The following is a 46,372-nucleotide window of genomic DNA, read 5'->3' as shown; positions in this document are numbered from 1 at the left end:
CCACTTGAGGGACTTGCAATCACAGTTTGCTCACCTCTCCTTTACAGATTCCCTCTTGAGAGACTTGCAATCACAGTTTGCTCACTTCTCGTGAACAGATTCCTACTTGAGGGACTCGCAATTACAGTTTGCTTACCTCTCGTGAACAGATTCCTACTTGAGGGACTCGCAATTACAGTTTGCTCACCTCTCCTTAACAGATTCCCTCTTGAGGGACTCGCAATTACAGTTTGCTCACCTCTCCTTAACAGATTCCCTCTTGAGGGACTCGCAATCACAGTTTGCTCACCTCTCATTTACAGATTCCTTCTTGAGGGACTTGCAATCACAGTTTGCTCACCTCTCCTTTACAGATTCCCTCTTGAGGGACTCGCAATCACAGTTTGCTTACCTCTGGTTAACTCATTTCCGTTTGTATGACTCGTAATTTATGCATACTTGGCTCTCGTTAGCCAATTTCAGCCTGAATGAAGAGCAAAAATTCAACATCTCTGAGGATGGTGCACAAAATTGATTTTTCCCTTTTCTATCTCTCTCCAATTGAGAAGGGCTTAAAGGTGAGATATCCCCTCCTATTCGACGGTGTCTCTTTTTTCCCGTTATCAACATATATTAGTATCCCAAGAGCGACTGTTTTCCTTTTTTCCCGCAGTTCTTAAACCGACTTTGACCGACTAGACAAGAGTTTCTCTCTATTCCTCCTCACTCTTAAACACATCAACATCCATCTTTTTTATGTATAAAAAGAACCTCACACCAAAATGGTATCAGGTTCCGTACTCCTTATTTGTTCAAGAATAACCTGGCAAAGATAAACTGACGAGTTGTGCATCTGCACGCAGGGAGTCTCTTAAGGTTGTTTCCACACAGGCAACTAGTGGAATCGTGATGATAATGATGCCATTTTCGAATTCAAACTCAAGACCTGGGCAGACCTCATCGCATTGCACTTCCGTTTCTGCTCTTCCTGTTCTCGTATTTACTATGATCTTCAAACAAATATCAAAACAACTTTTATGACTACATGCCATTTCCATTCACTCCTTGTGTTTATTGATAGCCTGGTAAAGATAAGCTTGTTAGCTCTGCACTTGCACTTAAATCATCTTTTAATGTCGTCTCCACACACGCTACAAGTGGTAAAGTGATTTGAATGACACCATTTTCAAATTCGAACTCGATACCACCGCAAGCATCATCGCACTCAACGGACGTTTCTGCCCTTCTGTTATTCGTATTTACCACCAATTTTAGACACACATCAAAACAACTTTCATCTTTACAAGCCATTCTTTTTCTCTCCTTTTTTTTGTAAATTCCCTAAATATATCATCGCCTCTAAATGATCACCGACGATGACTGAAGTAGTGGGGGCTAGACATCCTTTTCGATTAGCATAATGAGTATGCGGGCGAAAGCGATTGATTTTATCCACTTCAACATGGTGTACATTTTCGACTACACAATGATTAACAAGTAACTTTACGTAAGCTAATACAGGATTAGCTAGTGACCCAACACCGACTTTTTCAATACTTTTCCTACTCAAGGCATGGGGGACAGCAACAGTGGAACCCACACCTAAATCAGCTCGATTACATGCTACATTTATTGCGTATTTACAGGCAGTAACTAAGTGAAGTGGCCAGTGCTGTTTTAAGCTAGCATTGAGGTCATTTACTGCAACATCAACGCCCCTCTCTACAGCCTGTACAAATGGCTGTAAGTCTTCCATCGCGATGACAAAATCGCCATCAACAAATAACAAAATCTCTCCGGTGGCAAAGTGGGCACCTATCGCTCTACCAGTATCTAAACCTAGTTTTTCAGCAAACTGAATAACCGTTGCCCCTGCATCATATGCATGAACCGCTGTCTGATCATTTGACCCATTCACTACAACGATGATTTCTAACGGACCTAATCGCATACACTCCTCAATTACTGCCTTAATTCGTGCTTGTTCATTTTGAGCTGGGATGATAACTGATAACTGGGATAAGGGATTGTTGGCATGGTCATTTTTTCTAATAGTTGGCTGATGGCCCTGGATAACAGAATCTAGTACATCTAATCTTCTTTCACCATCAGAAAACTTTGATCGGCTATTAGGCGGGAACCTTTGTGTGTAAGCTTGTAAATAATCGTCTATTCTTCTCCTGTCATCTTTCCTATCCCACACTTGATTTTGCAGCTGAAAGATATTACGAATAGGAAGCTGATGTGACAATACATAGCCTTGTTGAACTAATTTCACATGTGCTTCAACAGGATTGCTAAGCGTATCGATACCAATAGTATCTACTGCTTTTCTAGAGAGTCCATAAGGGACGAACACGATTTGGTCTATTTTTAAATCCGAACGATGGATAAAAGCATTGGTTATTTGCGGGAAAATAGTAGAAGGAATGTGGCGGTGTTTTTTTTGAAATTCATAGTCCATATTATTGAGAACAGCGTCCGCGCTATTGTCCATCAGAGGTTGTAAAAATTGCTGGAGCGTTGGTACCGTAATATGTTGGTTGAGATCTAAAAATAACATACATGATCTTGTTGCCTTTTTTGCCCCGATGACATGTGCTTCGTAGACATGTTGCCAAGCATCATTTACTACGAGACGAAACGGATCAACATTTAATAATTTATGGGCAACAAAGATTAGCTCAACATTTGTGATAGATTGATAGGTCTGGATTAACTTACTCACATACTGATTACTCGCATCCCGACTAATAGGAACAATCAAAGATAAACACGAACCATCCAAAAAGCATCGTCTCCTTACATCTTTAAGTGGCATCACCCCCTTACAAGGAATATAGTATCGCTTGTTCATTTCCCTGTTTTTAATACATGCCTCGTATCAATGATATTTTCTACTTTCGATAAAAGTTTATAATCCAAATTACTATGGTCCGTAAGAAGCAGGGTTAATTGATACTTTGATAATGTCTCGTTTGTTAACGGAACAGATTGATAGCTTTTATTTTCAAGAACAACTGTTGGTACATAAGGATCGTGATAGTCTACCTGATAACCTTTTTGCAAGAGTTCGTTAAAAATTGTTAAAGCTGGGGATTCACGGACATCGTTCACATCCCTTTTATACGCTAGGCCAACAACAAGGATTGCCCCGGTCTCCCCTGCTAATTCAGCTTCTACTTTTTTGACGATTTTTTGAGGCATCGTATCATTAATTTCTCTTGCTGCTGCTACGAGCTGACTGCTTAAGCCGTATTGATTGAGCTTCCATTGTAAATATATCGGATCAACAGGGATACAATGTCCACCTATTCCCGGACCAGGCCAATAAGGAGTAAATCCAAATGGCTTTGTCGCAGCTGCCTGCAGGGCTTCATAAAAATCAATGTCTAATCGTTCACATAGCTCGTCCAACTCATTCACTAGTGAAATATTGACTAATCGCTGTGTATTTTCAAATAACTTAGCTAACTCTGCAACTTTCGGCGAGCTTACTGGCACAACTTCAGCAAAATACTTTGCATAAAACTGATCAATTTTCGCAAGAGAGCTCTCTGTTTGACCACTAATTACTTTTGGGATAGAGGCTAACGTATATTGCTTATTTGCAGGATCAATTCTCTCGGGTGAATAACATAAGTAGTAGTCTTCACCAGCTTTAAAGTGATGGCGTGTGAATATAGGCTCAATCACCTCTTCTACTGTTCCCGGATAAGTAGAGCTTTCATAAATAATCGTTTGTCCCGTCTGTAAATATTGGCAAAGATAGTTAGTAACGGCAATCATCGCTCTTAAATCCGGTTCATGATGTTCGTCAATTGGGGTTGGAACTGTGACGATGATATACTCAGCGGCTTTAAGCAAAGCTATAGCTGCATCCGTATGTTTTGGAATGAAATTTAGAACCGCTTGCAGCTCTTCATCTTTTACATCAGGAATATAACTGCTCCCTTGCTGTAATAACTCAATCTTATGAGTATCTTGATCGATGCCCGTTACATGACAGCCCTTTTTTGCTAAGTGGAGAGCCAGTGGGAGACCAACATAGCCGAGACCAATAACAGCAACTCTATCTATTTGACCTTGGAGCATGTCCCATTTTCGATTGCCATCTGTATAACCGCATCTCTGATTGAACGATAGTAAATATGAAAATGCTTCAATGTGGTCACCTAGAATCCGGTCAGTTGATTCGACCCGACCATCGGCTTGCCTGTGATGCTGTTTTCTAATTTTATTTGGCTTGACGACATCGACATAATGAATGGATTCGACTTTAAATCCTTTTAGAATTGCCTTTGCTTGAAATAACGGTGGAGACATTAATGTGAGGATACCAATCTCGTCAATCACTTTCCTGCTCATTGCATGTGGAATAGCAGTGAGAGAATTAACGGTGAGGTCCTCTCTTTTCAGTGCCATATTCAGAAGGTACTTAGCAGCACTCACAGAATGCAACGGATGGGCACGGTCGAGCAATATTTCTAAATCATTTAAAGCAATATCTGCCCCTTCTTCTACAGCATGTATAAAAGGGGTTAAATCTTCTGCTTTGATAACAAAATCACTATCTAAGAACAAACAGATATCTCCTGTACTGTGAAGCGCACCAATCGCTCTTGGAATGTTATGTCCGAGTGCCTGGTCAAACGCAATCACTTTCACACCTGACTTTTCTACCTTTTCCTTTGTTCGTTCATCTGCTCCATTTAACACAACAATGATTTCATCAATGCCTGCCTTCTTTACCTCAGCAATCACTTCAGCAATCGTATCCGGCTCCTTCCCTACAGGAATAATCGCACTATACTTCGCTCGTTTCTCTTCCTTTACCGAAAAGGCTTGTACATATTCCTTAAAAGATTGCCGATTTCGCCTGCCATCGTTTAAACCACCGCGATATCCTCTCTCTTCAATCAGTTGGGCCACTGCACGTAAATGGTCACCAATTATTAAACTTGTTGAAAATGAAAAAGAGGAGCCCGTAATCTTCTGTTGATGTTTCGGTCGAATCTTATTTGTAGCAATCACATCAATGGCTACTGGTGCACTCATCTTTAATTCTTTCATCACAGCTATACTATGAGCTAATGGCGGACAAGCTAAATTCTCCCAACCAATTGTATCAAGCGCTGATTTTTTCATCACATGAGGAACAGCGACTAAGGAATTAACGGATAACTCACCTTTACCTAAAAAATGATTAAGAGAGAACTTTGATACTGCTGTCGGATGTGGTCTAATGGGGCGCTTCATTGTCCAGCTTAAATCATTTAGGGCAATATCAGCCCCATCCTGAATGCCATCAAGCAGTGCTTGTAGCTCCTGTGCTCTAACGACAATATCACCATCAATAAAAAGAAGCGTATCTCCTTTTGCCTCCCTTGCACCAATTGCTCGTCCAATATCCACCCCTAGAGGTTCTTTATAAACAAGCTTTCTACATTCAAATGCTTCCGCTATTTTCTCCGATCCATCTGTTGAACCATTCAAAACAGCGATGATTTCATATGGCTCAATCTTCACTAACTCTTCTAAAACGGCTGACAACGTAGATTCTTCATTCTGAATGGGAATAATAACAGATAGATTCATAACACTTCACTTCTCTCCTTCAGCAAAATTAATAGTCTCCTTTGTGCTAACTATAGCCTTTTCCATCACAAACCCGAGAAAAACACTAAGTAATATCAATATATACAGCTTGGCCAATTTTGTTCTCGGACAAGTATACAATCTATGAAAGATGGTGCGATAGACAGGGTAGATTGGTTTAATTATGGGGGCATTGATCCGATTCGGCACTAAAAAATATATTATTACTATTCGTTAGGAGATGTTAAAGTAGATATATATGTATTTAAGGGGGAGTACAAATTGGAATTCGAGTTGAATTTTATTTGGATTGCCGCCGGTTTAGCATTACTTGGCTATTTCATAGGCAATGGGTTGAAGCAATTTAGTAGTAAAAATGAAGGTAATATGAATCATTTACTTGTGGAGCAAAGCCACCTTCATCTTTACTTTTATTTAAGTGAAGCTGACATGAAGGATCTATTACAGAAGCATCCTCACGCACCAAAAGTCATTCTTAATGGCAAGCATTATTACCATCTACATAAATTTCGCAAGTGGCTTGAATCTGATGATATATATCACTCATGAAGAATTTATTTTGACAGCTTCCATTTATTATGCTAATCTATCTGTAAAATTCAAAATATTATAAATATGTAATTCTCTTATTCAGAGAGGTGGAGGGACTGGCCCGATGAAACCCAGCAACCTTTAACAATTATTTGTTAAAAAGGTGCTAATTCCTGCAAAGTGTAATAGCTTTGGCAAATAAGAGAGGATAAAGACCTCTCTATTTTTAATTAGAGAGGTCTTTTGTATTTTCAAAACTTAATAACAAAGGCAACAGATGCATGATTGCTTAAAAGGGAAGCCCGGTGGAATGCCGGCACGGTCCCGCCACTGTGAAGGAGAGCGACTTATCATTGACCACTATTTCATAATAGAAATGGGAAGGGATAACGAGCGATAATCCGAAGTCAGGAGACCTGTCTGTTGTTTGCACTTAGACTCTACGGATGCATAGAGAGGAGTGATGAATACGTGTTGAGCAAATCAAATGGTCTCAACTCTAGTTAATATTGCGTATGAATCTCTCATTTAATAATAAATAGAGAGATTTTTTGTTGAGAAAATACAATCTAAAGGAGTGTTTAAATTGACTGAAGTAAAAAGCTCAAATGTAGGTTATCCAAGAATTGGCGAGAAGCGGGAGTGGAAGAAAGCTCTAGAACAATTTTGGAGTGGTAAGTTGAATAAAGAGACTTTTCTGCAACAAATGGAAGTCATTCGTTTATCCTCTCTCGAGAAACAAAAACAACTTGGCGTTGATCTCATCCCGGTTGGCGATTTCACACTGTATGATCATGTCCTTGATACAGCTGTGATGTTTGGACTTGTTCCTGAGCGTTTTACATACAGAGGTGGGAAGGTTGATATCGAAACGTATTTTGATATTGCCAGAGGGAACAAAGATGCCGTGGCAGCTGAAATGACCAAATGGTTTAACACAAACTATCACTACATCGTGCCAGAACTCAACAACCTCACGCCAACACTTGCTGAAAACCGGCCACTTGCCTTTTATAAAGAAGGAAAAGAGAAGCTTGAAATCGACGGGAAACCGGTTATCTTGGGCCCGATTACGTTTGTGAAATTATCAAAGGGCTATAAAGAAAGTGAATTCAAATCAATCGTCAATCAATTCGTTCCTCTTTATGCACAAATTTTAAAAGAATTACAGCAAGAAGGTGCCTTGTGGGTACAAATCGATGAACCTATTTTAGCAACTACCCTCACAGAAGAAGACATCTCACTCTATCAAGCAGTTTACCAAACATTACACCAGGCAGCACCACAGATAAATATCATTTTACAAACGTATTTTGAAAGCATCACTCATTTTGAAGCTGTTACCTCATTACCTGTGCAAGCGATCGGCCTTGATTTTGTCCATGATGCAGGTCAAAACCTCGCTTCTTTACAAAAATTCGGCTTCCCAAGTGATAAAGTATTAGCTGCAGGTCTCATCGATGGCCGTAATATCTGGGGCGCCAAACTTGATAATAAGCTCTCTCTTCTAGAAAAAATTACAGCAATTGTTCCGAAAGATCGCTTAATCATCCAGCCTTCATCCAGCTTATTGCATGTACCCGTTACAGTCAAAATTGAAGAAACACTAGATCATACATTAAAGACCGCACTCGCCTTTGCTGATGAAAAATTACAAGAAATCGTAGTGCTAACGAAAGGAATAAGAGAAGGAAAAGAGCAAATCCAAGATGAGATAAACGAGAGACGAACTGCTATCGAGGTGCTAAATCAATCTTCTATTAGAAACAATCAACAAGTACAAACAGCCATTCAAAACTTACCATCATCACTAGCAGAGCGCGAAGCACCTTATTCTGTTCGTCAAGCAACACAAAAAATAGCCTTCCAACTACCACTCCTACCTACAACAACGATTGGAAGCTTCCCACAAACACAGGAAGTGAGAAGAAATCGTTTAAAATGGCGTAAAGGAGAGTTAACTGCTACTGACTATCAAACATATATCAAAACGGAAATTAAAAAGTGGATTGATATTCAAGAAGAGCTAGGCCTTGATGTGTTTGTTCATGGCGAATTCGAGCGCACAGATATGGTCGAATACTTCGGTGAAAAATTAGCCGGATTCCAATTCACAAAATTCGGTTGGGTGCAGTCTTATGGCTCTCGTTGTGTCAAACCACCACTCATTTATGGAGATGTCTCATTTGAACAGCCAATGACAGTTGCAGAAACAGTCTATGCCCAGTCCTTAACAGATCACCCGGTAAAAGGTATGCTCACTGGTCCGATTACGATTTTAAACTGGTCATTTGTCCGCGACGATATCCCTCGTTACGAAGTCGCAAACCAAATTGCCCTTGCCCTTCGAGAAGAAGTAGAAGCACTAGAAGCAAATGGTATCCGGATGATTCAAGTAGACGAACCAGCCATTCGTGAAGGATTACCACTCAAACAAGAGAAGTGGGAAGATTATCTGAACGCTGCTGTTTATGCTTTTAGACTAGCCACCACTTCTGTCAGAAATGAAACACAAATTCATACGCATATGTGCTACTCCGATTTCGAAGACATTATCTCAAGCATTCAAGCACTCGACGCTGATGTCATCTCCATTGAAACATCAAGAAGCCACGGCGAACTCATTCACTCATTTGAAGAAAGCACCTACGAACAAGGTATCGGCTTAGGTGTATATGACATTCACAGCCCTCGGGTGCCACAACTCGACGAACTAACGAAAAACATCGACCGTGCCTTACAAGTACTAGACCCACAACTTTTCTGGATTAACCCTGACTGCGGCCTCAAAACAAGAGGCATGGACGAAACCGTCGCAGCCCTAACAGTCATGGTGCAAGCTGCCAAACTCTCGCGGGAAAAATTACTTGTAAAAAAAGGCGAATAAACAAACAGAAATCCGAACGATTATACATTCGTTCGGATTTCCTCGTTTAATAGTACAGTGTTTAGTTTCTTATCCATCTTCTTCTGATAAGAACCATGGTTAAATCTCTTTTCGTTAAATTCACCAATCACATTCCGTACCCGGACATTATGGATGATTAAGTTGCGATAAATCTCATTCTGCAAATAAGCATTAAACCAACTATAATCCTTTAACTTCCGCAGATTATTCGTCACATCTGCTTGCGTGACTTGTGTAATAAAAGGGGCGAAAGAAATAATACTTATCATATTTAGGAACAGCTTTTTCATAGTGGGTGCATCCTCTCTTATTTATTCACATTACTGTTGGTTGGGTATTTGTACCTTTTCGTTTACCAAATCAGAGATGATACTACGTCAAAACCAGTTCACATCCGCACTCAAAAAACGAGCACCACTAAAATCAAAACGACGAGGAGAAGCTCTAGACCATTTGCGGCCTCATCTTGCTTATTTTCATTAATTTTCTTCCGATATAACCTTTGTATCTTTCATTTGTAATTGTTATTCATACGAGTACCCCTTTTATCCTAATATTTATCAATCGTTACCCCTAAAACAGATGCCCTAATGATACTTATATCTCTAAACCTTTCCAACTCCTCTGGTGTGCCGCTTATCATGGCTCCACTAATTAGCGTTTCTGATTCATCGTTATAATAAGGATCGTCTTCTGAAACACCATATCCATAAGCGTTATCACCATTCAACACATGATGCAGGTCAGGATCTCCTTCTGTTGGTTTCGGTGTGTGCTCATTAACCCATAACCAGTCGATATTCTCCACACCCATGATATTACCCAATTCTTTAAGAGTCATCGGTTCATCAAATGATATTGCTACTTCTACTAATGTGTTTTTGTCGAGTCCTACAGCTATATCAATTTCCTGAGGTAAATAACTGTAGTTGATTCGAGGGTAATAAAAATCAACAATACGCTCATTATTCATTTGGTTGTACCGAACAACCCTTTTAGTTTCTTCATCTACCTTATTTCCTTCAGTTAAACCGCTCTCTCGACTAACAAGCTTTATTCTACCTATCGCTGGATATTCATTTGTCTCTTTATTCCAAACAAATTGTCTTCCTCCAATTTCCTTAAAATAGACCGTCTCACCAATGGCGCTAAAGAGATTATAATGAAAGGTAGTATTATGGCTGATAATACCTGCTCCTTTCGACCAACTGTTTAAATCCTCATCCATACCACTTTCTATTTTTTTATTGATAAGATATTGAACACCACTAAAAACTAAGAAGATTAAAATAAGAACGGATATCGTAGAAATTAAAAAATATAAACCAAATTGCTTCCATCTTGCCTTTCTTACTGAACGCCGGAATAGTGAATCACTAATAAAATCCATTTCATCCTTTTTATGATTCGTCATCACGTGCCTCCTCCAAACACTTCAATAATTTCTTTCGAGCGCGGTATAAATTAATCTTCACAGCGCCAATGCTTATCCCCAAAATGATAGCTATCTCCTCATATGTGAAATTTGATTGATATTTTAATAGTAGAATCTCTGCATAAAAAGGTTTTAACTGATTGAGTATACTAGACAATTCTCTCGCACGTTCTTTTGAGATAACTAGCGCCTCGGGGGTTTCCGTACTTTCCGGCTCACCACTATGTTCATCTAAATTAAAGTGGTATTTCTTATTTTTGCGACATTGGTCATAATGGTAATTCAATGCCACACGAATTAACCAACTTCGTACCTTTGATGAACGAATCGTGTCAGATAATTTGATATACTTAAGCGCTGTTTCTTGCACAGCATCTTGAGCATCTATGTGGGGTACCCCTTTTTTTAATAAATATTTATAAACAATATTTAACTCTCTATTCAAGACATCGATATTCAACGCTTCTCTCATATCCCTCCTCCTATGCTTATAAGACGAAACAGATAGTAGTAATGTTAACAAAATTCTAAAATTAATATTAATATCTAGCATAATAATGTTTCAAACCATAATAAAATAACCACAGCATGAGCTTAAACTGTGGTCTCGATAATTAGCACTCTTTTATATGGTGATAAATTATATTTTATATAGTGTTCACTAAAGTAAGACTAAAACAGGATATCAATCAACAGCATTAGTCTCCCCTTACCCCATTTCTGCAAAATAGCCAAATAATATAAAGAAAACGATCGCTAAGATGAATAAGGTAATAATATAAAAAATCAGTAGGATTCTTGCAAGAAACCCGTTAAAGCGATTATACAATTCGTTAGCAGTTAGTTCCGTTAAAGCAAAGAAAGGTATGGATAAAATCATCAGAAACACAAAATCCTCTGTTATCCAGCTGTAAAATTTTCCACCAGCTCTACTACTAAAAAAATACAAAATGGCTAGGAACATATTAATAATTAAGAAGAATCCTAGCATGCTGAATAAGACCGCGATAAAACCTATCATACTATCTGATTTACACCTCACAGGAAATTTACTCATAAAACTTCTAGAAATAGATATCTTCATTATATTACCATTATTTACATTTATATAAAAAACATAATTTATTAAAGAGCAGGAAAGTAAAAATCAAAACCAGCGTAAGCGAACTGTCAGCACACTACACTACAAAAAAACACACAAGGTAACGAGAATACCTTGTGTGAAAGGAGTTATTTTACTTTCTGAGCATGGCGCGAAGCCGCTGCACCAGCTAATTTACCAAAGACGGCGCCAGACATTAAGCCTGAACCGCCGGGATAATTCTCGTAGAAGATACCGCCAATCATTTCTCCAGCAGCATATAAGCCTTCGATTGGTATATTCGATTGATTGACTACTTCCCCTTCGATTGTTGTCGCTAATCCCCAAAATGAGAACGTAATCCCGCAAGTCACAGGATAGGCATAGAATGGGCCTTCACTTATGGTTTGTGCCCAGTTAGATTTGGCTGGGGTAATGCCTTTTGTCGATTTACCGTCCTTTTCTGAAGGATTGAATTCACCTTCTTGAACCGCTGCATTATAGTCAAAAATGGTTTGTAGGAATTGTTCTTTATTTATATCTAATTGATCTGCAAGCACTTCAAGTGTAGCTGCTTCAATGACGGTCGCTTCTTCTAAATCATACTCCGCACGTAAGATTGGGCGAACTTTAGCATCATAAATTTGGTAGGCTATATTTTTCGGTTGCTTTAATATTTCTTTACCATATTTTGCATAGGTGTAGTTACGGAAATCGGCTCCCTCGTCTACAAAACGGTGACCTTCCACATTGACCATCACGCTATAAGGGTAAGAATGCTTTTTGAAAATATCACCTGGTTTTTGGAAATCACCTACTCGTGGGGCATTGGCATCTGTTCCAATGGCATGACAGCCATTCCGTTGACCAAACGTTTGCGCACCGATTGATACCGCCATATCAATCCCATCACCCGTGTTAAACTCAGTCCCTCTAACGATTGCTTCGTTCCACTCCATTCCTAATGCTTCCGCACGTTTCTTTTTGTCCGCTTCTATACTTCCACATGCTAAAACAACACTTTCACATTGAATCGTTTGCAGTTGCTCTTTTGTTTGCACTTCAATCGCCACCACTGCCTCATTTTCCGTGACAATATTCGTGGCTGCACTTTCATACCAAATTTCAATTCCCAACTCTTCACAGCGATGAAATAAGCTGCGCATTAAGCCGATTCCTTTATCAACGGTTTTAACTGGTAAACCGCCCCAGAAATGAACCTTTCCTTCTTTTTCAAAAGATTGGTTCGCATAGTTCAACTCAAATACGACACCTTGTGTTTTCATCCACTCAATCGTTGGTAAGGATTGATCAACTAATTGACGAATCAACTCAGGTTTACTTTGATTTTTTGAAACTCTCATAATATCATTATAGAAATCTTCTGTGCTGTATTCAGGCATATCAATTTTATTAATCGTGTCCTGATCTAAATCAATCACTTTCGTAATAGCATCTAAGTTTTGATAAGCTACACGAATGGCGCCGTCAGTAAAAAATGAATTACCACCACGTTTTTCAATTGGTCCTTTCTCTAATACGAGTACCGAACTCCCTTGCTCTTTTGCAGATATCGCTGCACATAATGCCGCATTTCCCGCCCCAACAATTACTACGTCATATTTAGCCATCAAACATATCCCCTTTATTCGTTGATAGATTAACTATAAGAAATGATTAGAAATAAATAAAATACATAATTTTTAAACATATCCATAAAAATTTTTTATCACTTGAATATCTTCCACTTTAATACAGGTAGAATAACTATATAAATGAATAGCATGCGGAATAATTGAAAAATCGTTACCTGTGTAGCATCTGCTTGTAATGCGGTAGCGATGAGCCCCATTTGATCCATTCCACCTGGAGCTGTGCTTAAATAGCTGGTGGCAAAATCCATATCAAATAATAAAACCATTCCCTCTGCAATTATAAAGGTGATGATTAACAGTAATATTGCACTACTAATCCCTCCTATTAATACGCGAACGGGTAATCGTAAAGATTTCGGATGTAACAGTAATCCAATGTACGCACCGATACAAAGCTGTGCTATATGCAACAGGTGACTATCCATTGGGGCTAAATCTACTTTAAATAGACTTAATAGCAAACCCATAAGGACAGGCGTTAAAAAATGTGGCACCGGCAATCTTAATTTTTTCCCAATTGGCAAAAACAGAAGTCCCAATAGGATTAGACCGATATTATGCAGAACATTGTTTGAACTTTGTATGACTGATTCCGGCGCCTCTCCAGTTAGGGAAACAATAATCGGAATAAGCCCAACAACAAACAGAACACGAATGACATGAAAAAACGTTACTATAGCTACGTTAATATTCTCTTGTTCCTCTGCAAAAATAACTAATTGAGATAACCCACCGGGAATACTAGCTGTTATCGCTGTCGCAAATGGTATTTTTGCCCATATTTTCAAAAGATAGGCTAATCCAAAGCAACATACACTTAAAGAAATATTGAGCATGAGCATAAAAAGTAAAGTGTCTTTCATCGAGACTAATATATTAAGAGTAAAAAGCTGACCAATTGCCGTCCCTACTATAAGTAGCCCAATATTTCGCATCATAACGGGCCACTTCATAGGTATTTTCCATATCAGTTGTGTGAGCAATACGCCAAATAACGAGCCTAGCATCCACGGCATAGGAAAGGAGAGTAATTGAAAAATGCCTACACCAACTATCGCTACAATCACCACTGTGGCAATAGGAAGAATTGCGCGCATTAAATCCCCTCCAAAGATTAAACACTACTACCTCCAGTAATTACGCCTACTAAATCAAAAACAACAGCCGTAAAAAAACTCTCCAGATTCAAATTTATTTTTCCTTTTACAGAATATATGATATATTCCAATGAATAAAATAAATAAATTTCAGCGACACCGATAAAAAATTTTTATATCAATGCGGAAGGAAATTGCTATGAACCTTAATGATTGCCACCTATTAATTGATTTGTACAAGACAAAGAATATTACACACACTGCTAATAATTTGTATACATCGCAGCCTGCTCTCACCTATCGTATTAAACAGCTCGAAAAAAAATATGAAATTGAGTTGATTGTACGAGGGTCAAAAGGAATTGACTTTACAGAAGAGGGGCGGATTCTTTATGAACATGCAGAACAAACCTTACATAACGAAAGATTACTCGTAGATCAACTAGCTAATCTAGCTGAAGAAATAAAGGGCACGATCTCAATCGGTGCTTCTGGTTTGTTCGCGCTACACCACCTCCCCAGAATATTGAATGCCTTTAAAGAGCTTTACCCTAATATAAATATACAACTGAAAACGGGATGGAGCAGCGAAATGAAAGAAGCACTCAATGCGGAAGAAATCCATTTAGCCATTATCCGCGGTAATTACTCCCTAAATGCAAAGAAATGTACACTATGTAATGAAGAATTATTTATCGTATCAAAAAATCCGTTTCAAAAAGAAGATATCCCTCACCTACCATTTATCACTTATAAAACAGATCCACCCTTAAGTCTCATAATTGATAAATGGTGGCGTACCAATTTTCAAAAGCCTGTACATCCAAGTATCGAAACTGATCAAGCCGCTACATGCAAAGAGATGGTAAAGTATAACGTTGGTATCGCCGTACTACCCGGTATCAGTATCGAAGGTGAAGAAGACTTATACACCATCTCATTAAATGACTTTGGAGAAGACATTTATTACCGAGAAACCAGTCTCTTCTATAACCCATTCGTCGAAAACTTACGTCATGTTAAATTATTTATAGATTTTTTAAAGAGTCATTATAATGTGTAAATTGCTGAGGAGGGGGCCAATCGTTAGCGTTTGGCTCGTCTTTAAAGCGTCTGATAAATACTATTAAAATCTTTTTTTGACCACTAAAAACGGATTTATTTTGGCCTGAATTCACATTTTTTAACGTCCGATAAAAATTCAGGGTAGTAGTCGCCTTCCTAAAGAAAAATGCTATCGTCTGCTGTATCGTTTGATCTTTCGTTTTCAAACTGTCTGTACCTTAACATTTATACTTTAAATGTTTGAATCAAGCATAGCTCATCGTCAATCATATCTTGCTTTTCTTCGTATGGAATATTGAAATTTTTATATATTTTTCTCCAGAAAGATACTGCAGTTCTATTTTCAATCAGTTCAATGACGTAATACTTTCCTTGTTTCTTATGAAATATCTCTTTAATAGCCCGCGTACTATTTCCTTTCCCTCTGTATTTATTAAGCAAGAAAATATCATTCACTGCAAAATCATACTCTTTCCTTAGAAACGGACGCTCTAATAAGAGGATAAACCCTATAATACGCTCGTCTATCAAGATGAAATATGGGGATAGCCCATCTACTTCCCAAAACTGATCAACCCCCTCGTATTCAAAGATACCGTCTGGCCCAATATCCAGTGTTGATGTGTATCTTGAAAGGTCATGAAGGTACAGGGAGTATAGGTTTTTTAAGATATTCTTTTCTGATTTTAATACTTCTCTAAGCGCCACAGGCATTATATAAGCTCCTCCTTTTTAATCTATCTAACATCTCCATTAACATTAATTATATAAAGGTTATTTCATTTATATAAAAATGTAAGAGCCTTGCTACATCTTATTGTAGTAAGCTCTATTAAGTTGTTTTGCTTGGTATTCTTTTAATGGTGTTTGTAATGAACAATACGTGGTTACACAAAAAACTACTTTACTTGTATATGATTCTGTATTTAGGCAATAAAACCCCATTATTATATTTTTTAAGGTCAATTAGTTCTAGTTGGATTTGTTTTTTGCTCGAACCAAAAAGTGAAATACCTTCTCCTATCATGACGGGATTCACTTTAAGTATAAGAGTGTCAATTAATTCATGGTAAAGAAGTGAATGAGCCAGTTCACCACCGCCACAAAGCCAAATTCTCTCATTCGTTGTCTTTTTTAAATGTTTGACAAACTCAATTGTATTTTCTTTTACAAACTTCACTTCCTCATTTGACTCCATCTCCATTTTACTCGAGAAAACATAGTGCTTAAGGTCGGGATTGGCAAACTTTGCAAGAGGCCATGGTTCACCTGGCTTTACTCCATCTTTTAATCCGACTTCGTATGTCTTCCCGCCCATTAAAGCAATACCGTATCCTTTTATATCAGCTAAAAAATCCGGACCATGGTCACCTTCATAAAGAAAAATGCTGTCATCTGCTATATCGTTTGGATCTGCAATATATCCGTCTGCCGTAATTGCCACATGATAAATCAATTCTGCCATTCCTTTGTCCTCCTTTTTTATACAAGCTATATCGTACTCTTTTATGCATATGCAAAATTAGGGCTACGTTTACCTTCATAAGAATTGATTTTTAGTTTCTTAAGAAATGAATCCATGGTACTTAAAACCTGTATCTCCCATCCCCTCTCTAATATCAACTTAGTACTAAACATCCCCCACTCTATCAACCATCTTAATTGAAAGAAAAATGCTAACCGCTCCCAAAAGACATAGACCTGCGTTCACAAGATCAGAATTGAGATTTATATTAAGAAGAGAAGAAAAGTTTTGAAATTGCATAAGGAACATGGCACAAATGACAGTTGGAATCGTTGCTCTTTTCCAAATCCCAAAGAAAAAGAGGGGAATTAAACTAATTAGTGTAATGAAAAAAGAATGAATGATCATCTTACTAGCATATGAAGTAATATCTACAACGGTTGGTTGCCCATTAATGATATGGAACAGATGATCAAGAAGATACGTGACGATACCTGACAACAGAAAGGATACGAGTGTACAGAGAAAAACTGCGAGTGAGATAAAAAGCACTTTTGCGATAATTAACTTTTTCCGACTAATTGGATAGCCGAATGAAAGAGAGAACGTTTTGTTCTTATACTCATCTATAACCACCTGATTAATAAGAGAAGCTCCAAATAGCACCCAGCCCATCTGTATGGCCAAAATCAATTGAATAATTGTCGCATAACTTCGCCCGAAGTCAGCGCTTACCATTTTAATAAAGAAAATCGGCATAAACATAAGAATACCCGCATAAATAATGATCTCACCCATCACCATTTTTTGCTTTAGTTTCCTCCACTCCAGCTCCATTAATTTAAACATGCTGTTCACCTCCATGGATAATTTGATAGAAATAATCTTCCAGTGTACTCGTATGTTTTTGTATCTCTTCTATATCAATCTGATGAAGAATTAATGCCTTTGAGATCTCACTTGGGGACAAGGTTAAATCATATATGCGAATTCTATTGTCTTCTATAATCTTCATATTAGTAATACGAAGTTCGTACTCTAGCAAATACACTGATTTTTCTACATTCGATGTCACAATCTCAATATATTCCGTTTGCTGCTTCCTAATATCAGCCAAAGTGACTTCATTCACTAATTGACCATCCCTAATCACACCTATTCTATCAACAACCTGTTCCATTTCCCCTAAAATATGACTAGAAAGGAGAAAAGTCATGCCATATTCTTTATTTAACATGCGAATTAAATCTCTCATATCTTTTATACCAATGGGATCAAGACCATTGGTAGGTTCATCGAGAACAATCAGTTCCGGCTTTGTTATGATGGCTCTGCCAATCCCCAATCTCTGCTTCATCCCAAGGGAAAAATCCTTCACTTTTTTCCCTTCAATTCCTTTTAAATGAACCATATCTAAAGCTTGCGTAATGGCTTTTTGATCATAAAACCCTAAATATTCACAGTGAAGCTGTAGATTCTCTCTCGCTGTTAAATGCTCATAAAAGAGCGGATATTCAATAATACTACCCACACGCTTCAACCCAGACTTCTTATTTTCTGTAAGCCTTTCACCAAATAACGCAATCTCTCCTGAAGAAGGATGAATTAATCCCGTGAGCATTTTCATGATCGTCGTTTTCCCAGCCCCATTTTGTCCGAGAAATCCGTATATTTCTCCTTTTTTAATATGAAGATTTACATTAGTTACAAGCACCTTACCTTTGACCTTTTTCGTTAAGCCATTGGTTTGCACGACGTAATCCATTGTCTTAACCTCCTTTATGATTGTTACTTCTAGCTTAAGCAAAGAAAGTATCTTTTTTCTTTCTCATTTCTTACATATTTCTTAAGTTTGAATAAAAAAAGAGCCGTTCCAACAGAACACCCCTTTTCGCGAAGTCTTAATATGTCATTTGTTTAAACCTACAAGTAAAAGTCGTCTTCTCAAATGGTTGGCTACTCACGTGCAGCGTACCATTCATTGCTTCTGTTAATCGTTTCGAAATACTTAAACCCAATCCACTGCCTTGAAATTGAGGGTTTCTAGCATCATCTAATGTATATAGTCGTTCAAACACCCGGTCCTGGTGTACCTCTGCAATCCCTTTCCCCTTATCCCAAACCTCTACGGCAATGGTTTCCCCATCTCCTCGAAGGGTGAGACCTAATACGCCCCCATCATTTCCATATCGAATCGCATTCGAGATAAGATTACTTAGCACCCGGTTAATTGCCTCTTCATTACCAAGAATATAAAAATTCCGCTCTGGAATGTCTATCTCTACCTGAAATCCTTTTGATACAAGCAAATCATAAAACTCTAATACATTCTTTCTACAAATCTCATTAAGTGAAACCTTACTCAACGGCATGAGGTAATCATCGGATTCTAGTTTAACAAGATCAAAGGATTGATTAAGTAAAGAAACGAGACTCATTACTTTTTCGTGCAAGCGTAAAATGACGATTTCTTTTTCGTCCTTAGCCATCGTTTTATCCAGCTTTATTTTTTCTACATAACCTAAAATAACTGTTAGTGGTGTTTTCAAATCATGTGACATATTGGCTATCATTTTCCTTAAACTATCTTTTGTTTTGGCGTAATCGGCAAATACTTTTTGATTGTTATCAAGCATTCGGTTGATTTGAATAAGTAAAAGTTGAATGGCCTCTTGATCTGTTTGGAGTAACACTTTTTCAGCTGTCTGTTGTTCGATAATATTTGTTAACTTATCACTGATTTCATTTATATGTTGCTTTGTTTTTTTAAGAGAATAATATTGCCATCCATTCATTACAATTAAAATGGCCATGATAACAATTAAAGTAACCATCATAGACTATTCACCTAATTTATATCCGATTCCCCAAATGGTTCGAATATACTTTGGATGAGACGGATTCTCTTCTATTTTTTCTCGTAACCTTCTTATATGAACATTGATTACATTTTCATTGCCGTAATAATCATCTTCCCAAATAAAATGGTATATTTGTTCCTTTGTAAACACTCGATTTTGATTGGTCATAAACAGCTTTAAAATATGGAATTCCTTAGAAGTAAGCTGCACAACCTTATCTTTCATTTGTACAGAAAAGGTATGTAAATCGAGGGATAATTCCTTAAAATGAATGTTATGAGATATAGCTGGAGTCCCCGCAGGACGATATTGCGTTGCCCTACGAATAGCCGCATGGACCCTCGCCGTTAGTTCGATCATTGAAATCGGTTTGCTTATATAATCATCGGCACCAAAGCCTAATCCTAACGCCTTGTCTAAGTCACTATCCTTCGCTGAAATAATCAACACAGGCATTAAACTCTCTTCTCTGATGCGTTTTAAAACATCCATACCACTTAACTGCGGAAGCATTAAATCCAACAAGATTAAGTCAAAGTCCTCCTTATGGAAAAGGGATAAAGCTTCCTCCCCATCAAATGCGGTAAATACCTCGAAACTCTCCTGTCTCAAAATATCTGTTATTAATTCACTAATCTCCCTGTCGTCTTCCACAAGAAGAATACGCTTTTGCATACTTCCACATCCAATCCTTTGTACTAACCATGCAATGAATCAATCACCTTTAACTCTCCCTTTATTTCTATAAAGGGGGCATAATTCCTTCTAAAATATATAACTGATGGTATAAAAAAAGACTGATGATTTTCATTCGTTAGTCTCATTTGAAATAAAAGCTGATTGCCTCTCTCATTCAGGACACATGAAAAAGTGTAGGGAAAGTATGCATCCCTACACTACAAGTTCTTTATTAAAAATCAAAATTGTCTGGGTCTGGCCCTACACGAAGATTCTGATTTAATCCATCAATGATTTGCATCTCTTCTATCGTTAATTCAAAATCAAACACATTTGCATTTTCTACAATTCGATGCTCTTTTGTTGATTTTGGAATGGTGACAATCCCGTTCTGTAAATCCCAACGCAAAATAATTTGCGCAACAGACTTATGATGCTTGTTTGCGATCTCCTGTAACACTTTATTATCTAGTAATTGTCCTTGCATTAATGGTGACCATGCTTCCAGCTGAATCCCATTGTCTTGACAAAATACTTGTAACTCTTTTTGCGATATCCTTGGATGGCATTCTACTTGATTGACCATCGGTTTAATTTCAGCATCCTTCATTAGTTCTTCCAGATGATGAGTTTGAAAGTTACTCACTCCAATGGCTTTTACACGACCTTCTTTATAAAGCGTTTCTAAAGCTCTCCAAGCATCCTTATATTTCCCTTCAACCGGCCAATGGATCAAATATAAATCTAAATACGCTAAACCAAGCTTCTCTAAGCTTGCTTCATAAGCAGCGATTGTTGATTCATACCCTAAATCAGCATTCCAAACTTTAGAAGTGACAAATAGCTCTTCTCTAGAAATCCCTGCATCTCTTATACCTTTTCGGATACCTTCACCTACACCTACTTCATTCTCATAAATTGCTGCGGTATCCACGCTGCGGTATCCATGGTTAATCGCTGACTTTACTGCGTTTACTAATTCAGAACCTTCTTCCACTTTAAAAACACCTAATCCAAACCAAGGCATCTTTACACCGTTATGCAAAGTAGTTGTATCTTGTAAATGTTTGACCATCATCTTTCAACCTCCAAAGTGATATTATTTTCTTGATCTTTTCGTTCCAAAGCTCTGCTAAACCCCGTTAAAACGGCTGCCACTAAAACCATAAGCGCTCCAATCCAAGATGTATGAATCAGTCCAATCGAGTCCGTAATCATACCACCTAAGTAAGAGCCAATGGCGATACCAGCATTAAATGCTGCAATATTGATGGCAGATGCGACATCCACTGCACTCGGAACAAAGCGCTCTGCCAACATCACCACATAGACTTGTAAACCCGGCACATTCATAAATGCTAATAATCCCATTAGAAAAATCGTTATCAATCCAGCCACTTTAAAAGGTGCTGTAAACATCAAAATAAATAACACAACCGCCTGTACAATAAACATATAGAACAATGCGCGGATAGGATTTTGATTCGATAACTTCCCGCCAACCATATTCCCAATTGCAATCGCTATGCCATAAACCAATAAAATGATTGCTACAGTTCCTTCTTCAAATCCAGTGATATCTTGAAGCAATGGCGATAAGAAGGTAAACACGACGAATGTTCCACCATAACCTAGTGCTGTAATGATAAATAAGAGCAATAACCGGCCATTTTTCACAAGTTTCAGTTGATCACGAAAGGATGTTTTGACCCCTTTTCGTAAATGTGATGGAACGAGAATACTATTAGCAATTAAAGCAATAACACCAATAATGACAATCGTCATAAACGCTGCTCTCCACCCTAATTGTTGACCGATAAAGGTGCCAAATGGAACACCTGTAACAGTAGCGACCGTCAGACCCGTAAACATAATGGAAATCGCACTCGCTCTTCGATTTTCAGGAACTAAATCAGCAGCGATTGTCGACCCGATTGACATGAAGACCCCATGGGAAAATGCTGAGATCACACGTGCAACGAGTAATAACCCTATAGTCGTTGAAAAGGCAGCAAGCGTATTCCCGATTATAAAAACAATCATAATCCAAAGTAATAAAGTCTTGCGGGACATTCGCGATGTCAAAGATGTCAAAACAGGGGCACCAAATGTTACCCCTAAGGCATATAAAGAAACCGTTAACCCTGCAGTAGTTACCGGAATACTTAAATCATTTGCAATAAGGGGTAATAAACCAACACTGATAAATTCAGTCGTCCCGATTGCAAAGGCACTTACTGCCAAAGTAAGCAAGGCCATTGTGCTTTGCTTTCTGCTTAGATTCATATATTCTTCACCTTTTTTCTTTTATATAAATGGAAAATTTCCTTTTCGAACATAATAATTTTAAAGGAAAGTATAGTTTCAATCCGCCGGCAAATGTTATTATGATACATATAGAATACAAAGAGAAGTACGCACTTTAAAGTAATATAGATACAAAAAAGTAATATAGGTACTTTTTAGTTCCTAAGGAGGGAAACAAGAATGGAGAAGAAGAAATACAATATTTCTGTTGAAGCAACTTTAGAAGTCATCGGAGGAAAGTGGAAATGTGTAATCCTTTGTCATCTCACACATGGCAAAAAGCGAACAAGCGAATTAAAGCGTCTCATGCCTAACATCACACAAAAGATGCTTACCCAACAGCTACGCGAGCTTGAAGAGGATGGTGTCATCAATCGTATCGTGTACAATCAAGTTCCACCAAAAGTAGAATACGAACTCAGCGAATACGGACAAAGCTTAGAAGGGATCTTAACTTCATTATGTGCCTGGGGAGAGAACCATTTGACCAAGCTATATGGGGATAAATTCTCGGTATTAGAAGAAAGTATATTGAACGAATAGGATAAGTAATAAATTGGCTGAAAACAGGACATTTTTATAGAGGTAATAGCTAAACTCCAAACATAGCAGGGAAGCTTCAATGGCATACCCTCTGAAGCTTCTCCCTCTCTTAATAAATTTGCTTACTCCGTTTTATATTTTTTTGCCAACGTTTCACTCCCAATCGCTCCAATGATTGAAGCAGTGAATGGAAGAAACGCATAAAGAATCGAACCTTGGAAAAACGTTATATTCAAGTCAAAAAATTTATTACCCACAGCGATAAGAATTTTGAAAACAACTAAAAATAAGCCAACAAGCAGAAGAAGATCAAAAAACAACTTTAACTTTGGATACGCTAATTGCTTTCCATCTTCAATAATGCTCTCCTTCAAATGATCATCTCCTTTTAATAATTCATCAATGGTAATATCAAAAATTTCACTTAGTTGAATGAGAGATTCAATGCTGGGATATCCTTCTCCACGTTCCCATTTTGATACTGATTGTCTACTAATTTTAAGTAATTCACCGAGCTGTTGTTGAGACATTTCATGTTTTAAACGTTGTTCTTTTAATTTTTGGGGGAAATCCATTTTCTTCATCTCCTAACAACTCCAGTATATTTGCATCTCTAACTAAACGTAAAGAACCGTGTCGTTGCAACGATGTAAACGAATAGTTGCGGGATAAAATGAGTAGTTATTTTACCATGTTATATTATATCAGCTATCACTTTACCTACATTTCCCATTGTCATTTATACTTATTATGCTGTTTTCTATTTGAAGATACCCGTGGGGAAATTTCCAGTATAAGAAAACGGCCATTCCCCTATACCACTAAAGTAAAAAAGGAAGTGACCGTTTCTATCATAGCTTTATATAAGTTTATCTTTACAAACATCTCACACCTGATATTTACCAATAGAGCAGATGATAAAGCACCATAATCACAGCAATAATTAAAATGACTAAAACCACTTGATTAACTTTAATATCAATTAACACTTTATTTCATTCGGATAATTTACTTAAGTAAGATTTTTAAAGTATTAGTTAATCTGAAGTGTATTATAAATAACTTAAGAAAAGTTGAAAGTCACTACTTTTTAAGACGGTTCTCCAATGATTCAATCGCCAGTTGAAGCGCAATTAATCGTCGCTCATTTACTGTTTTTTGAGGACTACCATCTTTTGCTTTTGCTATCTGTTTTTCAATAGGTGGAATAGTACTTTGCAAAATATCTTTAGATGTTAGAATAACTTCTTCTTCATATGAGAAGTCTTCACCGTTCCAAATATTCCTTAAGCTATCTAAACCGACTTTTATAGCATCTCGTCTCTTTCTTACTAGAGTAGTATTAGACCCCTTTTCAGTCATGCTTTTATAAGCATTTGAAAGTTTACTAAATGTAGACTCTAAGGATTTTACGGATAACTCTTGTATTTCTTGGTTAATTGACTTCATGTAGACTTCTCATCACTTTCTATTATTTAGTAGTATTCATTCATGATTACAGAGTAATAATAAAGCATGCAGACCTTCTTTTATTTCTGCTAGTGAAGCATACGCATACGACAGTCTTATATGATGAAAATCACCTGAATGATAGATATAACCTGGGTTGATTAAAATATTTTGATTGAGAAGGTTTAGAAATAGTGCTTTGTTTACGATAGGTTTATTAAACCTTAACCAAATATAAAAGCCACCTTCTGACTTATTCCACGTAGCAATCTTTCTAAATTGGTTTTCTAGTATATTTTCAATAAATGCCGCTCTGTTCTTTAGTTGTTCACGAAGATTTTTTAAGTGATTTTCATATAAACCAGTTGAAATCCAATGTGCGACGATCTCTTGAGAAAGAGCACTTGAACCATAATCCGTTTGCATTTTTATATCCGCTAGCCGTTCAACCACAGGTGAAGGTGCTACAATCCATCCAATACGTAACCCAGGACTTAATGTTTTCGATACACTACCAAGATAAAGTACTTGTCCTGACTTGTCTAAAGACTTTAAGGTAGGTAAAGTATGATCAAATAGTAATTCATGATAAACATCGTCTTCAATAATAGGAATCTGTAACTCTTTGCATATATTGTATAGATTTTTCTTTTCCTCCAACAACCAATTAACTCCAGTAGGATTATTTAATGTCGGAACACAATAAAATATAGATTGTTTTTTCCTCTTAAAAACTTTTAAGTTCTCAGCTAATTTCGGATGATTACGCATTACCGTATGCATACGCATTCCAGCAGATTGAAAAGGATGAATAGAACTTAAATAAGATGGTTCTTCATGGAAAATCACAGAGCCTTCTTCTAATAATCCAATGGCAATTAGTTGAAGCGCCTGAAGTGCTCCAGAAACAATTAGAATGTTCTCTGGTTCCGATTGAATACCTCTTATTTTCAGATAGTCACATAATACTCTTCTAAGTCTTTCATTTCCTTTTGGTGATGAATAACCGATAGATTTTGCATCAAGGGTGATTTCTTTTAAGGACTGTTCAAGTTGTTTTGTTGGGAGTAGTTCCGGTGATAATTCACCTGTTCCAAGGCGAATGATATGATTATATTGCTCGTATTCATTGATAAGTTGAATGGTATGGTCATTTGCTCTATGGATACTTGAATCAATATGCTTTTTCCAATTCGGTTGAGTTTTATTTAAAAGTACATTCCAAGAAATATTAGTTACAAATACACCTGATCCTAATTTTGATTGAAGTAAACCATCTGCCTTCAGTTCATCAAGAGCAAGTTGAACTGTACTTCTATTGACATTAAATTGTATCGCTAGTTGACGCTGTGTGGGGATTTTTGTTCCAACCGCCCAATCTCCACTTTCTATACGAAATTTCATCCAATCTACAATTTGTTCGTGAAAAGTTAAATGAGAATCACTACTCGGTTTCCATTTCAAGATAATCCCCCTTAAATTGGGTGGATAAAAAACCATCCAATTGGTTGTTTTCTTTCAGTTTTATCATAGTACGATAGTAATTGAAAGAGAGTTGATTTGAATGGAACCCATTCTGCATGGATTAATTTTGGCATTCGGACTTATTTTACCTTTAGGGGTACAGAATGTCTTTGTATTTTCTCAAGGAGCAACCCAACTTAGATTGGCTCAGGCACTTCCAGCCACGATAACAGCTGCAATCTCTGATACACTTTTAATCTTATTATCTGTATTTGGTTTATCAATGATTGTCCTTCAATTTGAATGGTTACGAGTAATTTTAATGATTACCGGTATCTTATTTTTATTGTATATGGGATCTGTCATTTGGAAATCCGAAACGACAAAAAAAACGAATAAGGCTTTACCTATTCGTCAACAAATTATCTTTGCTTTATCTGTTTCTTTTTTAAACCCTCACGCCATCTTAGATATAGTCGGTGTTATTGGGGTAAGTGCAATAAAATATGCTGGAAAAGAACAATTTCTTTTTACTATTACTTGTATTACAGTATCTTGGATTTGGTTCTTTGGGCTAATGATTGCAGGAGCATTTGTGAAAAAGTTAGATGGCAAAAGAAATGTATTGCAATTATTTAATAAATTCTCTGCTATCTTTATCTGGGGTACAGCCATTTATATTTTTCTTGATTTAATGTAATATCCTTGGAATTATCATTTCATATGTAAAATGCGAAAGCCTTCTGTCAAGATGCAAGGGAGAAGGCTTAAAAGGTAAGATTTCTTTTTTTAAAAGTAGTTTATTCTTTCACTTCAAATGTATTTTTCTCTATACATATCGCTGCTGCAGACGTATTTATAATGATATCAAAATCCTGGCTGTATGGATGCATAAACACTTCGTACTGTATCCTTCGTTCTTCATGGGATTGCCTTAAATAATTGAGATCTGCTCCCCTTTCAACGATGTCCCGATTCGACCTCCTTAATAATTCAGTTTCACCATCTGTATAGAAATAAATTTTTAAGTCAAATAAATCAGGATGAATAAATGCTACACTCATTCCCTCAACAATCGTTACTTTATTCCTCGAGGAAATTAATTCGCTTTTCATATAATGTGTATGCATTGTGTATAAATCTAAACCATCTCTAATCATCTGAACATCTCTTTCTAAAGATAACAAATGATGCGCTGATGGGTGGCAAGCTGTCATTTTATAACGATGATTTTCGTTTTGATATGTATAGTCAATCATTGCATGGTTTCGTATATTCGAGCTAACAATATACGGGTCTGTATTTATATAATTCACTCCATCTTGATTTAATACGTTTATAAGCTTATTGGCAAACGTTGTTTTTCCAGCAGCACCATGTCCGGAAATACCAATAATAAGCTTTTTATCCGTTATTGTAATCCAATTTAGGATGTCTTGTATTAACTTATCCATCAATCTCCCCCCGTCACTAGATTTGCTTTTTTCAACTTACTTTTTAAGATGTCTATACTTCTAATGATGAGTGCTATATTCTCCACTTAATTCGAATCAAATGCTTCCCGATAAAACTCCCTTAACTCCGCTCCGTTATCCGGCCATTCGGGCAGCTGTTCGTTAGCCAACATAACCAATGCATCAAGACAGCGATGCCATCCTGCTGCTGTTGCCGCTGCCCAAGACCGGTCATCAAACGTATGCTGAAAATTCATTCGGCACCCGTCATCGGTATTTTGCAACTCGATTCTTAGCATATCAGCGCCTTCATGAAAGGCAAAGACGACAGGTGGTTGGTATTCAGTAATTATGCCTTCGTACTTCGTCCCCTCTCCATCATCAAAAGCTATTTTGCCACCTTCAATAAGATCCATCTCTCCAGTTGCAAACGGATACCACCTGGTAAAGTAATCAGGATCTGTTACGTAGCGGAAAACACTCTCTGGTTTATGGGTAAACAAACGTTCAAATTGCAAAACATAACGACCATTCACTTCATATAACTTTCCGAATTTAGTCATCTTATTCTCCTTTACATTTTTATTCATTATTAAGATTAACAAAAAGCTTCATCTTAAACTATGCCCGTTTGCGAAATAAAATTTCCGATAAAAAACCTCCTCTTGACCATCATATCCAAAGGGTATAAACATCGCAATTTATGCTGATTTGGAGTAAGTTTGATCAAAATTAAATATAACGAATATGCTTCAAACGGTTCTTGTACGAAACCAACAAAATAGTTTATTAACCGGCATCTAGCTGTTTTCTAGGTGTAAAAGTATAACTATCTCACACTTTTAACTAAAATAAATATAACCCTTAGTTAATAATTACTAACATAAATGTGTTGTCTAAATTGATAAAAATCCCTACCTACTCATGGTCGGGATTTTCATCATCTGGTCTTCACTTTTTGTTATCTAATTCATTTATGAACCGTAGGAACAGCTGCCAAAAGAATAGTTAGAAATTAATGTGGATTCTTTAGGATCAAAGTTAGAAAAGACCCGGAAAATTTTACGGAGCTTTTTCTAAACATAAGTACATATTACCTTAATGAAAAACGATAAAAATCAATTCTATTAGATTCAGTCGGGATTATTATTAAGAGGTCTTTAACCCTTTGGTAATTCCCCAAAAGTAATGCAAATGCGCATACAGACAGTGGTTTTTTATGAAAAATTCACCTTCTATTTAACGGAGTACCTGATGACATTTGCATTGGGCTATTACTTTATTTTCACATTAGCCTCTGCACTGATAGAGGCTGGATAATCAAGCAATTCAAGTTTAACAGGTCCTAAGTCAGTTGCCTCAGATGGGAAAGGAACGGAATACAATACATAGTCGTCGACATAAGAATAGGAGATACCATATGGTTCATCCTTACTTATTACATTTCCATCTGCATCTATTGCATGCGTAAAAATTGCTGATTTGAATTGATTCGGATTCGTATCTAATTTAATGGACATCTCGCCTTGCTCTATCTCTACATCTGTTAATTTTCCGTCTTTCGGTGCCTTAAGTATTTTCTTTTTTATCGGGTCTACTTCAACATTGAGCTCTTCCTTATCAAGCGCACGAATTGAATTGAAACGCAAATATAATTCTTTAGGATTAGTAAAGTAGTTGCTCTGCAAATAAATGATTGTTTCGTTCTCATTGATTTGTGTAGTCTCTATTACACTTGTATTCCATGTTTCTCCTTTTTCATCTATTAGATGCAAGTCATTAATACCAAATATCTTTTTACTATTTTGCGAATGATAATATACATGTACAGCTGTTTGAGAAGGATACATTGTTACGTCCTTGATTGTAAATTGCTGTCCTTCAATTTCTAATGTTTTATCCACATTATACACTTTCTTTCCAACAATTTTACCTTTATCTAAAGTAAAGGGAATTTCCCAAACCCCGTCTAAAAGTTTCTTATCTTTAGAAAACTGAGTTGAAAGAATTAGTTCATTTGGCAGATTATCCCCTTCTTTTAAAGGAACCCTGATTTCCAGCAAAGAATCCGGATTATCATTCCGATATTCACCAACTATATGATAAGGCAATACCTCTCCTTTTTCATTAAGCAATTGAAAGCTTCCTAGAGTAATAACTACGTCTTCTTCATCTGATTGATATTCATAAAAAATGATCAGTGATTTTTCATCATGAATAATTGAATTCAAAGTAAACTCTATACCTTTGTTATTCACACTTGAATCCACTTTTTGTATGTAATTATTTTCAACAGCTGCAAGTAGTCCTTTGTCATATCGGACAAAATCAACAATTTTCCCCATACCAGGTACATTTGACATGTAATATGCAACGGGTTCGGATACATTAACAGATGTAATAAACGTAAGTCCTAAAATACATGCAGCAGTGAATGTCTTAATGGGCAGCTGCACTCTCTTTTTCTTTTTCTCTGCTTTTGCTTGCTGTATTCCCCTTAGAATTGCCTGGTCAGAGCGATCGTCAGAAATGGATAGATCCTTCATTATTTTTTTTGATTCAGCCAACTCACTTTCTTCTCTTTCAAACATTTAGCCCACCCCCCTTATTTAATTGAACCTGAAGTGCTTTTAGGCCTTTGTATAGCCAGGTTTTAATGGTGCTCTCCGACCTTTCGAGAATTTCGGCAATATCTTTTATCTTTAAATCGTTATAATACTTTAAAATAATGACTTCTCGAAAACGTGCATCTATTTTTAGTAATGCTTCCTCTATTTCTAACGTCTGGTTGTCATTCTTCGTTACTATTAGATTATCAATATACTTAGGATCTGCGATTCTTTTTCTTTTACGAATTTGATCATGGCAGTAATTAAGCATAATCCGGATAACCCATGTTGAGAAGTATTCTGCATGTTTCAATTTATTCAATGAAAGATAAGCCCTAAAAGTTACTTCCTGCAATGCTTCTAAGGCCTCCTCCTCATTATGTAAGTAACCCAAGGCTATTTTTAATAGTCTACTTTTATGGATTTGGATTAATTCGTAGAAAGCATCATCATCTCCCTTTCTTGCTCTATTGACTAGGTTTTTCACTTCCAAGCGCGCTTCCCCCTTTTCTCTTTCTAGTTATTAGACATAACAAAGAAACAAAAAGTCTTAAGTTTTTACTTTCTGCAGAATTTTTTGGTATTTGATAATCGAATACTCTAAAGGAGTACCCGTTGCAAAAGTCCTTTTAAAAAAAACAAGTAATTCAGTAAATTTAGTTTATACTTATAAAAATTGTATAGATTTTTTGAATGCTTCTTCTCCTTGATATTGTAAATGTATAATCCAACAATGATAAGTTTTTTCTATTTCTATTTTAAATTTTAGAGAACTTAACCATAAAAAACTGCACCTCATTTGTTAGATCATGTCTAACAAATGGGGTGCATATCAGAATTTTTAAAACGGTATCACTTTTATTTAAATTCTATACGATTACTTGTAGCCTTGGAGTAAAGTTTGATCAAAAGTACCTCCCAAAGCCACATTTTGGGCAAAAGATCGTCACTCTAACCATAATCCTACTTTTCCACTAATAGATTTATATTTTTATGATTAAGTGCGAGTCTCCCCTTGTGATAGATTTTGCGGAAAATTGTTAGCCTTTATGGTAGATAATATATAGATTCCTTCAAAAGATTTAAAACATAAACGACAAATAGGGTTCTTTTCAAAAATTTCAATACTCTTGCAATTAATCTTTAAATCTTGGACATACTAATACTAGTACTCTAAAAACAGACAGTTGTCCAAATTCAAAAAGAATTCACCCATCAACTGTTTGGACTAATTGCTTAGGATTGGGCATCACTAGAAATCTTTCGCTTATATTTTCTTCAAGAATTTGCACCCGAACCCTACAAGCAAAACCACCACTTCCAATTTAAAAACAACCTTTTCAAAATATAGAACAGACCGTTAGAACTATTAGTAAATATTACTTTCCAAAATACACTTAAGTTGTTCAATTACGCTTTTGATTAACTAATTTTTTCTTCCTTAATTTTCACATCATTAACAATAGGTAAATCCTCTTTATTTTTCCCAATTAACAACATATATAAAACGGTACCAATACCAATTCCCCATGCAACTCCTAAAGTGGCGCATAACACACCTATCATTAGCACTAATCCACGCGAAATATTATTTGTAACCATTGACATCGCTATATACGCGCAAGCAAATCCAGTGAGTAGGATGGTTACCGATAGGGCAACTGGAAATAGCGGTGCAATAATACCCATGACTGGTAAAAGTAATCCTAATGGAATCGCTAGTAGATAGAAGTTTGCTACACCAGAGAAAATAGAATCCATTACATGACGACCCTTTTTATAACGTTGGATTAAGAAAACCTGTACCCCCGTCCAAATTGGTCCATGTAGCCACGGCATTGGTCCTGCTGTTAAAATTTGTGCTAAGTTACGGAATGCTAGTACGAAGTGACTTCGATTCATATTAATATCAATTTTTTCATCTTTTCTTGCTTCTTCCGCGTCTTTTAACAATGTTTGAGCAACAAGTAAATCCCCAAACACTAAAATATAAAACATAAACCCAATTGGAATCACAGACACAATCATTTCCCAAGGTGGTAAACCAACTGACCAGATGGATAATGTAGAAAACACTTCACCAATAGGAGGAACAAAAACTCCCCACTGAAGATCAAACGTAACTTCACCTGTAGAGAAACCTACAACACCAGCTAGTGCAAATGCAATTAATAATGCATTTGATCCCGCTATGGCCTTTGCCTTTGTATCTGGTAATCTAGCAAATGGAATAGAGAACATTAATAGAAGTACGATTACCCAAGCTGTCACTAACGTAATCGGCATCGTTGGTAAACGGCCAATCTCACTTTGAAATGCTGCAATCGCTGCCCCCATAATAATCCCCGCTTTTAGGGATGCAGGAATTACATTATTAAACTTTTCTCCTAATCTAGTTATACCAAAGAACAGGAATAATGCGATCACTACAATGGATATTGCGATCATACCATGAATCGCTTCAATACCAGGTGTAAGCGTATTCAAATAAACGATGGTTAAGGGAAGCGCTGGTGTAATTGCACCAGCAGCATATATGTCACCAAATAGTACGGTTTGAGCGATGACCCAAACTAAAAACACTAAACTTACTGTCCATGCAACTTCTAAAGAGATGTTAAAATATTTCATCGCAAGGGGAGTTATCGAACCACATGTTGCTAGTAGTAATAAGCCGCCTTGAAGATGCTGACTTGGTGTTATTTCGAGATGAACTCCTGGAATCCTCATTGTAAAGGGACCCCATTTAAACCCAGGATGAATTTCTCCTTCTTTCCGCTTTATAAGCATAATTATTACCTCCTTTATAACTAAATGAAAACGCTTAAATAATTTAGGTTAATCAGTACAACTTAAGAGCATACCCTTTGCCCTAAGTGACAACGGAGGACTTTCATTAAATTCTAACAACTATTACGAACTCCCCCTGCAAATCGAATGATTTGTCCGGTATGTAAAAAACCTTATCTTAATTTATCCTGTTGAATAAAATATTGACTTTTCCGGTATACCATCGCTTCCATTGTTGCAATTAGTTCATTCTCACTTTGGACATCGATTTTGTACCAAGCAAGTTTATGATTTTTCTTTATTTCTTTTGCATATCCAGTTAATGTCATACCACGTTTGCCAGCTGATATAAAGTTAACATTGGTTGTGACGCCCACTGCTGTTTTGCCATATGAGTTGCTTGCAGCTGCGAATACGTAGTCTGCAAGTGAAAAGATAATGGCCCCATGAACCATTCCATGTGAATTAAGCATGCGTTCGTCAGGAATTAATTCGGCTTCCGCTGTGCCAGGCCCAAGTTTTGTCAGTTTCATGCCGAGAAAGGATGCAAGTGGTTCGTCTTTTAAAAATTGCTTAATTTCATCGTAATGAAAATCATGAATAGCCTCATCATTTAATTGAATCGTCATGGATTAAATTCCCCTTTTTTTAAAGTTTTTTCATGCCATATTCAGTGTTTTTTTGAATAGTACTTTAGCAAATAAATATTTGCCTATATTCGCTTTAGACAACACTGTATCTAAATAAGTACCAGTAAAGCGAAGAGTGACAGTAAAGATAGTCGGGTTGTTCATTGTGAAGATACCAATTTAAGCCAAACCACATGCCGATAATAAAGAATTTTATGAAGTACATGATTTAAAACTTATTTTTCAATCAATTGATAATAGACTTCTTTTCTGCATATTCTTCAACTAAATAAATTTTTTCTTTTTTCCATAAGGCACCCTCCCTATAATTAATACAACGTTTTTAAAACGTTAGTTTCGTATGGTGATATACATCAATCTAGTTAAGACTATAAAAAAACATATAATTAAGTAAATTTAAAATTTACAAATTATTATACTCCCTCTCCAGTTATAACAAGAAAAGTAGGAATGAATTTAATTATATTGAATACTTTTTATAATCAAATTTTTTCATCATTTAATTATAGCATAACATTATTTTAACGGGAGGTGAAAAAACGAAACATATTTGCGAGCTTTTTTCTAAAGTGAATGGTTCAAATTCAAATGTAATTTTCTGTTTCCACTTTAGAAGTTAAATCAAAATCATAATTGCTAGAATTAATAGTGGTCAATACATCCCGGCAAAGGAAATGAGGAATATATTGTAAAAAAATAAAAGGAAGATCTGCTTAAAACAGACCATCCTTTTATCTATTGTTCAAAAAATATCTAATTCATAGTTCCAATCGAATATCGTATCAAAAACGATATTTATTTTATGAACGAATACTATACGATGTTTATATATTGTCCTGCCTATACATATTCGTGATATTCATTTGGGTCCTGCCCTTCTACACGGCCAGCTTCTCCTTTATCCAATGAATCAATTGTTTCAATATCCTCAGGTGCTAATTCAAAGTTGGTACTATTGAAATTATCTTTTTGATGCACGGGATTACTTGATTTTGGTATAGAAAATACGTCTGCTTGATAATTCCAATTTAAAATAATCTGCGCCGGGCTTTTATCGTACTTATCCGCAATTTCTTTAATTGTGGTATTTTTTAGCACGTCATTCAGATAACCTCTACCAAAAGGGCTCCAAGATTCAGTAAGAATGCCCCGTTTTTTATTTTCTTCTACCATACGGTTATTATTAAAATACGGATGACGCTCCACCTGATTTGTAGCAGGTGTCACACCTGTTGCTTCGATAATGTCGTCCAGATGTTCTGGTTCAAAATTTGAAACGCCAATGTTTCTGATTAACCCTTGTTTTTGAGCATCCACTAAAGCCTTCCAAGCTTCTACATACTTGCCGTCCTTAGGGTTCGGCCAATGAATTAAATACTTGTCAAAATATTTTAATCCAGTGCGGCGTAGAGATTCTTGGATAAAGATAAATGCCTTGTCATATTCATGGTAAGCACCGGGTAATTTCGTACTAATCAAAATTTCCTCTCTGGGCAGTGCGGACCGACGCACAGCTTCACCGACAATCCCTTCATTGTCGTAGTTTGTTGACGTATCGATTAAGCGATATCCTATATTCAAGGCGTTTAAAATTTCAAACGTACCCTGATCCCCATTAATACCGATCGTGCCTAATCCCACAAAAGGAAGTTCTGTACCATCATTTAGAGTAAAACCATTATTATTTAAAGTCAAAACCTCATCTCCTTTTTAAAAATTTTGCAATGTAAGTTGAGATTGGAAATAACTATTTCCATGATGTCTATAATTACAATACCCGATTTAAAAAAATCCTACACCAACCTGAATTGATTGCTATACCTTTGTGACTTTCTTGGTTTCTCACCAAATCCCCTCTATCCTTTCTCCCCCAACGTTCCACCCGCTCATTTACGCCTGAAGGCAATGTTATTAAGCTATTCCCCAAAAGGCCACTATCGACCTCTTTTTACGTTCTGTATTGTATATAATATTTTGACAATATAAAATAGATGTCCCTCTGAATGGAGACAGAATTAGACATAAGCAATGAGAATAAAAAATACCTTTCCCAACACTCTTATTCTTCTATCCCGTTTCTTACGAAGAGTATAGAAACAATATGACAAATAAACGAACACACTATAACTTTTTTATCAGACAGGGTTTTTGGGGGAATATTGGTCAAAGAAAAGGACTGAACCCTATTGGATCCAGCCCGGATTTGTATTGAGATTTTGAATAACCTTAAATGAATGTCTATCTATTCGTGTTTTCCCCGCTCTTTCCCCGACTCATTTACCGTTAGGATACCACCTTAGTTCCATGAGAAGAACAAAGTTACGTGAGAACCAAGAGAGTTACAGGGCGGACAAATTCTAAAATCCAACAAAATCCCCTTATTCAACAGTAACCGACTTAGCCAAGTTCCTTGGTTTATCTACATCACAGTCACGGTGCAGAGCAGCGTAATAAGAAATCAACTGCAATGGAATAACCGAAACAAGTGGTGAGAGCATTTCGTGTACTTCTGGTAGGACGAATGTGTCACCGTCTTGGTCTAGGCCTTTCATTGAGATGATGCATGGGTTAGCTCCACGTGCGACGACTTCTTTAACGTTGCCGCGGATGCTTAGGTTAACGCCTTCTTGTGTTGCCAGGGCGATGATTGGTGTACCGTCTTCGATCAGAGCAATGGTACCATGTTTGAGTTCTCCTCCAGCAAAACCTTCTGCTTGGATATAAGAGATTTCTTTTAGTTTTAATGCGCCTTCAAGGCCTACGTAGTAGTCAATACTTCGGCCGATGAAGAAGGCATTTCTTGTTGTTGATAGGAAGCTACGTGAGATGTCTTCGAAAGTTTCTTTTGAGTCACATAGTGTTTCCATCGCATTTGCAACAATACCTAATTCTTGGACAAGGTTAAATTCTAATTCACGTCCTTTAGCAATCGCTGTGACCTCTGCTAAGATTGCTAATACCGCTACTTGGGCAGTGTATGCCTTTGTAGAAGCGACAGCAATTTCTGGTCCAGCATGTAACAAGAGCGTGTAGTCTGCTTCACGGGATAAGGTTGAGCCAGGGACATTTGTAATCGTTAATGCTGGGTGTCCCATTTCTTTCACACTAACTAATACTGCACGGCTATCAGCTGTTTCACCACTTTGTGAAATAAAGATGAATAACGGTTTTTCTGATAGCAACGGTGTGTTATAAACAAATTCACTTGAGATATGCACTTCAACAGGGACTTTCGCTACTTTTTCAATATATTGCTTACCGACTAATCCAGCATGGTAAGACGTACCGGCAGCGATAATGTAGATACGATCAGCACTGTTCATTGCATCCAGAATCTCTCCATCAATCGCTAGCTCTCCTTGGTCATTCTGGTATTTCTGAATGATTTTACGAAGAACAAGTGGTTGCTCATCGATTTCTTTTAGCATGTAGTGAGGGTATGTTCCTTTTTCAATATCGCTTGCATCAAGTTCTGCTGTGTAAGGTGCACGTTCGATTGTTTCCCCTTTAAGGTTCTTAATCGTTACACCGTCTTTTGTCACCATTACCATTTCTTTGTCCATGAGTTCTACATATTGATCTGTGATTTGAATCATTGCCATCGCATCAGAAGCCACGACATTGAATGCCTCTCCTAAACCAACTAATAATGGACTTTTGTTCTTCGCGACATAGATTGTGCTCTTGTCTTCATTATCTACAAGCGCAAGAGCGTAAGAGCCTTTAAGCTGTTGCAAAGTTTTGCGAAAAGCTTCTTCAGTGCTAAGCTCTTTAGCAAATTGATCAATCATTTGTACGATAACTTCGGTGTCTGTTTCACTTTTCAGCTCCACACCTTGTAAGAATTCACGTTTCATCTGTTCATAGTTTTCAATCACACCGTTATGAACAAGTGTGTAACGACCTGAATTACTTTGATGAGGGTGTGCATTTTCTTGACTAGGTACACCATGTGTTGCCCAACGTGTATGACCGATTCCTGTATTCGCTAAAACCTTTTCGTCTACAATCGCACGAAGGTCAGCAATTCTGCCTTTTTCTTTAAAAACTTGCACGCCAGCTTCATTGACTACCGCAATACCTGCAGAATCATAGCCTCTATATTCTAGCTTTTCTAAGCCTTTTAATAAAATTTCCTTTGAATCTTGATTACCAATATATCCAACAATACCGCACATACTTCTTCCTCCTAATGTAGAAGGGGCAAGAAGCCTTTAAGGGCGTACTTGCCCCTTATCTCCGTATTTTTTCAATGTGAAAGCAAGGCATGACATAGATGCCTTTACGTTCTATATTTATGGCATTCATCTCTCTTTGTCCATTAGGTTACCCTAATGATTTAAAGACATGATTACGGTTGTGCTTTTCAACCGGGAGGTACCCGCCGATGCTTCGATAAACCTCCTCCTCGTCAACTAACCTTCCATATCCGTTCAAAGATTAGCCCGGGCGCTTTAATTATGAAATTGTGCTTCTAAACCACCTTTCTTTTTTATATACAAAAACATGATAAGCATAACCGATACGCTTATGAAAGTCAACGAATAACCATCAATTAATAGGTATTTTTTACTATAAGTGGAAGTTCTCCATGCTTTTTTCATACATAAATAAAATATGCATAAGAAAACAGAAGCGTTCCCTTATGCATCAATATTACACGCTTATTTTAGTCCCATTTCTTCTTCTACAACAGCAGCAATACGGTTTACATATGCTTCACAAGCCTCTTCTGTAGCTGCTTCTGCCATGACGCGAACAAGCGGTTCAGTTCCTGAAGGACGGACAAGAATACGTCCTTCACCATTCATTTCTTTTTCAACTTCACTAATAACAGCTTTAACCTTTTCATTATCTGTTACATGGTGTTTATCCGTTACTTTAATATTAACGAGCTTTTGTGGGAACTTCTGCATTTCTTTCGCAAGCTCTGAAAGTGATTTGTTTGTCACCTTCATAATGTTCACTAGTTGTAAACCAGAAAGGAGCCCGTCACCTGTCGTGATATGATCAAGGAAGATAATATGGCCTGATTGTTCGCCACCTAAACTATAACCACTCTTCTTCATTTCCTCTACAACATAGCGGTCACCGACTGCCGTTTGCACACTTTTCATCTCATTTGCTTCTAATCCCTTATAGAAACCAAGGTTGCTCATTACTGTAGAAACAACGGTATCCTCTTTAAGTCTACCTTGTTCTTTCAAGTACTTCGCACAAATGAACATGATTTGGTCACCATCTACCACTTGCCCTTTTTCATCGATAGCTATCAACCGATCGCCATCACCATCAAAGGCAAGCCCTACATCCGCTCCTCTTTCTTTCACAAAAGCAGCTAAGGCTTCTGGATGTGTAGAGCCCACTTCCTCATTAATATTTAACCCATTGGGTGAAGCACCCATCATCGATAAATCGGCATCCAAGTCAGCAAATAAATGATTTGCTAAGAATGAAGTCGCTCCATGTGCACAATCTAAAGCGATATGAATGCCAGAAAAATCATCATCAACAGATTGCTTTAAGTATTGCAGATATTTCTGTCCGCCTTCGAAGTAATCATTCACTTGTCCAAGATCACCACCAACTGGTCGTGGTAGGGAATCATTCTCCTTGTCCATTAGTTCTTCGATTTCATTTTCCTGTGCATCTGAAAGCTTGAAGCCATCTGGACCAAAAAACTTAATTCCATTATCCGCAACAGGATTATGGGAAGCAGATATCATTACGCCCGCCTCTGCATCTAATGCTTTCGTTAAATAGGCAACACCTGGAGTAGAAATAACGCCGAGTCGCATCACTTCTGCGCCGATAGAAAGAAGGCCTGCTACCAGTGCATTCTCAAGCATATGTCCTGAGATTCTTGTATCTCTCCCAATTAAAACTTTTGGGCGTTCTTGATCTTTTGTTAATACATATCCACCAAATCTACCTAGTTTAAAGGCTAACTCTGGCGTTAACTCACTATTTGCCACTCCGCGAACGCCATCCGTACCAAAATATTTTCCCATTATTAATCGCTCCTTCACTTTCCTCTGCTGTTCCATCTATTCTTTTTCTGTAATATTGATTGTTGCCGTCTCACTCTCAAGTTGGGACTCAACACCAAGAGGTGCGTCTAATTGAATATTCACCTCATGTTCTCCAGGATCAAGGCCAGATACATCTATAGATAGGGTAAAATCACCTTTACTTAAACTATTCATATCCTTTTCATTACCAGAAACCTTCAAGCTTGTCTCACCTTCATCAGGGCTTTGAAATGTCACATCATATTGGTCGTCTAATCCTGTGATTGTTATCGGCATGCCTGAATAGGTTCGATTCACTGTTTGTTCATTTGCGGCTTGTTCCTGCTCTTGTTCTTGTACTTGTGATTCTTCTTCCTCACTGCTGCTATCTTCTGGTGCTTCTTGTTCCTTAACAGTCACATTGGCATTAACCGTCACTTCTTTAGGATCAACACTAGTAATTCCGTCAGAGATGATCACAGGTAATTTTATTTCCTGATCTTTATCGAGTTTGCTTAAATCGACCTCAACCCTAACCGTTTTTACATCATTTAGAACATTTTCTGGAGCAAAAATGGTTGCTTCTGTTTGGCTGAGTTTAAGAGAGTCTAACTCAACTCCCGAAGGAAGGCTCCCGGTTTCAACAATATCGATGGGCACCGTCTTACTTAAACGCTTCACATCGACCGAAACCTCCACCTCACCTGGATTTACATCTACATCTAATTTATTCATATTACGATCGAGCACATTAATCGCGGCTGTTTCTGTAAATGATTCCGTTATAGAACCTTTTGTATTAACAGTTGCTTTGACATAAGCAATCGATTCAATCACATTTTTGGCACCTGTTATTTTGACTGTACTAGGTTCAGCAAGTGCTGCTTCGGCCTTGTAACCTTCTTCAAGTAAACTATTGTTAAATTCTGCTTCCACATTGAACTCTTCAGTTACTTTTTCATCAATTGTTACATCTACAGTAGAAGGGTCAATTATATATTCAAGCTTATCGGATAGATCTTTAATCCCTACCTCTACTTCTTGTCGACCAATTTCTGCATCTGATAAGTCCACAAACACTTCAAAGTTCCGCTGTGCCTTCGCATTTTCCAAATGGCTCCTTGGGCCATCTAAAGTAACAGCCACTGTTTCTGGAAGTCCGGAAACGACAAGATTATCTGTATCATAGTAAGCTGTGAGCGGAACATTTTCAATGACAGCTGAGCCATCATCTCCAGGTACATTGATACTTCTATTATCGTTATTCGTATCATAAACCGAATCAAACAGGAGCAGAGCAATTAATAAAGCCACTACCTTCATAAACCATCTGGTATCAATGAGCTTATCAATATATTTATCCATTTTTCTTTCCCCTCCAGTTCCAAAGAGTGGAAGAAGATTGTTTTGATTTAGCTGAGTGAATAAGCTTCTCATTTAAAAGTTCTTTGAGCTGATCGAGTTTCAAATCGCGTGTAAGTTCACCATTTTTCGCTACAGATATTCCACCTGTCTCTTCAGACACAATAATGGTGATACTATCTGTTACTTCACTAATTCCCATCGCTGCTCTATGTCTAGTACCTAACTCTTTAGAGATAAAAGGACTTTCTGATAAAGGCAAGTAACATGCAGCAGCTGCAATTTGACTTTTCTGTATAATAACGGCGCCATCATGTAATGGTGTATTGGGAATAAAGATATTAATAAGTAATTCTGATGATATTTTGGAATGCAATGGAATACCAGTTTCAATATAGTCACCCATACCAGTTTCACGTTCAATCGAAATTAGCGCACCAATTCTCCGCTTAGCCATGTAATCAACAGACTTTACAATTGCAGTAACTAATTGATCTTGATCCATCTCTTCTTGGTTACCACTTCTAACGAAGAATTTACCCCTACCAAGCTGCTCTAGTGCACGACGCAACTCTGGTTGGAAGATAATAATAATGGCTAGTACCCCCCATAAGAGAACTTGTTCCATCATCCATCCTAAAGTTTGCAAATGAAGGATATCACTTAAAACCTTTACAATCAGAATAATAAATATCCCTTTGACTAATTGGACGGCTTTCGTCCCTTTAACAATCATAATTAATTTATATATAACGAACCAGACAAGGAGAATGTCTACTGTATTCGCTAAAAGCCTTAATAAAGGTAAATCTGTGAAAGATAAATCTAAAAGCGACATTTTCCTTCCTCCAAGTATTTATTTCCACCATTAAAATAGTCGTTTAACCTACTTATTATACCATATTTCTAATGAAATCCAATTTTCTAGTTATGTATACAATCGTGAACGTTATTAAAATATATCCTACATTTTTATTACTACATATGCAAAGATTAAGCGATTTATTAACAAATAATTACATATTTACACTTCTTTGAACAAAGGAAAAAGCCACCGCATTATAGCAGTGACCTATTTTCCCTTACTCTTTTTCATCCTCTTGTGTAACAGTCGAGATTAAACTTTTACTTGTATTTTTAATGTGATACCATAACCATTCAAAAAGCTGGTCTACTTCTTTTATTTCTCCTGTGACGTTACCAGCCGAGGCTAAATATTGCTCACCATTAATGACCGTTGCATCCCCTTCGACTTCACCATTTATTTGCAAGTTTCCATTCTTAACAACAACATCTCCCTTGACCACTTCTCCTTCTGGGACAATGACCGTATCGTTCTCAATCACTAGATTAGATTGCTTGGAAACAGACAATGCACTTTCTTGATTCCAGGCAGATAGAACACTTCCAGACATTAAGATAAGAAAGAGTGATGCTGCAGCAAGCATTGGGTGCTTCCTGAGCCACCTTTGTGCACCTACTTTTTTCTTTTCTTTAGGCAGTCTTGCCATCACATTCTCAGTAAAACCTGCAGGCGCTTGGAAATGTGACGTACTCTGGACAAAGGCAATCGCTCGCTTTAGTTCATGAAAATGCATGCGGCATTCTTCACATTGCTCTATATGTGTTTTGAGTAATTGTTTATGCTCATCTGTTATTTCTTCATCTAAATATTCATGCATATATTCAATAATTTCTTCATTACATTTCACTGAAATCACCTTCTTATACGTAGCGTAATTGCTTTCTTAAAGCTTCTCTTCCCCTATGAATCCTCGTTTTCACAGTGCCTAATGGTAGATCTAAGGTCTCACTGATTTCATTCAAGGATAGTTCTTCAATGTACTTAAGCACGATGACCGATCGATATTTTTCCGGTAGCTTCGAAATTTCCATTTGTATGGTTTCCTGCAACTCCATTTTTTCTACATCTTCTTCAGGTAGTTTCGTACTCGCGGGAATTTGTGAGTACATATTTAAACCGTCTGTTCCTGCTACTTCCGCGTCCAAATAATAGTCAGGCTTTTTCTTCCTGATCCGGTCAATACATAGGTTTGTTGCAATGCGATATAACCATGTTGAGAACTTTAAGTTCGTATTGAAGCTTTGTATATTTACATATGCTCGTAAGAAAGCTTCTTGTGCAATATCTTCAGACTCATGTTGATTACCCAACATTCGATAACAGATATGATATACTCTGTCTTTGTATATTTCTACTATTTCAGCGTAAGCATCTTGATCTCCTTTTAATACTTGTTTAATTCTTTTCTTCACCAACAATTCCATCTATTTACCCCCGCTCTATGCGGCTTATCGATAATCATTTACGAATCGATAGCAAAAAGGTTTCACATATTTTTTATTAGGTTCCTTTTCCTCCATAAGTACTTTGGTTATATAAGAGTTATCACATAATATTTTAACAAATTTTAACTAAAGTAGTTTAATTAATTTTCATACTGGGTATAAAGGATTTAAAACCAGTGTGTTGACGAAGGAAAAAAGACCTTCCCTTCAATATTTTTGCTCCAACGAACAAGAGACCATACATTTAAAAATTGTCTACGTGCTGGAATAAAATTTTCAAATGGAAAGGACAATGATCTCATGTATACGGAGGAACTATTAAAAGATATTGAAATACACAGAGCTAAAATGGTTGAACTTGCTTCTATTTCTTCATTTTCAAACCACCAAGTTCTTAAAGCGAGCATTGAATTGGACAACCTAATTAATAGATACTATACATTAACATTAAAAAAAGAAGCTTGAGCATCGACTCAAGCTTCTTTCACTTTATAGTAATTTTTCACCGAATAGCGAGCCCATTAAGGCCACCGCTGCATCAGCTGTTTTATTTCTTTCATCTAATATTGGATTAACCTCAACAAATTCGGCCGAAGTAATCATTTGGGATTCTGCCAGTATTTCCATAGCAAGGTGGCTCTCTCGATAACTTATCCCCCCCATAACTGGTGTACCCACACCAGGTGCATCAGATGGATCAAGACCATCTAAATCTAACGAAAGGTGAACACCATCTGTTCGGTCTTGTAAATAACTAATCGTCTCTTCCATTACCCTCGGCATCCCTAAGCGATCAATTTCATGCATCGTAAAGACTTTTATTCCCTTGGCTTTAATCAAATCCCTTTCGCCTTGGTCTAAAGACCTTGCTCCTATAATCACAACATTTTCAGGCTTCAACTTCTTATGGACTCCTCCTACCTCTAATAACAATGGATGCCCAAATCCTAGAGCGACTGCTAAGGACATCCCATGAATATTACCGGATGGCGAAGTTTCTGCTGTATTTAAGTCCCCGTGTGCATCGTACCAAATCACACCTAAGTTATGATAATGCTGTAATAAACCAGCTAACGTACCAATAGCGATACTATGATCCCCTCCTAAAACAAGAGGAAATGCTCCTTTTTTTACTACCCCATCAACTTGATCTGCTAAGATTTTAGTCTTTTCTGCAATTAAGTCCAAGTTTCTTAAACCTGTTTCCTTATCTATTTGTTCAGTCGACCTACCTATTTCAATATCACCTAAATCATCAACTTGGTGATTAAGTTCTTGTAATCTATTTTCAATGCCCGCATATCGGATGGCACTTGGCCCCATGTCTACCCCTCTTCTTAATTGTCCCAAGTCCATCGGCATACCAATAATTGAAATGTTTTTCATTTAGTTGCTCCCCCTACTAAAGAATGAATTCTCTCTCTATTGTAAACGGTTACATTCTAATGGTTCAACTGTGCAAAATTTTGTATATCTATACAAAAAAAGGGCATTTATTATTGCTCTGGGTCAATTACTGTGGGCAGGATAGCAGAACACAAACGGAAAATGATATATTTCTAAACACAGATTGAATTACAAATCACCAAAAATAGATGCGCTTCCTCTGCTTACTTAGTTAAGTCAGCTTAAAGGATTGTACAAAGAAAGGCCCTGTGATATCTCATACAAGAAGTATGTGGGTAATTTCCTTATGTTTAATCTCATGGGAAAAATACAAGATAACAAATAAAAATCCTTAAACATAAAATGTTTAAGGATTAAGTGAGCCATGAAGGACTCGAACCTTCGACCCTCTGATTAAAAGTCAGATGCTCTACCAACTGAGCTAATGGCTCGAAAATGGCTGGGCTAGCAGGGATCGAACCTGCGAATGACGGAATCAAAATCCGTTGCCTTACCGCTTGGCTATAGCCCATCGTATGTAAAAAAACAAAATAAAAAGGACTAATTATATTATGTCCGCTTTTTGGATTTTCATTCAAATAAAATTGAAATGGTGGAGGGGGGCAGATTCGAACTGCCGAACCCGAAGGAGCGGATTTACAGTCCGCCGCGTTTAGCCACTTCGCTACCCCTCCGACATAAATATATTAAAATGGTGCCGGCCAGAGGACTTGAACCCCCAACCTACTGATTACAAGTCAGTTGCTCTACCAATTGAGCTAGGCCGGCCCATCTATAGTAAATTGAAATGGTGGAGGATGACGGGATCGAACCGCCGACCCTCTGCTTGTAAGGCAGATGCTCTCCCAGCTGAGCTAATCCTCCAAAATGGTGACCCCTACGGGATTCGAACCCGTGTTACCGCCGTGAAAGGGCGGTGTCTTAACCGCTTGACCAAGGGGCCAAAAATATTTAAAGTTCTTACCAGAGCTTCCAACCGGGCTCGAACCGGTGACCTCTTCCTTACCATGGAAGTGCTCTACCTGCTGAGCTATGGAAGCATCAGCTAAATATCTTTGATTTTGTTTAAAATGGCTCCGCAGGTAGGATTCGAACCTACGACCGTTCGGTTAACAGCCGAATGCTCTACCACTGAGCTACTGCGGAATAATATGTTAATATGTATGCCCGGCAACGTCCTACTCTCACAAGGGGACAGCCCCTAACTACCATCGGCGCTGAGAAGCTTAACTTCCGTGTTCGGTATGGGAACGGGTGTGACCTTCTCGCTATCGCCACCGGACTTTTTAAAGACATTTATTATTATAACGTCTTTTATGAAAATTTCAAGAGAAATTTTAAATCATTCTCTGAAAACTAGGTAATGTTGAAGAAGATTGTTTTGAGTAATCGCCTATGCGTTGCTGACGCGACTACTTACGTAGTGCTGTCTAGCTGCGGCGGCTAGGTGCCGCCCGCATTTCGTATTGTCCAGCTACAGCGCCTAGGCGCTTTCGCTTTTCGTTTTTGGTTAAGTCCTCGATCGATTAGTATTAGTCAGCTACATGTGTCGCCACACTTCCACCTCTAACCTATCAACCTGATCATCTTTCAGGGATCTTACTAGCTTGCGCTATGGGAAATCTCATCTCGAGGGGGGCTT

42 protein-coding genes, 8 tRNA genes, 2 rRNA genes, 1 pseudogene and 2 riboswitches are annotated in these 46,372 nt (G+C 37.3%); of the genes and pseudogenes, 6 read left to right on the top strand and 47 right to left on the bottom strand.

The window, feature by feature from the left end; all coding sequences use genetic code 11:
• Positions 1-791: 791 nt before the first annotated feature.
• The 5 genes and pseudogenes from U9M49_RS16930 to U9M49_RS16910 all read right to left on the bottom strand — a co-directional run.
• The gene (locus U9M49_RS16930) at positions 792-1,031 is read right to left on the bottom strand and encodes a hypothetical protein (protein WP_095371028.1); all 240 of its coding nucleotides are present in this window, start codon (positions 1,029-1,031) and stop codon (positions 792-794) included.
• A 19-nt stretch (positions 1,032-1,050) separates the two neighbouring features.
• On the bottom strand, positions 1,051-1,290 hold the full coding sequence (locus tag U9M49_RS16925) for a hypothetical protein (protein ID WP_095371029.1): 240 nt from the start codon (positions 1,288-1,290) through the stop codon (positions 1,051-1,053).
• Entirely contained in the window at positions 1,280-2,767 is a 1,488-nt protein-coding gene (locus U9M49_RS16920) for a glycosyltransferase family 2 protein (protein ID WP_307315779.1), read from the bottom strand. Before U9M49_RS16920 ends, U9M49_RS16925 begins: the two co-directional genes overlap by 11 nt.
• Positions 2,768-2,832: 65 nt before the next feature.
• Entirely contained in the window at positions 2,833-4,074 is a 1,242-nt protein-coding gene (locus U9M49_RS16915) for a nucleotide sugar dehydrogenase (protein ID WP_322910328.1), read from the bottom strand.
• Positions 4,066-5,577 (bottom strand): annotated as a pseudogene (locus U9M49_RS16910) (glycosyltransferase family 2 protein); the annotation flags it as partial. The gene U9M49_RS16915 and the pseudogene U9M49_RS16910, both read right to left, overlap by 9 nt.
• Positions 5,578-5,859: 282 nt before the next feature.
• On the opposite strand from U9M49_RS16910, the gene U9M49_RS16905 reads away from it, so the two are divergent.
• Positions 5,860-6,147 carry a DNA-binding protein gene (locus U9M49_RS16905; protein ID WP_322910240.1) on the top strand — a complete coding sequence of 96 codons (288 nt, stop codon included), beginning with the start codon at positions 5,860-5,862 and terminating at the stop codon, positions 6,145-6,147.
• Positions 6,148-6,221: 74 nt separating this feature from the next.
• Positions 6,222-6,334, top strand: a riboswitch (SAM riboswitch).
• A gap of 53 nt (positions 6,335-6,387) precedes the next feature.
• A riboswitch (cobalamin riboswitch) is annotated at positions 6,388-6,568 on the top strand.
• A 147-nt stretch (positions 6,569-6,715) separates the two neighbouring features.
• Positions 6,716-9,016: a 5-methyltetrahydropteroyltriglutamate--homocysteine S-methyltransferase gene (metE, locus tag U9M49_RS16900; RefSeq protein ID WP_322910239.1), complete on the top strand. Its 2,301-nt coding sequence runs from the start codon at positions 6,716-6,718 to the stop codon at positions 9,014-9,016.
• A gap of 20 nt (positions 9,017-9,036) precedes the next feature.
• Here the strand turns inward: metE and U9M49_RS16895 are convergent, their stop codons facing one another.
• From U9M49_RS16895 to U9M49_RS16870, 6 genes are all read right to left on the bottom strand, one after another.
• On the bottom strand, positions 9,037-9,327 hold the full coding sequence (locus U9M49_RS16895) for a hypothetical protein (protein ID WP_095371033.1): 291 nt from the start codon (positions 9,325-9,327) through the stop codon (positions 9,037-9,039).
• A 260-nt stretch (positions 9,328-9,587) separates the two neighbouring features.
• The gene (locus tag U9M49_RS16890) at positions 9,588-10,451 is read right to left on the bottom strand and encodes an anti sigma factor C-terminal domain-containing protein (RefSeq protein ID WP_095371034.1); all 864 of its coding nucleotides are present in this window, start codon (positions 10,449-10,451) and stop codon (positions 9,588-9,590) included.
• A complete protein-coding gene (locus U9M49_RS16885) occupies positions 10,438-10,944 on the bottom strand; it encodes an RNA polymerase sigma factor (RefSeq protein WP_095371035.1) in 507 nt (168 codons plus the stop codon). The genes U9M49_RS16890 and U9M49_RS16885 overlap by 14 nt, the downstream gene beginning before the upstream one ends.
• Positions 10,945-11,181: 237 nt before the next feature.
• A complete protein-coding gene (locus U9M49_RS16880) occupies positions 11,182-11,493 on the bottom strand; it encodes a hypothetical protein (RefSeq protein ID WP_233435324.1) in 312 nt (103 codons plus the stop codon).
• Between the two features lie 209 nt (positions 11,494-11,702).
• A complete protein-coding gene (tcuA, locus tag U9M49_RS16875; RefSeq protein ID WP_322910238.1) occupies positions 11,703-13,184 on the bottom strand; it encodes an FAD-dependent tricarballylate dehydrogenase TcuA in 1,482 nt (493 codons plus the stop codon).
• Positions 13,185-13,282: 98 nt separating this feature from the next.
• Positions 13,283-14,305: an AbrB family transcriptional regulator gene (locus tag U9M49_RS16870; RefSeq protein ID WP_095371037.1), complete on the bottom strand. Its 1,023-nt coding sequence runs from the start codon at positions 14,303-14,305 to the stop codon at positions 13,283-13,285.
• Positions 14,306-14,504: 199 nt separating this feature from the next.
• Between U9M49_RS16870 and U9M49_RS16865 the strand changes: the two genes are divergently transcribed.
• Entirely contained in the window at positions 14,505-15,368 is an 864-nt protein-coding gene (locus U9M49_RS16865) for a LysR family transcriptional regulator (RefSeq protein WP_095371038.1), read from the top strand.
• A gap of 227 nt (positions 15,369-15,595) precedes the next feature.
• Here U9M49_RS16865 and U9M49_RS16860 read toward each other — a convergent pair whose 3' ends face one another.
• From U9M49_RS16860 to U9M49_RS16825, 8 genes are all read right to left on the bottom strand, one after another.
• The gene (locus U9M49_RS16860; RefSeq protein ID WP_322910237.1) at positions 15,596-16,084 is read right to left on the bottom strand and encodes a GNAT family N-acetyltransferase; all 489 of its coding nucleotides are present in this window, start codon (positions 16,082-16,084) and stop codon (positions 15,596-15,598) included.
• A gap of 190 nt (positions 16,085-16,274) precedes the next feature.
• Complete coding sequence (locus tag U9M49_RS16855) at positions 16,275-16,835, bottom strand: dihydrofolate reductase family protein (RefSeq protein WP_095371047.1); 561 nt, start codon at positions 16,833-16,835, stop codon at positions 16,275-16,277.
• Between the two features lie 165 nt (positions 16,836-17,000).
• Positions 17,001-17,684: an ABC transporter permease gene (locus U9M49_RS16850; protein WP_095371048.1), complete on the bottom strand. Its 684-nt coding sequence runs from the start codon at positions 17,682-17,684 to the stop codon at positions 17,001-17,003.
• A complete protein-coding gene (locus tag U9M49_RS16845; protein ID WP_095371049.1) occupies positions 17,677-18,600 on the bottom strand; it encodes an ABC transporter ATP-binding protein in 924 nt (307 codons plus the stop codon). Before U9M49_RS16845 ends, U9M49_RS16850 begins: the two co-directional genes overlap by 8 nt.
• 136 nt (positions 18,601-18,736) lie before the next feature.
• Positions 18,737-19,672: a sensor histidine kinase gene (locus U9M49_RS16840; RefSeq protein WP_322910236.1), complete on the bottom strand. Its 936-nt coding sequence runs from the start codon at positions 19,670-19,672 to the stop codon at positions 18,737-18,739.
• Positions 19,673-19,675: 3 nt separating this feature from the next.
• Positions 19,676-20,371 carry a response regulator transcription factor gene (locus tag U9M49_RS16835; RefSeq protein WP_307315804.1) on the bottom strand — a complete coding sequence of 232 codons (696 nt, stop codon included), beginning with the start codon at positions 20,369-20,371 and terminating at the stop codon, positions 19,676-19,678.
• A 235-nt stretch (positions 20,372-20,606) separates the two neighbouring features.
• Positions 20,607-21,449, bottom strand: coding sequence for an aldo/keto reductase (locus U9M49_RS16830; RefSeq protein WP_322910327.1), 843 nt, complete (start codon positions 21,447-21,449; stop codon positions 20,607-20,609).
• Positions 21,449-22,660, bottom strand: a complete 1,212-nt coding sequence (locus U9M49_RS16825) for an MFS transporter (RefSeq protein ID WP_322910235.1) — start codon at positions 22,658-22,660, stop codon at positions 21,449-21,451. Before U9M49_RS16825 ends, U9M49_RS16830 begins: the two co-directional genes overlap by 1 nt.
• 201 nt (positions 22,661-22,861) lie before the next feature.
• Between U9M49_RS16825 and U9M49_RS16820 the strand changes: the two genes are divergently transcribed.
• On the top strand, positions 22,862-23,224 hold the full coding sequence (locus U9M49_RS16820; protein WP_095371054.1) for a winged helix-turn-helix transcriptional regulator: 363 nt from the start codon (positions 22,862-22,864) through the stop codon (positions 23,222-23,224).
• Positions 23,225-23,346: 122 nt separating this feature from the next.
• Here the strand turns inward: U9M49_RS16820 and U9M49_RS16815 are convergent, their stop codons facing one another.
• The 3 genes from U9M49_RS16815 to U9M49_RS16805 form a co-directional block, all read right to left on the bottom strand.
• Entirely contained in the window at positions 23,347-23,799 is a 453-nt protein-coding gene (locus U9M49_RS16815) for a helix-turn-helix domain-containing protein (protein ID WP_307315870.1), read from the bottom strand.
• Between the two features lie 508 nt (positions 23,800-24,307).
• Positions 24,308-24,673, bottom strand: a complete 366-nt coding sequence (locus U9M49_RS16810) for a hypothetical protein (RefSeq protein WP_307315807.1) — start codon at positions 24,671-24,673, stop codon at positions 24,308-24,310.
• Positions 24,674-24,709: 36 nt separating this feature from the next.
• Positions 24,710-26,137 carry a PLP-dependent aminotransferase family protein gene (locus U9M49_RS16805; RefSeq protein ID WP_322910234.1) on the bottom strand — a complete coding sequence of 476 codons (1,428 nt, stop codon included), beginning with the start codon at positions 26,135-26,137 and terminating at the stop codon, positions 24,710-24,712.
• 100 nt (positions 26,138-26,237) lie between these two features.
• Between U9M49_RS16805 and U9M49_RS16800 the strand changes: the two genes are divergently transcribed.
• A complete protein-coding gene (locus U9M49_RS16800; protein WP_095371058.1) occupies positions 26,238-26,837 on the top strand; it encodes a LysE/ArgO family amino acid transporter in 600 nt (199 codons plus the stop codon).
• 100 nt (positions 26,838-26,937) lie between these two features.
• On the opposite strand, the gene U9M49_RS16795 is transcribed toward U9M49_RS16800, so the two are convergent.
• The 14 genes from U9M49_RS16795 to sigW all read right to left on the bottom strand — a co-directional run bounded on the left by U9M49_RS16795 (position 26,938) and on the right by sigW (position 43,302).
• Positions 26,938-27,591, bottom strand: a complete 654-nt coding sequence (locus tag U9M49_RS16795) for a uridine kinase family protein (RefSeq protein ID WP_095371059.1) — start codon at positions 27,589-27,591, stop codon at positions 26,938-26,940.
• An 86-nt stretch (positions 27,592-27,677) separates the two neighbouring features.
• Entirely contained in the window at positions 27,678-28,154 is a 477-nt protein-coding gene (locus tag U9M49_RS16790; protein ID WP_095371060.1) for an SRPBCC family protein, read from the bottom strand.
• 711 nt (positions 28,155-28,865) lie between these two features.
• On the bottom strand, positions 28,866-30,182 hold the full coding sequence (locus U9M49_RS16785) for a DUF4179 domain-containing protein (protein WP_322910233.1): 1,317 nt from the start codon (positions 30,180-30,182) through the stop codon (positions 28,866-28,868).
• A complete protein-coding gene (locus U9M49_RS16780) occupies positions 30,175-30,687 on the bottom strand; it encodes a sigma-70 family RNA polymerase sigma factor (protein ID WP_322910326.1) in 513 nt (170 codons plus the stop codon). Before U9M49_RS16780 ends, U9M49_RS16785 begins: the two co-directional genes overlap by 8 nt.
• 935 nt (positions 30,688-31,622) lie before the next feature.
• Positions 31,623-32,990 (bottom strand): hypothetical protein, encoded by a 1,368-nt coding sequence (locus tag U9M49_RS16775; protein WP_322910232.1) that lies wholly within the window; start codon positions 32,988-32,990, stop codon positions 31,623-31,625.
• Positions 32,991-33,163: 173 nt separating this feature from the next.
• Positions 33,164-33,619 carry a PaaI family thioesterase gene (locus U9M49_RS16770; protein WP_322910231.1) on the bottom strand — a complete coding sequence of 152 codons (456 nt, stop codon included), beginning with the start codon at positions 33,617-33,619 and terminating at the stop codon, positions 33,164-33,166.
• A 30-nt stretch (positions 33,620-33,649) separates the two neighbouring features.
• Positions 33,650-33,784: a hypothetical protein gene (locus U9M49_RS16765; protein ID WP_322910230.1), complete on the bottom strand. Its 135-nt coding sequence runs from the start codon at positions 33,782-33,784 to the stop codon at positions 33,650-33,652.
• 696 nt (positions 33,785-34,480) lie between these two features.
• A complete protein-coding gene (locus U9M49_RS16760; RefSeq protein ID WP_095371066.1) occupies positions 34,481-35,335 on the bottom strand; it encodes an aldo/keto reductase in 855 nt (284 codons plus the stop codon).
• Positions 35,336-36,018: 683 nt separating this feature from the next.
• Entirely contained in the window at positions 36,019-37,818 is a 1,800-nt protein-coding gene (glmS, locus tag U9M49_RS16755) for a glutamine--fructose-6-phosphate transaminase (isomerizing) (protein ID WP_307315834.1), read from the bottom strand.
• 486 nt (positions 37,819-38,304) lie between these two features.
• Positions 38,305-39,651 (bottom strand): phosphoglucosamine mutase, encoded by a 1,347-nt coding sequence (glmM, locus tag U9M49_RS16750; protein ID WP_322910229.1) that lies wholly within the window; start codon positions 39,649-39,651, stop codon positions 38,305-38,307.
• Between the two features lie 36 nt (positions 39,652-39,687).
• Entirely contained in the window at positions 39,688-41,016 is a 1,329-nt protein-coding gene (locus U9M49_RS16745) for a YbbR-like domain-containing protein (protein WP_322910228.1), read from the bottom strand.
• The gene (gene cdaA, locus U9M49_RS16740) at positions 41,009-41,851 is read right to left on the bottom strand and encodes a diadenylate cyclase CdaA (RefSeq protein ID WP_095371070.1); all 843 of its coding nucleotides are present in this window, start codon (positions 41,849-41,851) and stop codon (positions 41,009-41,011) included. Before cdaA ends, U9M49_RS16745 begins: the two co-directional genes overlap by 8 nt.
• 244 nt (positions 41,852-42,095) lie before the next feature.
• Positions 42,096-42,725 carry an anti-sigma factor family protein gene (locus tag U9M49_RS16735; protein WP_095371071.1) on the bottom strand — a complete coding sequence of 210 codons (630 nt, stop codon included), beginning with the start codon at positions 42,723-42,725 and terminating at the stop codon, positions 42,096-42,098.
• Between the two features lie 13 nt (positions 42,726-42,738).
• Positions 42,739-43,302: an RNA polymerase sigma factor SigW gene (gene sigW / locus U9M49_RS16730; protein WP_095371072.1), complete on the bottom strand. Its 564-nt coding sequence runs from the start codon at positions 43,300-43,302 to the stop codon at positions 42,739-42,741.
• 321 nt (positions 43,303-43,623) lie between these two features.
• Here sigW and U9M49_RS16725 point away from each other — a divergent pair, with 321 nt between their 5' ends.
• Positions 43,624-43,788, top strand: coding sequence for an aspartyl-phosphate phosphatase Spo0E family protein (locus U9M49_RS16725; RefSeq protein WP_095371073.1), 165 nt, complete (start codon positions 43,624-43,626; stop codon positions 43,786-43,788).
• A gap of 24 nt (positions 43,789-43,812) precedes the next feature.
• On the opposite strand, the gene rocF is transcribed toward U9M49_RS16725, so the two are convergent.
• From rocF to U9M49_RS16670, 11 genes are all read right to left on the bottom strand, one after another.
• On the bottom strand, positions 43,813-44,709 hold the full coding sequence (gene rocF / locus U9M49_RS16720) for an arginase (protein WP_322910227.1): 897 nt from the start codon (positions 44,707-44,709) through the stop codon (positions 43,813-43,815).
• 379 nt (positions 44,710-45,088) lie between these two features.
• Positions 45,089-45,161, bottom strand: a tRNA-Lys gene (locus tag U9M49_RS16715).
• 5 nt (positions 45,162-45,166) lie between these two features.
• A tRNA-Gln gene (locus U9M49_RS16710) sits at positions 45,167-45,241 on the bottom strand.
• A gap of 79 nt (positions 45,242-45,320) precedes the next feature.
• Positions 45,321-45,404, bottom strand: a tRNA-Tyr gene (locus U9M49_RS16705).
• Positions 45,405-45,422: 18 nt separating this feature from the next.
• A tRNA-Thr gene (locus U9M49_RS16700) sits at positions 45,423-45,498 on the bottom strand.
• 20 nt (positions 45,499-45,518) lie between these two features.
• Positions 45,519-45,594, bottom strand: a tRNA-Val gene (locus U9M49_RS16695).
• A 4-nt stretch (positions 45,595-45,598) separates the two neighbouring features.
• Positions 45,599-45,673: transfer RNA gene (locus U9M49_RS16690), tRNA-Glu, on the bottom strand.
• Positions 45,674-45,697: 24 nt separating this feature from the next.
• Positions 45,698-45,770 (bottom strand) — tRNA-Thr (locus U9M49_RS16685).
• 31 nt (positions 45,771-45,801) lie between these two features.
• Positions 45,802-45,876, bottom strand: a tRNA-Asn gene (locus U9M49_RS16680).
• A gap of 19 nt (positions 45,877-45,895) precedes the next feature.
• Positions 45,896-46,012 (bottom strand): 5S ribosomal RNA (rrf, locus tag U9M49_RS16675).
• A 224-nt stretch (positions 46,013-46,236) separates the two neighbouring features.
• A 23S ribosomal RNA gene (locus U9M49_RS16670) occupies positions 46,237-46,372 on the bottom strand; the annotation flags it as partial.

The organism is Cytobacillus sp. OWB-43 (genome assembly GCF_034651445.1).
Taxonomy (GTDB): Bacteria; Bacillota; Bacilli; order Bacillales; family Cytobacillaceae; genus Cytobacillus; species Cytobacillus kochii.
Note: the sequence above shows the minus strand (reverse complement) of the source record. Positions and strands in the feature narration are given on the sequence as shown.

Coding starts and splice junctions, on each gene's coding strand:
- rocF (WP_322910227.1), bottom strand. CDS start 44,709: ATGAAAAACATTTCAATTATTGGTATGCCGATGGACTTGGGACAATTA.
- U9M49_RS16860 (WP_322910237.1), bottom strand. CDS start 16,084: ATGCCTGTGGCGCTTAGAGAAGTATTAAAATCAGAAAAGAATATCTTA.
- U9M49_RS16800 (WP_095371058.1), top strand. CDS start 26,238: ATGGAACCCATTCTGCATGGATTAATTTTGGCATTCGGACTTATTTTA.
- U9M49_RS16850 (WP_095371048.1), bottom strand. CDS start 17,684: ATGTTTAAATTAATGGAGCTGGAGTGGAGGAAACTAAAGCAAAAAATG.
- U9M49_RS16835 (WP_307315804.1), bottom strand. CDS start 20,371: ATGCAAAAGCGTATTCTTCTTGTGGAAGACGACAGGGAGATTAGTGAA.
- glmS (WP_307315834.1), bottom strand. CDS start 37,818: ATGTGCGGTATTGTTGGATATATTGGTAATCAAGATTCAAAGGAAATT.
- U9M49_RS16895 (WP_095371033.1), bottom strand. CDS start 9,327: ATGAAAAAGCTGTTCCTAAATATGATAAGTATTATTTCTTTCGCCCCT.
- U9M49_RS16810 (WP_307315807.1), bottom strand. CDS start 24,673: ATGAAGTCAATTAACCAAGAAATACAAGAGTTATCCGTAAAATCCTTA.
- U9M49_RS16790 (WP_095371060.1), bottom strand. CDS start 28,154: ATGACTAAATTCGGAAAGTTATATGAAGTGAATGGTCGTTATGTTTTG.
- U9M49_RS16880 (WP_233435324.1), bottom strand. CDS start 11,493: ATGATAGGTTTTATCGCGGTCTTATTCAGCATGCTAGGATTCTTCTTA.
- U9M49_RS16820 (WP_095371054.1), top strand. CDS start 22,862: ATGGAGAAGAAGAAATACAATATTTCTGTTGAAGCAACTTTAGAAGTC.
- U9M49_RS16745 (WP_322910228.1), bottom strand. CDS start 41,016: ATGGATAAATATATTGATAAGCTCATTGATACCAGATGGTTTATGAAG.
- U9M49_RS16785 (WP_322910233.1), bottom strand. CDS start 30,182: ATGTTTGAAAGAGAAGAAAGTGAGTTGGCTGAATCAAAAAAAATAATG.
- sigW (WP_095371072.1), bottom strand. CDS start 43,302: ATGGAATTGTTGGTGAAGAAAAGAATTAAACAAGTATTAAAAGGAGAT.
- U9M49_RS16855 (WP_095371047.1), bottom strand. CDS start 16,835: ATGGCAGAATTGATTTATCATGTGGCAATTACGGCAGACGGATATATT.
- cdaA (WP_095371070.1), bottom strand. CDS start 41,851: ATGTCGCTTTTAGATTTATCTTTCACAGATTTACCTTTATTAAGGCTT.
- U9M49_RS16930 (WP_095371028.1), bottom strand. CDS start 1,031: ATGGCATGTAGTCATAAAAGTTGTTTTGATATTTGTTTGAAGATCATA.
- U9M49_RS16865 (WP_095371038.1), top strand. CDS start 14,505: ATGAACCTTAATGATTGCCACCTATTAATTGATTTGTACAAGACAAAG.
- U9M49_RS16915 (WP_322910328.1), bottom strand. CDS start 4,074: ATGCTCCAAGGTCAAATAGATAGAGTTGCTGTTATTGGTCTCGGCTAT.
- U9M49_RS16925 (WP_095371029.1), bottom strand. CDS start 1,290: ATGGCTTGTAAAGATGAAAGTTGTTTTGATGTGTGTCTAAAATTGGTG.
- U9M49_RS16830 (WP_322910327.1), bottom strand. CDS start 21,449: ATGGTCAAACATTTACAAGATACAACTACTTTGCATAACGGTGTAAAG.
- U9M49_RS16840 (WP_322910236.1), bottom strand. CDS start 19,672: ATGATGGTTACTTTAATTGTTATCATGGCCATTTTAATTGTAATGAAT.
- U9M49_RS16770 (WP_322910231.1), bottom strand. CDS start 33,619: ATGACGATTCAATTAAATGATGAGGCTATTCATGATTTTCATTACGAT.
- U9M49_RS16890 (WP_095371034.1), bottom strand. CDS start 10,451: ATGACGAATCATAAAAAGGATGAAATGGATTTTATTAGTGATTCACTA.
- U9M49_RS16885 (WP_095371035.1), bottom strand. CDS start 10,944: ATGAGAGAAGCGTTGAATATCGATGTCTTGAATAGAGAGTTAAATATT.
- tcuA (WP_322910238.1), bottom strand. CDS start 13,184: ATGGCTAAATATGACGTAGTAATTGTTGGGGCGGGAAATGCGGCATTA.
- U9M49_RS16870 (WP_095371037.1), bottom strand. CDS start 14,305: ATGCGCGCAATTCTTCCTATTGCCACAGTGGTGATTGTAGCGATAGTT.
- U9M49_RS16825 (WP_322910235.1), bottom strand. CDS start 22,660: ATGAATCTAAGCAGAAAGCAAAGCACAATGGCCTTGCTTACTTTGGCA.
- glmM (WP_322910229.1), bottom strand. CDS start 39,651: ATGGGAAAATATTTTGGTACGGATGGCGTTCGCGGAGTGGCAAATAGT.
- U9M49_RS16795 (WP_095371059.1), bottom strand. CDS start 27,591: ATGGATAAGTTAATACAAGACATCCTAAATTGGATTACAATAACGGAT.
- U9M49_RS16845 (WP_095371049.1), bottom strand. CDS start 18,600: ATGGATTACGTCGTGCAAACCAATGGCTTAACGAAAAAGGTCAAAGGT.
- U9M49_RS16725 (WP_095371073.1), top strand. CDS start 43,624: ATGTATACGGAGGAACTATTAAAAGATATTGAAATACACAGAGCTAAA.
- U9M49_RS16815 (WP_307315870.1), bottom strand. CDS start 23,799: ATGGATTTCCCCCAAAAATTAAAAGAACAACGTTTAAAACATGAAATG.
- U9M49_RS16775 (WP_322910232.1), bottom strand. CDS start 32,990: ATGCTTATAAAGCGGAAAGAAGGAGAAATTCATCCTGGGTTTAAATGG.
- U9M49_RS16765 (WP_322910230.1), bottom strand. CDS start 33,784: ATGAACAACCCGACTATCTTTACTGTCACTCTTCGCTTTACTGGTACT.